The organism is Aquabacter sediminis (assembly GCF_028863665.1).
GTDB lineage: Bacteria > Pseudomonadota > Alphaproteobacteria > Rhizobiales > Xanthobacteraceae > L1I39.
In genome coordinates, this window is record NZ_JARBFX010000018.1 from 1 (window position 1) to 54,865 (window position 54,865).

Sequence of the window (54,865 nt, forward strand, 5' to 3'; positions counted from 1 at the left end):
GGCGGCCTGCTGGGCCTGCGCGGCGGTTGGCTGCGTGCCGGCGGGCTGGATGTTCATGGGCCCCACCCGCGTGGGCGGGGCGGCTCCCTGGGCCAGGGCGTCGGTCGCCAAGAAAGTGCCCGCAAGCGCTCCTGCCACCGCGCAGGCGAGCGCGAGGCGGCTGGCGGCGCGCCCTGCGGGCGCAGGTGGGCGCGGGCGCGGGGGGCGCAATGTGAGCAAGGCGAGAGACCCGAAGGCTGCGGCGGAATAGACCGGGGCGTCTTGCATCAGAGCGCCCGGGAAGGACGAGAGCATGTCCGGCAGGGACGAGGGCATGGGCCGACTTCCTATCGAAGGCGCGCAGGCGCCCTCATGGCGCCCCGCGTCGCCTGCCGTTCTAGGAGGGGGACCTTGCGTGACGCTGTCCGTCCGCTCGCGCCTCCCCGGCCCGCCCAAGCACGAAAGGGCGCGTCCCGAAGAACGCGCCCCGTCGAGGTCCTGAAAGGCCGCCACGCAGCGATGGGCGGCTATTGGAACACCAGCTCCGCCTGAAGCGCGCCGGACGTCTTCACCGCCTGGAGAATGGAGATGATATCGGAGGGCTTCAGGCCAAATCGGTTGAGCCCGTTCACCAGCGTCTGGAGATTGGTGCCGCGCACGATACCGATGGGGCCGCCGGTCTCCTGGGCGTCGATCTCGGTGCGAGGCACCACCACCGTCTCGCCATTGGAGAAGGGCGCCGGCTGCGAGACCACCGGCATTTCGGTGACCTGCACCGTGAGATTGCCCTGGGTGACCGCGAAGGTGGAGATCTGCACGTTGCGGCCGATGACCACCGTGCCCGTGCGCTGGTCCACCACCACCTTGGCCGGGGTGTCGGGATCGACCCTCAAGTCGCCGATCTCGGCGATGAAGCGGGCGAGGTTGGCATTGGGCGGGCGCTGCACCACCACCGTGGACAAATCCCGCTCGCGGGCGAATTCCCGGCCGTAGCGCGCCTTGGTGTAGGCGTTCACCACGTCGGCGATCATGGCGGCGGTCTTGAAGTCGGGATTGGTCAGTTCGACGGTCAGCTCGGCCAGATCCCGCAGCTGGCCGGGGATCTGGCGCTCCACCAGCGCGCCGTTGGCGATGCGCCCGGCGGTGGGCACGCCCTGGGAGAGGGTCTCGGCCTGACCGGTAATGGCAATGCCGGAGACGAGCTGGCCCTGCGCCACCGCATAGACCTGTCCGTCGGCGGCGGAAAGCGGGGTGATGAGCAGCGTGCCGCCGCGCAGCGAGGTGGCGTCCCCCAGAGAGGCGATGGTCACGTCGATGCGCGTGCCGACGGTGGCGAAGGGCGGCAGGTTGGCGGTCACCGCCACTGCCGCCACGTTGCGGGCGCGCAGCGCGATGCCCTTCACATTGATGCCCATGCGATCGAGCATGGCTTGCAGGGCCTGCTCGGTGAAGGGCGAGTTGCGCAGCGTGTCGCCGGTGCCCTGCAGGCCGATGACGAGCCCGTAGCCGATCAACTGGTTGTCGCGCACGCCCTGGATGCCGGAAATGTCCTTGATGCGGGTCAGCGCCGCCGCCGGGTGCGCGATTGCGATCACGGCCAGCGCCGAAAGGGCGAGGGCCGCGAGGCGCGCCATGACGTGGCGCAGAACGAGGGGCCGCGCGCTCATTGGATGTTCACGCGAACAGAGCCGTCCGTCTGGACGGTGCCCAGGATGGTCTGGCCGCTCTCCATGTTCTTGAGGCGCACGGTGGCGCCCACCGCCCCCGATTCCAGCGGCATGGCATAGCCGGAGATGATGAGACCGCCTTCCTGCAGCTTGACCCGCGTGGCGACGCCCTTGGTGACCACCTGAACATCGGCCACCGCATTGAGCGGCACCGGCACGCCGGCGAGCACGGTGCGGCGTACCGCCTTGCCGATCAGCGCCCCGCGCCCGCCCACGATGCCGCCGCGCTCCAACGTGGAGATAGGGACGGGGCGGTCGGTGAGCACCGCGTCGGAGATCACGTCGCCCGCATAGAGCGTGACGGCGGGCACTGGCACCAGGATGGTGTTGGGCGCCGCCGGAGCGGGCACTGCCGCCTGGGGCGGCAGCGGCGCCGCAGGGGCGGGCGCCGTCGGCCCGTTGGCATCGGCATTGCGCGCCGTCAGGCTGGAAATGGACTGCGCGCCCGCCGGGGCGGCCAGCCCCGCGAGGCCCAGGAGGAGCGCGGCGGCCAGGCCGCGCAGCGGAGCGGCGCGCGCGGCGCGGCCCATCACCGGATTCCCCCTCATCACCGGATTCCCTTGGAAACGGTGCTGGCCATTTCGTCGGCGGCGGTGATGACCTTGGAATTCATCTCATAGGCGCGCTGGGCGGAGATCAGCTCGGTGATTTCCTTCACCGGGTCCACGTTCGAGCCTTCCAGATAGCCCTGCACGACCGCGCCGAAGCCGATGTCGCCGGCCACCCCGACCACCGGCTGGCCGGAGGCCTCGGTCTCGCGATAGAGGTTGTTGCCCAGCGGCTGGAGGCCGGAATCGTTGGCGAAATTGGTGAGGGTGAGCTGGCCCACCAGCTGCGGCGCCTGCTGGCCGGCGATCTGGGCATAGATCTGCCCGGCCTCGTTGATGACGATGGAGGTGGCATTGGCCGGCAAGGTCATGGCCGGGTCCACCGCATAGCCGTCGACGGTCACGAGCTGGCCGTTGGGGCCCTTGTTGAAGGTGCCGGAGCGCGTATAGAGCGTCTCGCCCGAGGGGCTGGTGATCTGGAACCAGCCGCGCCCATTGATGGCGAGATCGAGCGGGTTGCCGGTCTGCGAGAGCGGCCCCTGGAGGTGCAGGTTGCGGATGCCCACCGTGCGCACGCCGAGGCCCACCAGCGCGCCTTCCGGCACCGGGCCGGCGCCGTCCTGGTTCGGCACGCCCTGGGCGCGCTCGGCCTGGTAGAGCAAATCGGTGAACTCGGCGCGGGCGCGCTTGAAGCCGGTGGTGTTGATGTTGGCGATGTTGTTGGCGATCACCTCAACATTGGTCTGCTGGGCGGCCATGCCGGTGGCGGCGATTGCTAGGGCGCGCATAATCTATCCTCAGATCGCCATCCGGCTGATTTCCTGGTAGGCGGCGACCACCTTGTCGCGCACCGCGATCGCGGTCTGCAGCGTCTGCTCCGCGTTCATGATGGCTTCCACCACCTGTTGGACGGAGGCCTTGCCGCCGATGCCGGAAATGGCCGTCGCCTCGCCGGCGCGGACCGAATCCACCGCATCCGACGACATGCGCGCCAGCACGGTGGAAAAATCCGCGGCCGAGGCCGCCGCTGCCGCGTCGACGGCGACAGCCTGGGTTTCGGTGCGCACCTGGGTGACATTGCCGGCGCGCGAGAGTGCGGAGTTGAAGGAGATGCCGTCAATCATCACGGGTTCCTCAGGAGATCGATGGTAGCCATCACCATCGAGCGGGTTTGCTTGATCATCTGGAGGTTGGCCTCGTAGGAGCGGCCCGCCTCCCGCATGTCGGCCATTTCCACCATGGCGTTGACGTTGGAAATCTTGACCCGGCCCTGGGCATCCGCCGCCGGATTGCCCGGATCAAGCTCGGTGGAGAAGGGCGTGCGGTCCACCCCAATGGACTTGACCTTCACCGAGGAGGCGCCCGAGGCGCGGTCCAGCTCGGTGGCGAACTGCACCGTCTTGCGGGCATAAGGATCTGCGCCGGGGGTCGAGCCCGTGGAATGCACGTTGGCCAGGTTCTCGGCTGTGATGCGCAGCCGGGTGGACTGGGCCTGGAGCCCCGAGGAGGCGACGCCGATGGCGGTCTTCAGCGGATCGATCATGACTTGACACTCGCCAGCACCATCCGGTGGAAGCTTCGGACGATGCTGTTGTTGAGGGTGAAGGTGCGGTTGACCTCGGCGGCCTTGAGCATCTCCTGCTCCAGGCTCACGGAATTCCCGCTATGGGTTACGTCCCAGGCCTCGTCCTTGCCGACCTTGGTCACCGGGTCCCGGCCGCCCGACGGCTCGATGTGCCCGGCGCGGGTGCGCGTCATGGACAGGTGGGTCTTTTCCAGGACCGCATTGAAGGGCACCACGTCCACGGCCTTGTAGCCGGGGGTGTCGGCATTGGCGATGTTGCCGGTGATGGCCGCCTGCCGCACCGAGGCCCAACGGGCCTGCTGCGATGCCAGCTTGAACAGATAGAGCGGTTCCACGGTCGCCTCCGGATCGGCGGGGCGGAAATGTCTCCGCCAGCCTCGGTTTGGCGAGCCTCCCCCACCAACCTTGCACGAGGCTTGAGCGGGTGGCGGCTCAAGGCAGTGGCCGCGCCGTGCGGTCGACCCCCCCGAGGGCTCAGGGGTGGCGGGCGGCGGCCAGGGCGTCGGCGAAGCGGGCGAGGTTGGTGGGGGCGTCCTTCAGCCCGTCGCGATAGATGATGCTGTCGATCTGCACGCCCACCGTCTTGGCGTCGAACACGATCTTGAAGAAGGAGCAGAGCGCCTCCTGGTGGAATTCCATGTCGATGGTCACCACTGGCGCGGTGCCCCAGTCCGTGTGGGTGGTGGCATTGCGCGCATAGCGCAGCGCCCCCGGCTTCAGCGAGAGTTCCGCCGAGGATTCCATGATGTCGTCGATGATGCTGGTCTTGCCGGCATGAATATAGGCCATCAGCACGCCGGCATTGGTATAGACGAGCTCGGACAGAAGCGGCCGCAGGGCGGTCGCCAGCAAGCGCTCGTAGGTCATGGCCTCCACCGGAGCCAGGGCGCGGACGTTCAGAATGTTATGGGCGCGACTTTGGTCCATTGGAGCCCTTCGAATAGATGAAGTATAGAATCTTGGCGACGGGCCGATAGAATTCGGCCGGGATCCATTGGTCCACTTTCACGGCATCGTACATGGCGCGCGCCAGTGCACGGTCCTCCACCACCGGCACGCCATTGGCCTCGGCGATCTCGCGGATCTTCAGGGCGACCAGGTCCAGCCCCTTGGCCACCACGAGCGGCGCGCCCCCCTTCAGGCGGTCATATTGAAGCGCGATCGCATAGTGGGTCGGGTTGGCAATCACCACGGATGCGCTGGGCACATTGGTGAGCATGCGCTGGCGCGCCCGCTGCTGGGCCAGCGAGCGCATGCGCGCCTTCACCATGGGATCGCCCTCGGCCTGCTTGAACTCGTCCTTCAGTTCCTGGTGCGACATGCGCAGGTCCGTGCGCCACTTGATGCGCGACCAGACCAGGTCCGCCCCCACCAGCGCGATGGTGCCGATGCACACCGCCGACACCAGCTTGGTGGACAGGGCCAGCACCACTGTGGGCACCAGCAGCGGGTCGGCGAACATGGCGTTCACCACCTGGTATTCCTGCGAATAGAGCAGGATGAGGCTGACCACCGAGATCACCAGCAGCTTGAACAGCTGCTTGCCGAACTCGATATGCCCCTGCGGCCCGAAGATGCGGGTGAAGCCCGCCACCGGGGACACGCGGTTCCATTGCGGCTTGATCCGGCTGAGAACCATGGAGGGCACGTTCTGGAACGCGGTGGCCGCGATCCCCGCCACCGCCAGCAGCACGACGATGGGCAGGAGGAAGCGCCCGGCGGCGCCCAGCGCGATCCACAGCACCTCAATGGCGTCTGCGCCGGTCTCCAGGCGGAAGCCGGCGGGATTGTCGATGAGGTGGGCCAATTGCTCGGTCAGCCGCGCGGTGGGGCCGGCGGTGAAGAAGACCAGGCTCATCAGGATGGCGATGAGCGAGGCAAAAAGGCTCGCCTCGCGGGAGAAGGGGACATTGCCCTTCTCGACCGCGTCAGCGATTTTCTTCTCGCTTGCCTCTTCTGTTTTGCTTTCCTTGTCTTCGTCCGACATGGTCTCGTTCTGTGCGGTTCAGAAAAGGCGCCGGCCCGGGAGGGCCGTTTCGATGGTCTGGTGTCACTGGGGCCTTAAGGCCGCGCGGGGCGCGGCCTATCGCACATAGGCATCGTCCTCCGAACCCGAGTTCAGCTCGATCTCGCCACGGCCGGCCATGTCCAGGGCGAGGTCGGTGACTGTGCGCCGCGCCTCGGCCACGTCGCGGGCCGCGGCCGGTTCGCCGCCGCCCAGCTCCTGCTCCACCATGCGTCGCACGCGGGCGCCCAGCGATTGCAGGATGATCTCGCGGAAGCCGCTCTCGGTGCCCTTGAGGGCGAGCACCAGCTTGTCGGTGGGCACCTGGTCGAACAGCGAGGTGCGGGCACGCGGGGTGAGCTTGATGATGTCCTCGAAGGTGAAGAGCAGGCCCTTCAGGATTTCGGCGGATTTCGGCCGCGTGGCGGCAAGCGAGTTCAGCACCGTCTCCATGTCGTCGCGCTCCATCTTGTTGATGATGTCGGCCATGCGAGCATGGGGATCGGCGCCGGCATTGCGCGAGAAGTTCATCATGAAGTCCTCGTGCACGGTCTTCTCGATGACCTGCATGGTGGAATCCACGATGGGCTTGAAGGTGAGCATGCGGCGCATGATGCCGTTGCGCCGGGCCTCGGGGATGTAGCTCAGCACCTTGGCGGCGCAGGCCGGCTTCACGCGCGAGAGCATGAGCGCGGCGATCTGCGGGTGCTCCTTCATGATGTAGGTGGCCAGCGTATTCTCGGCCACGGTGGAGATGCGGTCCCAGATGGAATGGTTGGCCGAGCCCAGGAGCTCGTTCATGATCTCCTGGATCTGCTCGGGCGGCAGCACGCCGGTGAGCAGGCGCTCCACGTCCGCCGCCGTGCCGACAAGGTTGGCGCCGGTGGCGAAATTGTTCGCGAAGTCCTCGATCAGGTCGTCGATCTGGGTCGTCGAGATGGGCTTCAGCTCGGCGATGGACCGCGTGACGCGGCGGATCTCGTCCTGGTCGAAATGCTTCATGACCCGGCCCGCCGCGGGCGAGCCCATGGTCATGAGCAAGGCGGCCACCTTGTCGGTGCCGCTCAACGGACGGCTCTTGGTGGGGACCTGGGTCATGGCGAGGCCTGTCACGTGGTCTCAGGGCCGCCGGGGCCGACAATCTCGGTCAGCGAGACGCCGAAGCGGGAATTGTCGTCTTCCACCACCATCACTTCGCCACGGGCGATCACGCGGCCATTGACCACGATGTCCACCGGCTCGCCGACCCGATGGTCGAGGGGCACGATGGCGCCACGGCCGAGCTTGAGCAGGCTGGACACCGGCATGGAGGCCGAGCCCAGCACCACCTGCATGAGGACGGGAATGCGCATCACGCTGTCGAGGCCGCGCGGGCTCGACAGGGTCTCGGTCTCCGCCACGGCGGTCCGCTGCGGCTCGGCGGCGGGGGCGCTGGTGTCGATTTCGTCAATGGGCATGCTGGCCATGGAAAACCCCTGCGTTTGAAAGGCCGAAGGCGGATCAGGACGGGCGGCGCTCGGCGCGGTCGACGTGCGCGACACGCTCGTCGATCTCGCCGATGAGGGCGTGGGCGTCGTCGATGCGGCCGGCAAGCAGGACGAGCACTTCGCGCCCGTCCATGTTGAGCGTGGTCAGCGCGTCGCGGGCGGCGGAGAGGGCCTGCGCGGTGTCGTTCAGCGCGCTCTCATATTCGCGGTTCAGCTCGTCCAGCCGGGCAAGGCGGCGATAGACCAGGACAATGAGGCCGGTGGTGGCGACAAGCACCGCCATCAGCAAGAGGTCAGCGGGGGAGAATGTCATTGATGAACTCCTGAGCGGGATCGATTTGTTCGTCGATGCGCAGCACGTAGGACCCGTCCGACTGGCCGAGATTGCACCAGAAGAGGGCCTGCTCGGCGCTCTCCAGCTTCACGCGGCTGCGCGGCGTGGCCTGGAGCTTGAGCACCTGTCCAACCTTGAAATTGGCCACCTCGCCGAGCGAAAGCGGGCGCTCCTCGAGAATGGCGCGCACCTTCACCGAGGTGCGGTTCACCTCGCCCCGGATCTGCTGCGCCCATTTGGGATCGCGGCCGGAGGATTCGGCCGGCGTCGTGCGCGAGAGCACCTGGCGCAGCGGGGTGAGGGCCGATTGCGGGATGATGACGAACATCTCCCCGCCGCGATTGAGCGCCTGGAGCAGGAATTTGGCGGTGATCGCCATGTTGTTGCTGCGGCCGATGACCGCGAAGTCCATGCGCGTTTCCTGGCGCTCGAACTGGAAGGTCGTGTCGCTGACGAGGCCGAAGGAGGCCCGCAGCGCCTTGGACATCTGCTCAAACAAGAGCTGCGCGACGCGAATCTCGATGTTCGAGAAATTGCGCTCGTCCTCCACCGGCGGCTCGGAGCCGTCGGAGCCGAACAGCACCTCCATCATGGTGAAGACGAAGTCGCGGTCGAAGCCGACGATGAGCTGGCTATCCCAGGAGGGGGCATGGAAAATGCCTGCCACCGCCGTGCCTTCGTACATTTCCAGCACGTCGCCGATGCGCCCGTTCTCGACGCTGGAGAGCGAATAATAGGCCTGGGAGGACGCGAAGTGCCGCAGCCCGTCCGCGCAGGCGGTGGCGAGCCGGTCGAACACCACGTGCAGCATGGGCAGCCGGTCCAGCGAAAGGCCGGCCGCATCCAGCAGCATGTCCCGGATGTCGGCGTGTTTCTGAGCAGCGTTCATGGTCAGGCCGCCTGCTGTGCGGGTGCGCCATTGGCGGAGGGCGCGGCGGAGATCGCCTCGCTTTCCACCTCGTCGATGGTGGGACGCTGGCTGGCGTCGATGGTCTTGCGGCCATGCTCCAGCGCGATCGGGGGCAGGGCGCCATTCATGAAGGCGATCAGCGTCTGCTTGACGATGATGAAGGGCTGGACCTGCTTCTCACGCACGATCTTCACCTTGTGCGCGATGGGCCCGAGAATGGCGTAGGAGGCGTAGATGCCGAAGAAGGTGCCGATGAGCGCCGAGCCGATATAGTGGCCGAGGATTTCCGGCGACTGGTCGATGGCGCCCATGGCTTTCACGATGCCAAGCACCGCCGCGCAGATGCCGAGCGCGGGCAGGCCCTCGGCCACCGTGCTGAGCGCGCCCGCGGGCTTGGTCTTATGCTTCTTGATGGTCGAGATCTCCTGCTCCATGAGCGATTCGATCTCGTGGGACTTGGCATTGCCGATGAGGATCAGGCGGGCATAGTCGCAGATATACTGCGTGAGTTCCTTGTCCTTCAGAATGGACGGGAAGTGCCCGAACAGGGGCGAGTTGGCGGGGTCGTCGATATGGCCTTCCACCTCGTTGCGCGGCTTTTGGCGCATGTCACGCATGAGCGCGTAGAGCAGCGAGAGCAGCGCCAGGAAATCCTTGCGCTTGGGCGCGGTTTCCTTGAACGCGTGCAGCAGCGCCGAGCCGGTGTCCTTCACTGTCGACATGGGATTGGCGATGATGAAGGTGCCGGCCGCGATGCCGCCGATGATGGCGAATTCGAACGGCTCCCAGACCACCGCCGGGTTGCCGCCCATCAGCGTGAAGCTGCCGAACGTGGCCACCAGCCCGAGCACGATGCCGATGAGAATGAACAAAGCCTGATCCCCCGATTCAACTGAAAACCGGTCTAGGGGGCGTGGATTGCGCGAGGCTGGTCCCGCCGGCCGGGAGGGCGCGCCGGCGCGCAAGGTCAGGTTCGGACAAGCCACAAGCGCCAGGAAGAGAACGCGCGCATCCGCCCCGGCCGGCGGGCTCTCGCGCGCTCAACAGAGGGAGCACGGCATGCCGACGGGCCTTTACGTGGCGCTCTCCGCGCAGATGGCCATGGAGCGCCGCCTGGCGACGGTGGCCAACAACGTGGCCAACATGAACACGGCGGGCTATCGGGCGGAGCGCATCCGCTTCGAAACCGTGATGGACAATGCGGGCGGGCGCGATGTCGCCTTCGCCTCGGTGGGCGAGACCTATACGGACCTGACCGCCGGCCAGTCCAAATTCACCGGCAACCCGCTCGACGTGGCGGTGCAGGGGGATGCCTGGTTCTCGGTGAAGACCCCCGCCGGCATTGCCTATACCCGCGACGGGCGTATGCATATGAGCGCCGAGGGGCAGCTCCTGTCGGTGAACAACCATCCGGTGCTGGATGCCGGCGGCACGCCGCTGGCCATCGACCCGGCGGGCGGCGAGGTGCGGATCGGCTCTGACGGCTCCATCTCCCAGGGCACGGTCGCGGTGGGCAAGGTGGGCCTCTTCACCATTCCCGCCGGTGCCGCGCTGACCCGCGCCGACAATTCCTCCGTCATTCCCGACCAGGCGGCGGAGGTGGTGCAGGACTTCACCAACGTGGCCATCCACCAGGGCTATTCGGAGAGCTCCAACGTCGACCCCATCCGCGAGATGACCCGGCTGATCATGATCCAGCGGGCCTTCGAGCAGGCCATGGCGGCGGTCAGCCAGGTGGAATCCTCAACCGACAACGCCATCCGCACGCTGGGCCCCGGCTCCTGACGGGCGCGGATGAAGGATCGCACCATGAAGGCATTGGCGGCGCTGCGCGCCTCGGTGGAAGCTGGCCTCGAGGAGGTTCCCCCCGTGCGCGTGGGCGGCACCGTGCGCGAGGTGGCGCCCACCCATTTCCGGGTGAGCGGGCTGTCGGGCTTCGTCAAGCTCGGCGAGCGCGTGCGCTTCGAGGCGGACGGGCGGGCGCGCATCGGCGAGGTGATCCGGCTCGATCATGCGGGCGTGGTGGTCAAGCCGTTCGACGAGCGGGCCAATGTGGGCGTGGGGGCGGTGGCCTATCGCATCGGCGCGCTCACCCTCTCGCCTGAGCGCGGCTGGAAGGGGCGCGTGGTCAATGCGCTCGGCCAGCCGCTGGATGGGGCCGGGCCTCTGCTGCGCGGAGACCGGCGCATGCCGCTCGACGCCGAGCCGCCCCCCGCCATGACGCGCGCGCGCATCCACAAGCCGCTGCGCACCGGCGTCAAGGTCATCGACATTTTCACGCCCATCTGCGAGGGCCAGCGCATCGGCATTTTCGCCGGCTCGGGCGTGGGCAAGTCCACGCTTCTGTCCATGCTGGCGGGCTGCCAGGGCTTCGACACGGTGGTGGTGGCGCTCGTTGGCGAGCGCGGGCGCGAGGTGCGTGAATTCCTGGAGGGACCGCTCGCCCCCAACCGCCACCGCGCGGTGGTGGTGGTTTCCACCTCCGACGAGAGCCCCATGATGCGGCGCCTCGCCCCGCAGGCGGCGCTCTCCATTGCCGAATACTTCCGCGATCTGGGCGAATCCGTGCTGCTGATCGTTGATTCGGTCACCCGCTACGCCCATGCCGCCCGAGACGTGGCGCTGGCCGCCGGTGAGCCGGCGGTGGCGCGCGGCTATGCGCCGTCCGTCTTCTCCACCTTGCCGCGCCTCCTGGAGCGGGCGGGACCGGGTGCGGAAGGGGCGGGCAACATCTCCGCCGTCTTCTCCGTGCTGGTGGATGGCGACGACCACAACGACCCGGTGGCGGATGCCATTCGCGGCACGCTGGACGGCCATATCGTCCTCGACCGCGCCATCGCCGACCAGGGCCGCTTTCCGGCGGTGAATGTGCTCGGCTCCATCTCGCGCTTGGCGGGCGAGGTGTGGAGCGAGCCGGAGCGCGAGCTGGTGCGCAGCCTGAAGGGCCTCATCGCCCGCTTCGAGGACACGCGCGACCTGCGCCTGATGGGCGGCTACCAGGCCGGCAGCGATGCCGAGCTCGACCAGGCGGTGGCGGTGGTGCCCCGCATCTATGAGGCGCTGCGCCAGCAGGCGGGCTCGCCCGCCTCCCTCGATCCTTTCGCGGACCTTGCCGCCGCGCTCCGCGCCTGACCCGTGCCGCCCAGACCCGCCGTACTGCCCAGGCCCGCCGTGTTGCCCAGGCCCGCCGGTCCGCGTGAGGCCGCTTCGCCACGCCTGCTGGTCAAGTCTGGTGGTCAAGTCTGGCGGTCAAGTTCGGCACCCAGGTAGGGCAAGATTTTATATCGTATTGGATTCCAAGTGCAAAACATAAATCGATGAACTCATCGATCGCATCAGCCCCACGCAAGCATTGAAAAGTAACGTGATCTCATGGGCTCCAAGAAATGTCTGCGAGCCTGAAGGAATTTTGGGGTTACATGATGTCCAATCCAATCAGTCTCGATACGTCAGGTATTCTGAGTGCATTGCTGGCGATCCGCAGCCAGATGACGGGTCCTTCGATCCAGGCCGAGGTCCTCGACCAGACCATCTACAACATCATCAACGGTGTTCCCGCGGCCGATGGCCCGAGCCGCCCGCTGGTGAGCAAGGTGTATGTGGATGCGGACGGCGTCTACCACACCGGCGATACGGTCACGGTGTCGGTGAACTTCGATTCCACCATGTTCGTGAACACCGCCAACGGCACCCCGCGCCTCCTGCTGGAGACCGGCGCCACCGACCGCTACGCCACCTATGTGTCCGGCTCCGGCACCGACACGCTGCACTTCACCTATACGGTGCAGGCCGGCGACGAGGCGGCGCGCCTGAACTATGCCAGCTCGACCGCGCTCGAGTTCAACGGCGCGGCGATCACCAATTCCATCGGCACCGCGGCCAACCTCACGCTCCCGGCCTTCGGCTCGGCGGGCACCCTGGCCTTCCAGTCGGCCGTGGCCGTGGGTGATGGCATGACCGCCCCGGAGACCCGGGCCGAAGCCCTGTTCCACACGCTGCCCGGCGCGGACCTCGTCACCAAGGTCCTGGCCGACGCGGCGGCGAGCGCCCCCCAGGCGGCCGGCTCCCTGTTCCTGGCCCAGGCCGACCTGCAGACCTTCGGCTCGGCTGCGAACGACGTGGTGTTCGGGACCGGCGAGAAGGTCCAGGCCTTCGGCGGCGCGGGCAGTGACCTGCTGGCCGGTGGCATCGGCCAGACCCTGCTCCATGGCGGCGTCGGCGAGGATACCGCCTATTTCAGCGGCAACCAGGCTGACTACACGATCTCGCAGGATCGCGGCCTGACCCTCGTCACCTCCAAGGCCGACCCTTCCCAGGTCACCGAGCTGGTGAACGTGGAGCACATGGCCTTCGCGGACGCCACCGTCGACGTGTCCACTCCCGACAGCGTGGCCTGGATCTCCGCCCTCTACACCCAGGTTCTGGGCCGCCAGGCGGATCTGGCCGGCATCCAGTTCTATGTGGGCCAGGTGGAGCGCGGCGCGTCTGCCGGCGACATCGCCATCGGCTTCCTCACCTCTCCGGAAGCGGTGGCCAACGGCACCGGCGTCGCCTCGGCCGCCGATGTGAGCGTCGAGATGCTCTATCGCGTGCTGCTCGGCCGTGACGCCGACGCGGCGGGCCTTGCCCATCACCAGCAGGCGCTGGCGAACGGCGTCAGCATCGGCCAGGTGGCGAACCACTTCCTCGCCTCTCCGGAGCTGATGGGCGTCCACGCGGCCCAGGACCTGGACTTCTACATGAACGGCTCCACCGCCGGCGTGCTCAGCGGCACCGGCGGGGCCGACAATCTGGTGGGCGGCGTCCTCAACGACACCATCACCGGCAATGGCGGCGCCGACCATGTGGACGGCCGCACCGGCACCGACACGGCGGTCTTCTCCGGCGCCAGCACCGACTACCAGGTGACCACCGACGGCGTGCACTTCTTCGTCCGCGCCGCCGCCAACCCGGCCGAGGTGACCACGCTCATCAATGTGGAGCATGTGCAGTTCTCCGACACCGGCGTTGACCTGGTGCCGAACAGCAACGTGGCTTGGCTCGGTTCGCTCTACCAGCAGGTGCTCGGCCGCCAGGCTGACGCCGCCGGTCTCCTCACCCAGATCGAGGCGGTTGAGAACGGGGCCTCCCTGGGCCAGGTGGCGCTGAGCTTCCTGACCTCGGCCGAGGCGGTGGACAACGGCACCGGCGTGGATGCGGGAAGCCTGTCCGTCAACGCGGTGTTCGAGGGCCTGTTGGGCCGCGCGGCCACCTCTGGCGAGGCCGCGCAGTTTGCCTCTGCCGACTTTGCTTCGGTGGCCGACGCCATCATGCACTCGGATGAGATGCAGCTGCACTTCATGACCCCGGCCCAGTACGACTTCGTGGGCTGACGCCTTGGGGCCGGCGGGCATTCCCCGCCGGCCTCATTTTGTTCAACGGCCGCTCCGCCGCCTCGCGCCGGCCGGGCGGCGGTCTTGTGGAGCGGGTCGCCACCTTTCGTGACGCTCCAGCCCCACGCAAGCCAAGCGCCCTCAAATGCGCACAGGGCCAAAGGGCCCGGCGGATGCCCCGCTCACCATCGGAGTTGGTTTCATGAGTCTCTATGGGATGCTGCGGACCAGCGTGTCCGGCATGACGGCGCAGTCCAACATGCTCAGCAACGTGTCCGAGAACATCGCCAATACCGGCACCACCGGCTACAAGAGCGTGTCCTCGGAATTCTCCTCGCTGCTCCTGAATTCGAGCTCAACGCAGTATGAGTCGGGCGCCGTGACCACAGAAACGCGCCAGTCCATCTCCAAGCAAGGTGGCCTCGCCTACACCACCTCCTCCACGGACCTTGCCATCCAGGGCAATGGCTTCTTCCTGGTGCAGGACCCCTCCGGCCAGAGCCTTCTGACCCGCGCCGGCGCCTTCCAGGTGGATGCCTCCACCGGAAACCTGGTGAACAGCGCCGGCTTGACCCTCATGGGCTACGACATTGCCGACGGCACGCCCGACGTGGTGCTGAATGGCTTTGGCGGGCTCCAGCCCATCAATTTCCAGAACACCAAGCTGGAGGCCAACGCCTCCACCAGCGGTGCCTTCGCCGCAAACCTGCCGGCCAATACGGCGGTGGTGACGGGCGATACACCCTCGGACAACCTGGCGACCTCGGCTTATACCGAGAAGTCCTCGCTGGTGGCCTTCGATAACCTTGGCAACAAGGTCACCCTGGATCTCTACATGACCAAGACGGCGACGTCGCCGGGCGTGTGGGAAATGGCCGTGTTCGATCGCGCCGACGCCTCCGCCACCGGCGGCTTTCCCTATGGGTCCGGGCCGCTGGCGACCCAGACCATGAATTTCGACGGCCTGGGAAATCTGACCTCCGGTGATTCCATCACCTTCACCGTTCCCAACGGCCAGGCCTTGACCATGGACCTTTCGGGCATGACCCAGCTTGGCGCGGGCTATACGCCCCTGACTGCCACCGTGGACGGCAATGCCCCGGCGGCCGTGCAGGGCGTGGTGATCAAGTCCGACGGCACGGTCTATGCGACCGACGCCAACGGCCGGCAGTCTGCCATCTTCAAGGTGCCGCTCGCCTTCGTGGAAAGCCCGGACCGGCTTGCCCCGGCAGCCGGAAACGCCTTCACCGCCACGGTGGAATCCGGTCTTGTCCAGGTGGGCTTTCCCGAGCAGGTGGGCCTCGGCTCCCTGGTCTCCGGCGCCACCGAGCAGTCCAACGTGGACATGGCATCCGAGCTGACCAAGATGATCGTCGCCCAGCGCGATTACACCGCCAATTCCAAGGTGTTCCAGACCGGCACGGAGCTGCTGGACGTGCTCATGAACCTGAAGCGGTGAGTGTGCCGTCTGTTTTCCGGCCTGAGAGGGTGCCATGAGCCTGTCGCTCGCGTTCAACACCGCACGCTCGTCGCTGCACACCACCGCCACCCAATTGTCGGTGTCGAGCCGCAATGTGGCGGGCGGCAACGATCCCAACGCCTCGCGCAAGATCGCCGTGACGGTGACGTCTGGCGACGGTTCGAGCCGGGTGGTGACCATTTCGCGCGCGACCGGCGGCCCCCTCTTCGACCGGATGTTGGGCGCCACTTCCACCACCGCCAACCAGAAGGCGGTTCTCGACGGCCTGGACACGCTACGCCAGACCATCGGCGACACCACCTCCGGCATCTCGCCGGCGGCCAAGCTGGGCGTGCTCCAGAGCGCGCTCCAGAGCGCGGCCAATGCCCCGGACAATGCGGTGTTCGCCCAGTCGGTGGCCACCGCTGCGGCCGATCTTGCCCGCGCTCTCAACAGCTCCACCGAGACGGTTCAGCAGGCCCGCACCGATGCGGACGCCGCCATCGGCACTTCGGTCACCAAGGTCAACGATCTGCTGGCGCAGTTCCAGGTGGAGAATGCCACCGTGGTGTCCGGCACCGCCCGTGGCCTTGATGTGACCGACGCCATGGACCGTCGGGATGCCATCCTTTCCAACCTGTCGCAGGAAATGGGCATCTCCACCATCTCCCGCGCCAATAACGACATGGTTCTCTACACCGACGGGGGCGTGACCCTGTTCGATTCCGTGCCGCGCGCGGTCACCTTCCGGCCAGCCACCGTGCTCGCCGCAGGGACTGCGGGGAATGCGGTGTTCGTGGACGGGGTGGCCGTCACGGGCGCCGACGCCGCCATGCCGCTTCAGGCGGGCCGCATCGCCGGCCTCGCCACTTTGCGGGACACCATCGCCCCCACCTACCAGAACCAGCTGGACGAGCTCGCCCGGGGATTGGTAACCGCGTTCTCCGAGCAGGATCAGACCGGCGGCGGCGCTCCCGCGGCCGCCGGTCTTTTCATCCCGGCGAGCGGGTCGTCCGCCGTGCCGGGTGCCCTGACGCCGGGCCTTGCGGCCACACTTGCGGTCCATCCGGACGCCGACGCCGTGCAGGGGGGCGATCCCTTCCGCGTGCGCGACGGCGGCCTCAACGGGGCTGCCTATGGCTACAATGCCAGCGCCGCAGCCAGCTTCCAGGATCGCCTCGCAAGCCTCGGCACGGAGCTGTCCGCCCAGCGCAGCTTCGACGGCGCCGCCGGGCTCGGCACCGCGCAAAAGCCCCTGGCGGGCTTCGCCACCGCCTCCGTGAGCTGGCTGGAAGGCATGCGCCAGATCACCTCTACCCGCGCCGACAGCGAACAGGCGGTTCTGGCCCAGGCCTCCGGCGCCTTGTCCAACGCCACCGGCATCAATCTCGACCAGGAATATGCCAACCAGCTGGAGCTGGAACGCTCCTACCAGGCCTCCTCCAAGCTGATTGGCGCCGTCAACCAACTCTTCGATGCCCTCTTCGGCATGATCCGGTGATCGCCATGATGAGCACCTACATCTCGACCCTCGCCTGGACCAGCGCCGCCCGCAATGTTCTGCCGCGGCTGCAAACCGAGATCACCAAAGCTCAGGTGGAAATTTCGTCCGGCCGAAGCGCAGATCTGGGGCTTTCTCTGGGCGTCGGAGTGGGCCAGAGCGTCGACCTCCACACCACCGAAGACCGCCTGAACGCGCTCACCCGGGACCACGCGCTGGCCAAGAGCCAGCTTGATCTGACACAAACGACGCTCGGTCAAATCTCAACCGACACGAATAATTTTCTGAAAAACTTGATCGCAGCCAAGTCCACTACGGTGGGGTCAGGCGTCATCACAGATCAGGCGAAGGCGGGACTGTCCGCATTTACTTCGATGATGAATACTGGAGATGGCCAGAGATATATTTTCGGCGGCATCAATAATGGCGTGCCGCCACTGGCCGATTACGACAGCGGCCCCAAGGCGGCTGTGAATGCGGCGTTCGCGCTGCGGTTCGGCCTCGATCCGGTCGATCCGCAGAGTGACCCGAAAGTGGCGGATATCACCACCTCCGACATGGAAGACTTCCTGAACAACGAGTTCGCCGCCTTGTTCGCCGATCCAGCCTGGGGGCAGATCTGGTCGAGTGCGTCGGACCAGAATCTCACCAGCCGCATCTCGTCGTCGGAGACGGTGACCGTTTCCACAAACGCCAACATAACAGCCATGCGCAACCTTGCCATGGCATACACGATGGCATCGCAACTGGGCCTGTCCAATCTGCCGGAGGGCGCCAGGAATGCAGTCGTGACGAAGGCGGTGAATGTAACGGGAAGCGCCGTGACTGGCCTTAACCAGGCGGCGACCGTGCTTGGCATCTCGCAGATCCGTGTCGCAGCGGCAGAGAGCGCCACACAACTCTCGCTCAACACTGTGTCTCTTCACATTTCCGCGGTGGAGGGGGTGGATCCTGCAGAAGCCAAGACGAGACTGGATAGCCTGACCACACAGCTTCAGATGTCCTACTCGACGACAGCCAAGATCATGCAGCTGAGCATCCTGAATTATGTTTGAAGGCAGTAACGAGGGCGTCATGTATAAGTTCTCCTATGCCGAGATTCTCGAGGAATCTGGTGCCATCAAGCGCGAGCGGGAGCGTCTCGCCCTCGACCACGCCATCGGCCTGCTCGACACCGCAGCCTTGTCTGACAAGGGAGCGTCAGCCCTGGAGGCGATCCAATATACCCAGAAGCTCTGGGGTTTCCTCATCTCCGACCTTTCCAATCCCCACAATGAGCTGCCCGACGACCTGAAGGCGAGCCTCATCTCCATTGGCCTTTGGGTCATGAAGGAAGGGGACGACATCCTCAACGAGCGTTCTTCGAATTTCGCCGGGCTGATCGAAGTCAATCGTGCCATTCGGGATGGACTGTCATGAAAAAATCCATGCAGCTTAATCTGAGGGCGGGAGAAAAACTCTACATCAACGGTGCGGTCGTGCGCTTCGATCGCAAGGTGTGCGTCGAGCTCATGAACGACGTGACGTTCCTCATGGAAAATCACGTCATGCAGCTGGAGGAGACTACCACTCCTCTGCGCCAACTCTATTTCGTCGCCCAGGCCATCCTGATGGACCCGGCCAATGCAGGTGCCGCCCGCACCCTGTTTTTCCAGCAGCTGGCGGCACTCTTCACCTCGTTTCGCAACGTCGATGTCCTGCAGGGCCTCGACGAGGTGGGGCAACTCGTTGAATCCGAACGCGTTTATGATGCTTTGCGCGCTTTGCGGGGGCTGTTTTCCATAGAGGAGACCATCCTCGCGGACCCTCATTGTCGGCCCCCACGGGCCGCCTGAGCCAGGAAGGCGGCTTCGCGCAACCTTCAGGGGGCAAGACGGAGCAGGAGGAGATCTCATGACGACGATCAACAATGTGACCGGCTCTGCCGCCCCGCCCGCTGCCACCGTGTCAGCGGCGGCCAAGTCCGCCTCGACCATCGACTACACGGCCTTCCTGCGTCTCCTGGTGGCGCAATTGCAGAACCAGGATCCCACACAGCCCATGGACTCGACCGCCTATATGTCTCAGCTTGCCTCCTTTTCGCAGGTGGAGCAGTCGGTTGCGTCCAACGCCAAGCTGGATTCCCTGCTGGCGGCCACCTCGCTCCAGACCGCCGAACGCGCTGTGGGGCGCACCGTCACCAGCGCCGATGGCACGGTGAGCGGCGAGGTCTCGTCCGTGCGCGTGACCAGTGGCGATCCCGTGGCCACGCTTACCGATGGACGGACCGTCACGCTCACGTCCGGCATCGAGCTGCGCTGATGAACGAGGCGGATGCGCTCGACCTGGTCCACTCGGCCATCTGGACGATCCTCATCGCAGCCGGACCTGCGGTCGCGGCGGCCATGCTCGTCGGTCTTCTTGTGGCCTTCTTCCAGGCGCTCACGCAGGTGCAAGAGGTTACGCTCACCTTCATCCCGAAGATCGTAGCTGTCCTTGCCGCCGCGGCAGTGACCGGCTCTTTCATGGGTGCGCAGATCATGGCGTTTACTCAGGAAATCTACGGTCACATCGCCACAGGCTATTGAGGCGCAGATCTGGCGGAATGACTTGCGCCGGATCCGGTAATGCGTATCTGGCCGGCGAAAACCTTCGCCGGACCTGTCAGCAACAGTGCCATGGCCCGGGCGGGCCGGCGCCATATGACGTGGCGCGGGGGTGAAAGATGAGTGACATCGCAGCCGACGGTATCGCCGTTGGAAAATCGCGCCGCGACATCGGTTTTGCCATCGGCGTGGTGGCAATCCTGGCCGTTTTGTTTCTGCCGATCCCCACTTTTCTTATCGATATTGGCCTGGCGCTATCCATTGCCTTGTCGGTGCTGATCCTGATGGTGGCGCTCTGGATCCACAAACCGCTTGAATTCTCGTCGTTTCCAACGATCCTCCTGATCGCCACCCTGCTGCGCTTGGCGCTGGGCGTGGCCACCACCCGCCTCATCCTCGCCCATGGCGGCGATGGCGTCCATGCCGCGGGACACATCATCCAGGGCTTCTCGCAACTGGTCATGGGCGGCGATTTTGTTATCGGCATCGTGGTCTTTGTAATCCTTGTGACCGTGAACTTCCTGGTCATCACCAAGGGCGCGACCCGTATCGCGGAAGTGGGCGCGCGGTTCACGCTGGATGCCATTCCAGGCAAGCAGATGGCGATCGATGCGGACCTGAATGCCGGTCTCATCGATGACAAGGAAGCGCAGCGGCGACGCAGCGAGCTGGAGGAGGAGAGCGCCTTCTTCGGCTCCATGGACGGCGCCTCGAAGTTCGTGCGCGGCGAGGCCATCGCGAGCTTGATTACCATTGCCGTCAACATTTTCGGCGGCATTATCATCGGTGTGACCCGCCATGGCCTGCCTCTGGGCGAGGCGGCTGACATCTTTGCCCGCCTCTCGGTGGGCGACGGCCTCGTCTCGCAGATTCCGGCCCTCATCGTCTCCTTGTCCGCCGGCCTCCTGGTGTCGAAGGGCGGCACGCGCGGGCGGGCCGAAAAGGCGGTGCTGGGCCAGCTTGGCGCCTATCCGCGCGCGCTGTTCGTGGCCGCCGGCCTGCTGTTTGCTCTGGCTTTGGTGCCTGGCCTTCCCTTTCTGCCCTTCGCCGTGCTGGCGGGCGTGATGGGCTATGTGGGCTATGTCATCCCCAAGCAGATCGCGCGCCAGAAGGCCGCGGCCGACGCGAAGGCCGCGGAAGAGGCCGCTACGGCGCAAAAGGAGGTGCGGGAAAGCGTCAAGGAATCCCTGCGCACGCCCGAGATCGAAGTGTGCGTCGGCAAGCAGCTGGCGGGCATTGCTCTGCGCTCTCCGACCGAGATGGCCAATCGCATCTCAAAGATGCGCCGCAAGTTTGCCATGCGTTATGGTTTCGTGGTGCCGGACATCCGCTTGTCCGAAAGCCTGTCGGTGCCGGCAAAGACCTATCAGATCAAGATCCATGGGACGGTCGTGGCTGCCCATGACATGCGGCTCGGCGAGCTTCTCGTGGTCACCGGAGAAGGGCGGCCGCCGGACGTGCCCGGCGAGGACGTGCGTGAGCCGGCATTTGGCATGAAGGCCATGTGGGTTGCCGAAGCCTATGCAGCCGAAGTCCGGCGCGAGGGCTTCACACCCGTGGACAATACAACGGTGATGCTCACCCATGTGAGCGAAGTGATTTCGAACAATTTGCCGCAGCTCCTGTCTTACAAGGACATGCGGGCCCTCCTGGATCGCCTCGACCCCGAATACAAGCGTCTGATCGAGGACATCTGCCCCTCGCAGATTTCGTTCTCCGGACTCCAGGCGGTCTTGAAGCTGCTGCTGTCCGAGCGCGTCTCCGTGCGCAACCTGCATCTGATCCTGGAGGCGGTCGCCGAGATCGTGCCTCATGCGCGGCGCTCCGAACAGGTGGCCGAGCATGTGCGCATGCGCATGGCGCAGCAGATTTGCGGCGACCTGGCCGAAGGCGGCGTGCTGCGGGTGCTGCGGCTCGGCAGCCGCTGGGACCTGACCTTCCATCAGAGCCTGAAGCGCGATGCGAAGGGCGATGTCATCGAGTTCGACATCGATCCGCGCCTGGTGGAGCAGTTCGGCACCGAGGCCTCTGCAGCGGTGCGCGATCGCATGAAGCAGGGGGCTCCGTTCGTCCTCGTCACTGCGCCCGATGCCAGGCCCTATGTGCGGATGATCATCGAGCGCATGTTCCCCTCCCTTCCTGTGCTCTCCCATGTGGAGATAGCGCGCGGCGTGGAAATCCAATCGCTCGGCGTCATCGCATGACAGCCGAGGCGAGCCATGCTGTGTTCACGGCCTTCCTTGTCTTCTGTCGCGTCGGGGCCTGCCTGATGTTGTTGCCCGGTATTGGCGGGCGACATCTTCCGGTCCAGGTGCGCCTGTTCCTGGCGGTGGCCATCTCCCTGGCTTTCACGCCTCTGCTACGCGGCGAGATGTCCGGCGTCGCGGCGCCAACGAACGCCGTGGGTTTTGTTCTGTCGGTGACGTCTGAAGTCGCTGTCGGAGCTGGTATCGGCCTTCTCGCCCGGGTGTTCTTCTTGGCCTTGCAGACCATGGCCAATGCCATGGCACAGGCCATCGGCCTTGCGTCCATGCCCGGCCTTCCCCTCGAAGACGACGAGCCGCTTCCCGCCATCGCCACCCTGATTGCCTTCAGCGCCACCACCTTGCTGTTCGCGACCGATCTGCACCTGGAACTGATCAAGGGCCTGTTTGAGAGCTATCGGCGCATCCCGCCATCGGCCACCTTCACCTTGCGATTCGCTCTGCCAGACCTGGTCGATCAGATCACGGCCGCCTATCTGCTGGCGCTGCGCCTTGCCAGTCCTTTCATCATCTATTCCATCATCGCGAATCTGGCCGTAGGCATCGCCAACAAATTCACGCCGCAGATCCCTGTGTATTTCGTGGCAACGCCCTTCGTTCTCGCGGGGGGAATGCTTCTGTTCTACATGCTCGCCGATGGTCTGCTGGCAAATTTCATCCAGGTGGTCGGAACCTGGCTGAAGGGAGGGTAGAAGCCATGTCAGACCGCCTTGCGAAGGCGCGCCGCATCGTGGCCGTGCGCGAACAGATGCACAAGATGGCCGAATGGGAACAGGCGCGACTCGCCCGCGAGCATGCGGACCTTGAGCGCACACGCGGCGAGCTCCTGTCCTCCTACGATCACGATGCCTTCGGGCGCCTCTTTGCCGAGAGCGTCGCCCGCCGCCTCGCTCAGGTCAGCCGCGCCGCGCAGGTGGTGGTGGAGGCGAAGTCGCGCCAGGAGGAGAAGGTCCGCGAAGAGGCGCTCGCGCTGAAGCGCGCAGAAAAGCAGGAAAGCCGTGCGCAGGATGCCGCGCGTTCCGAGGCCGACAAGAAGGCATTTCAGACGCTCGTGGAGGCGAGCGCAGCGGCGTCCTCCCGCGACAGCGACAATGCAAGCCTCGCATAAGCCAAAGACGTCAAGGTTCCCCGGTCGAAACTCCCTGTTGCGAATGGGACCATGGGAATCCAGCCTCCTTCAGACATCGTCATGGGCGTCATGCAGGCCGCAGATCCGGCTCGCCAGCAGGCGGTGATCAGCAAGCTGCGGGCCCTGGCGCTTGGCGGACCGGCGGAAAGCCTCGCCTTCGATCAGGTCATGCAGGCGAAGGCAACGCCCGACGGGCCAGGCGCCCCGGTGGCGCCGCTGACCCCGGGCCTTGCTCCTTTCGCTGTGTCCTCAACCGTTTCCTTGCGCAATGCCACGGCCCTGTCGCGTCCGCAAAGCGGAGCGGGAGCGGATGCGACGCCAGCCGCCGCTTCCTTTCGCCGGTTTGAGGCCATGGTGCTCTCGCAGTTCGTGCAATCCATGATGCCGGAGAAGGCCGAAGCGATGTTCGGCAGCGGCAATGCCGGCCAGATCTGGAAGTCCATGCTGTCCGAGAAGATGGCGGACCAGGCCGCCCGCGCCGGTGGCATCGGTATCGCCCAGCGCCTCGCCACCGCCTTCGCGGCGCGCGGTCAAGATGGGGCGCAGGGCTCAGGCTCCGCTGCGGTTGCCATGTCCGGTGGCCCTGACTCCTCCACCGCGGCCGCACTGGCCGCCGCCACTGGCCTGCGGGCGAAGGGGTAGAGCCTATCATGGAACAGCATGAGCTCCTGCCTCCGGCCTCGACGGGCGACCATTCCATTCTTGCCACCCTCGTGAGCGCGCTCGACCGCCTGGAGGAATTGGTGGAGCATGAGACCGAAGCCCTGCGGTGCCGGGCGGCTTTCGATCTTGCCGACATCAATCGCCGCAAGAGCCGAAGCCTGCTTGAAATCAGCCGCGCCGCGCGCGGCCTGGATGTTCGGCAAGGGGATGTCCTGAAGGAGCGCCTCAACCGCCTGCGCGCAAAGCTGGCGGACAATCAGGAGGTTCTGTCTCAGCATCTATCTGCGGCGCAGGAGGTGGGCGCGATCCTCGACCAGGCGCTGCGCGATGCGGAATCCGACGGCACCTATTCCACTTATGCCGGCACGGAGGGGAGGGGCGTATGGTGAAGCTGCTCCTCATCGGCCTCTGGGTCTGCGCGGTGGCCCTCGGCGCAAGCTATGGCGCGGCCTATTGGGCCGCCGGCGCAGCGCATGCCAAGGCCCAGGATCCCTATCCGCCGGGGCTCGACTATCGCCGCCTGCCGCCGGTGACCATCCCCATGATCATTGATGGCCAGGTCAAGGGCTATGTCCTCGCAAAGATGGTCTTCACGGCTGACTCGGCCACATTGCGCAAGCTGCCGGTCGATCCCTCGATCTTCGTCACGCATTCGGTCTTCAACGAGATCTACGTGAACGGCCGGATCGAGTCCGGGAAGATCGCAAAGTATGACCTTGCCGCGATGATGACGCGCATCAAGTCGGCCGCGAACACTTACATCGGCGGTGATGTTATTCAGGAAGTCCTGGTCGATTCCATCAATTACATCGACAAAACCGACATGAGGTCTGGGGCGGGTAACAACGCGCCTCTGAAGAACGAAACCAAACCTGCGCCAAAGGCGAAGGCCGCGCACTGAGATCGGAGAGCAACATGAAGATCATTGGAAAGATCTACAGCATCGTGGGCGTGCTCGGACTCACAACCGTGGCGGTGTGCGGAGTCGCGCTCTATGGCATGCATACGCAGGGACAGAGCCAGGCGGTGCTCGACAATACTGCGCAGCGTGCCTTCCTGCTGGAGCGGATCAACGGCAACATCACCGCCGTGGTGATGGAATCGCGCGGCATCTACATGGCGCCGTCCGTTGATGCTGCAAAACCCTTTGCCGCAGGTCTGGTCCGGGCGCTGGACACCATCGACAAGACAGTCGGAGAGCTGAAGGCGATCACCCCTCCTTCGGAAATGGCCGACCTGACACAGGTCCTGTCCGACCTGAAGGACTTCCGCACGTTCCGCATGGAGACGGTGCGCTTGGGAACCGAGCAGGATCCCAAGCTTGCCAACGTCCAGGGCAACAACGAAGCGAACCGCAACAATCGCAAGGCGTTGCAAGCGTCCTTGTCGAAGGTGACGGCCGGCGTGATGGATGACCTTGAACCCCTGCGTCTTTCGCAGGAGGCGCTTCAGCGGAGCGTGTGGACCATTCTGGTCGTCGCCACCGTGGGCGGGCTTGCCATTGGCGTTGCCATCGCCCTGTTCATCGGCAGCCGCCTGTTGAGCCGTCCGCTGGTGCGGGTCTCGCAGACGCTGCAGAAGCTCGCCGACGGCGATCTTGATGTTCAGCTCGAGGTCCGGCGCACAGCCGACGAGGTGGGCGATCTTTGGAACAGCACCGAGCAATTGCTGGGCGAACTGCAAAGCGCCGAGCGCATGCGCGCTGAACAGGCACAGACCACGCAGCGGCTCGAAGAGGAAAAGCGCGGCGCCATGCGCTCCCTGGCCGAGCAGTTCGATCGCGACGTGTCCGGTGTGGTGCGTACGGTCGCGGAAGCGGTGACGCTGCTGGAGCGCAATGCCGCCTCCATGAGCGCGTCCGCCGACGAGACCAGCCGCCAGTCCACCATCGTGGCCGCGGCCGCGGAGCAGGCAACGTCCAACGTGCAGACGGCCGCGTCTGCCGCCGAAGAGATGGCCGCCTCGGTGCGTGAGATCGGATCGCAGGTTGCCACCGCCGCCCGAATCGCCGGCGAGGCCACTACCCAGGCGACCGGCACTGCGGAAGTGGTCCGTGGCCTTGCCGCCTCGGCCGCGCGGATCGGGCAGGTGGTCAATCTGATCACCGACATCGCATCCCAGACCAACCTTCTCGCCCTCAACGCCACCATCGAGGCGGCGCGGGCGGGCGATGCGGGGCGCGGCTTCGCGGTGGTCGCCCAGGAGGTCAAGACGCTCGCAGAGCAGACCTCCAAGGCCACCGACGAGATCTCCTCTCAGATCGCGGCGGTGCAAGGGGCAACGAACGAAGTGGTGCGGGCGATCGAAGGCATCTCTGGGACGATCCGCCGGATCGATGAGATCTCTACCGCCATCTCCACATCCATCGACGAGCAGGGTGCCGCCACTGGCGAGATTGCCCAGAACGTCGCCCAGGCGGCCCAGGGCACACAGGAGGTCTCCTCCTCCATCAGCAATGTCAGCGCTGCCGCAGCCAATACGGGACGGGTGTCCTCCGACATCGTCCATGCCGCGAGCGACCTGTCCAACCAGGCCCAGCGTCTGCGCAGCCAGGTGGACATCTTCGTGGACCGCGTCCGGGCCGCCTGAACCCGTCTTCCCCATCGGCTCGGACGCCCGCCCGGCGCCCGCGCCCGCTTCCCGGTCCTTCCGGGTCGCACCCAAATCCCTTTAGCCCCCGCCTGTACCTCGGAGTTGAGGCCATGGATGATCTGTTGCGCGAGTTCCTGACGGAGACCAATGAGAGCCTTGACGTGGCGGACGTGGAGCTCGTCAAGTTTGAGCAGGACCCCAATAATGCTCAAATCCTGAACAATATTTTCCGCCTGGTTCACACCATCAAGGGAACCTGCGGTTTCATCGGCCTCTCCCGCCTTGCTGCGCTCGCGCACGCGGCAGAGACCTTGATGGACAAGTTCCGCGAGGGTCGGCCGGTCACCAGCGAGGCGGTGGGGCTGGTGCTCAGCACCATCGACCGCATCAAGGGCCTGATGGCTGAGCTTGAGGCGGCCGAAGGGCGCGAGCCGGAAGGCTCCGACGAGGATCTGATCCATCAGCTCGAAGCGATGGCCGAAATGGCAGCGGTTGCTGTCGCTCCGCCTCCGCCCCCGCCTCGCCCTGCTCCTGTCGCCGCGCCGGTATCCGCCGCCGGGGCTCTGGAGCGCGAGCTTCTGCCCGGAGAAATCCCCCTCGACGAGCTGGATCGCATCTTCCGTGAAACGGCGGTGGAGCGACCCGCGAAAGCTGCCGCGACCCCGAAAGCTCCAGCCGTCCCGGTCGCCCAGCCGGCCGCCGCGAAGGCTGCACCGGCCGCGCCCGCGGCCGCTCGGCCATTGCCCAAGCCCGCCAACGATACAGCGCCCCCCGCCCGTGAGGAGGCCGCGCCCGCCGCTGCCCGTGGCGAGGATGCCGCCCATTCGAGCGTTTCGGCGCAGTCCATCCGCGTCAGCGTCGGCGTGCTCGAGCATCTGATGACCATGGTCTCGGAGCTGGTTCTCACCCGCAACCAGCTGATGGAGATTGCGCGCCGGCACGAGGATTCCGAATACAAGGTCTCGCTGCAGCGCCTGTCCAACGTCACGGCCGAGCTGCAGGACGGCGTCATGCGCACCCGCATGCAGCCCATTGGCAATGCCTGGCAGAAGCTGCCGCGTATCGTGCGCGACCTGGCGCAGGAACTGGGCAAGCAGATCGAACTCGACCAGATCGGCGCCGAGACCGAGCTTGACCGTCAGGTTCTCGACCAGATCAAGGATCCGCTCACCCATATGGTGCGCAATTCTGCCGATCATGGCCTGGAAGGACCCGAAGAGCGTCGCGCCGCCGGCAAGCCGGAGAAGGGCACGATCCGCCTGTCCGCCTATCATGAGGGCGGGCACGTCATCGTTGAGATTGCCGATGACGGGCGTGGCCTCAACGTGGCGCGCATCAAGCAGAAGGCCCTGGAGAATGGGCTGGCCACGGAGGCCGAGCTGGCCAAGATGCCGGACGGACAGGTGTTCCGCTACATCTTCCATGCCGGCTTCTCCACCGCGGAGAAGGTCACCAACGTCTCCGGACGTGGGGTGGGCATGGATGTGGTGCGCTCCAACCTGGAGCTGATCGGCGGCACCGTGGAGGTGCGGTCCAAGGCGGGGCAGGGCTCCACCTTCATCATCAAGATCCCGCTGACGCTCGCCATCGTGCCGGCCCTGATCGTGCGCGCCGGCGAGGAACGCTTTGCCCTGCCGCAGAGCGCGGTCGTTGAGCTGGTGCGGGTGCAGCCCAATTCCGAGCATGCCGTGAAGCGGCTGAAGGAAGCCCCAGTGCTGTGCCTGCGCGACAAGCTTCTGCCCATCGTCCAGCTTGGCACCCTGCTGGGCATGGAGCGCGACCTCGCCAAGGAAGAAGCGCTGCTCGACGATGCCCTCATCGTGGTGATGCAGGTCGGCCACCAGACGTTCGGCGTGGTGGTGGACGCGGTTTCCCACACCGAGGAGATCGTGGTGAAGCCCATGTCCTCCCTGCTGCGCCAGCTGACTTTGGTGTCCGGCAGCACGATCCTCGGCGATGGCCGCGTGATCATGATCGTCGACCCGAGCGGCCTGTCGCAGGCGGCCTCGGCGCCAGTGGAAGGAGCGGGCGAAGCGCTGGGGGCTCACGCCGCCAATCGTGCGGCGGACCGTGGCGCGACCACCTCGCTGCTGCTGTTCCGCGCCGGTGGCGGAGACATCAAGGCGGTTCCGCTCTCGCTTGTGACCCGCCTGGAAGAGCTGGACGTGACCAAGGTGGAGCGCGTCAACGGGCATCCGGTGATCCAGTATCGCGGCGCCCTGATCCCGCTCATCTACGTGAACGACAAAGTTCGGCGCGCCGAGACCGGCACCCAGCCGATGCTCGTCTTCTCCGACGAGGGCCGAGTCATGGGCCTGGTGGTGGACGAGATCGTCGATATCGTGGAGGCGCACCTCGACATGCAGCTCTCCGCCGACACGCCGGAGGTTCTCGGCGCCGCGGTCATCGAGGGCCAGGCCACCGAGATCCTCGATGTCGGCCACTACATCAACCTGGCCTTCGGCGAGCGCTTCGAGCAGATGTCGCGCGGACCGAAGGGGGCGGTGCCCAAGCTCCTGCTGGTCGATGACAGCCCCTTCTACCGGAACCTGCTGGAGCCGGTGCTCAAGGGCAATGGCTATGAGGTCACCGCCTGCGGCTCGGCTCGCGAGGCGCTGGAGCGGTTGTGCAATGGCACGCGCTTCGATGCCATCGTCTCGGACGTGGAGATGCCCGGCATGGACGGCTACGCCCTTGCCGAGGCGGTGCGCCGCGATCCGCAGATCCAGGGCCTGCCGATTATCGCGCTGGCCGGCCAAAACGACCCGGACGCGGTCGAGCGGGGCCGCGCCGCCGGCTTCACCGACTACATCGCAAAATTCGACCGGCCCGGCCTGATCGCGGCCCTGAAAGAATTCGCCAACACCAATAAGGGAGTGGCCGCATGACCACCGCGATTGCCAAATCGGATGCGCCCCAGCGCTCGGAGATTCAGTTCGTCACGGTGCGGATTGGGCCGCAGCTCTTCGGCCTGCCCATCAACATGGTGCACGAGGTCTTCGTGCCCGACGCGATCACTCGCGTGCCCCTGGCCTGGCGGGAAATCGAAGGCGTGCTGAACCTGCGCGGCCGCATCGTCACCATGGTGAACATGCGCCGCCTGCTCTCCCTGCCGCCGGCCGAAAAGGCCGGCATGGCGGTGGGCATCGAGCACAATGGCGAAGCCTTTGGCCTCATCATCGATGAGGTGGGCGATGTCCTCATGCTCGACACCTCACGCAGGGAATCCAACCCCGCCAATCTCGATCCCCACTGGGCGGGAATCGTGGCGGGGGTGCACCGGCTGTCCGGCGAACTGCTCCTGATCCTCGACGTCGACCTGGCTCTGCGCCGTGCGGGCATGACCCGCATGGCCGCCTGATCCGTCTTTCCGTTCATAGGAAGCGACACATGAAAACCTGTCTTGTGGTCGACGATTCCGGAGTGGCCCGGAAGGTGGCCCGCCGCATTCTCGAGGACTTCAATTTCAGCGTCTCCGAGGCGGTGGATGGACAGAAGGCCCTGGAGGCATGCCTGCGGTCCATGCCAGACGCCATCGTGCTCGACTGGGCGATGCCCATCACCGACGGCCTGGAGTTCCTGGCAAAACTTCGGGCCACCCCCGGCGGCGAGGTGCCGAAGGTCATCTTCTGCACGGCCAAGAACGACCTGGATCACATCGCCAAGGCGCTGTCGCTCGGCGCTGATGAATACATCATGAAGCCGTTCGATTCCGAGATCCTGCGGGAGAAGCTGGTCGAGGTGGGCCTGCTGGAAGAGAGCGTGCCGTGATGCCAGCCACGTCAAGCCCAGCACCGTCCCCTCCGGGGGACCTCATCCGCGTGATGATCGTGGACGATTCCGTCTTCGTCCGCGGCATCCTGAAAACCTGGCTGTCCGAGGATCCCGAGTTCGCCGTCGTCGCTACCCACGCCAATGGCCGCCTGGCGGTCAATGACGTGGTGGCCGCGCAGCCGGACGTGGTCATCCTTGACCTTGAAATGCCCGACATGGACGGGCTCCAGGCCCTGCCGATCATTCTCGAGCGCAAGCCGAACACAATGGTGGTGGTGGCCTCGACACTGACCCGTCGCGGCGCGGAGGTGAGCCTTCGGGCTCTCACGCTCGGGGCGGCTGATTATTTGCCCAAGCCCGATGCCGGGCGCGGCATTGCCGCGGCCGATGATTTCAAGCGGGAGCTTTTGGCGAAGGTGAGAAGCCTCGGCCAGCGGGCGCGTCGGCGCCCGGGCGCGGGACGAGTCACGGCGCCTGCTCCCGTCGCAGCGGCCCCATCCGCGCCCGCTGCCAGCGAGGGAGGGCGTGCGGTCCCGGTGCGTCCGGCCGCCTCCGCGCCTCCTCCCCCGCCTCCTGTCGCGGCGCCCCTGAAACGGGGGGAGACGAGGATGCGCTCCTATTCCATGTCGCCGGTGGGTATTCTCACCATCGGCAGTTCGACAGGTGGGCCGCAGGCGCTCACCCGTCTGTTCGGCCAGATCGGACAGGCGGTGGGCGGCGTGCCGGTCGTTATCGCCCAGCATATGCCGGCGACCTTCACCTCCATTCTCGCCGAGCACGTGAGCCGGGCTGCCGGCCGCCCCGCCGCCGAGGGCGTGGACGGGGAGGAACTCGTCCCCGGCCGCATCTACATTGCCCCAGGTGGTCGCCACATGGTGGTGGAGCGGGCGAAGGGCAAACCCGGCATCATCCGGCTGAATGACGATCCTCCCGTCAATTTCTGCCGTCCGGCTGTGGACCCGCTGTTCAACGCGGTGGCCCAGGGCTTCGGATCCCACGTCCTGGCATTGGTCCTGACCGGCATGGGAAGCGACGGCGCGCGGGGCGCGGGTGTGATCGCGGATGCCGGTGGCAGCGTGATCGTCCAAGACGAGGAAACAAGCGTCGTATGGGGCATGCCGGGCGCTACGGCTTCCGCAGGCAATGCCTGCGAAATCCTGCCGCTCGACGGCATCGCCCGCAAGGTCAACCGCATGCTGACGGGAGCCAGGTCATGATCACGCCAAACGACTACGACTTCTTTCGTCGCTTCCTGAAGCAGCGGTCGGGCCTCGTCCTTTCCGACGACAAGCACTATTTGCTTGAGAGCAGGCTCGCGCCGCTCCTGCGCAGGTTCGACCTGCTGGACTTCGCGCACCTGGCGACCGTCCTGCGAGACGGTACCTCGCTGGTGATCTCCGAGGCGGTGGTGGAGGCCATGACCACCAACGAATCCCTGTTTTTTCGGGATCGCACCCCGTTCGAGAATTTCACCAAGCTGATGTTGCCGAAGATCCACCAGCGGCGTCCCTTCGGCGCGCCGATCCGGATCTGGTGCGCGGCTGCCTCCACCGGGCAGGAACCGTACTCGCTGGCCATGACCTTGCTGGAGCATCCCGGCATCGTCGGTAACCGGCGGGTGGAGATCATCGGCACGGACCTGTCCACCGAGGTCCTCGACCGGGCGCGGGCCGGGCGCTACAATCAATTCGAGGTCCAGCGCGGCCTTTCCGCCCCCATGCTGTTGAAGTATTTCGTGAAAGCGGGCGACATGTGGGAGGTTTCCCCGCAGGTTAAGGCGATGGTGGAATATCGCCGCCTGAACCTGCTGGACCCCTTCATCGGCCTCGGCATCTTCGACATTGTCTTCTGCCGCAATGTGCTGATCTATTTCGACGCGCCCACCAAGACCGACATCTTGAACCGCGTCGCCCGGGTTCTCACCTCGGACGGGTTCCTGGTGCTGGGCGGTGCCGAGACCGTCATGGGGCTGGGCGACGCGTTCCGGGCCATGCCGGACTGCCGTGGGTTCTACATTCCCAATCAACCGGCGGCCGCAGCAATCGGCGCTTGAGCTCTCCTTCGCTCAGGCGCTGTAGATCCAGTCATAGCGGTCGATCAGGTGGCTGCCTGTGAGGCGCAGGACCGCGTCTCGTGCAAAGGCAGCTGGCCCGGCCAAATGATAGACCATGCCGTTGGCCCTCGCCTCCCGCTGAATGCGGGCAGTGCGGGGGCGACGGGCGGTTTCATAGGCGCGCAAGGCCTGTTCGGCCTCGGAATGCTCTTGCAGGGCAAGGCTGAGTGCCCAGGCATCCTCGATCGCTTGCGCGGCGCCTTGGGCGAGGAATGGCAGCATGCCGTGCGCGGCGTCGCCCAGCAGCGTGCTGCGTCCGCTCCCCCAGCGGGGCAGGGGATCGATGTCGTAGAGGCCCCAGCAGCGATAGTCCGGTGCCCGGGCGAGGAGCGCACGCACCTCGTCCGCCCAGCCGGCGAAGGCGGCGTGGACTGTGGAGGTGTCCCCCGGCTCGCTCCAGCGCGCCACCGGACGATCCTCCTTCACCACGGCCACCACGTTGGTGGCATTCCCTCCGCGCACCGGATAGGTCACGAGGTGCGCGTCCGGAGCCAGATAGAGCCTCACAACCGGCTCACCCTCATGGGGCAAGGGAATGGTCGCCCGATAGGCGAGGCGCGCGGCAAAGACCGGCGTGGCGGAATGGCCGAGCTGGGCGCGAACCGTTGAGCGGATGCCGTCGGCGCCGACGAGAATATCCGCCTCCAGCGGCAGCGGTTCTCCGCTCCGGCTGGCAATGGCAGCCACCTTGCCGTTGTCTGCCTCCACGCCCTCCAGCCGGGCGCCCAGGATGACCTGGCTTCCGGCCTCCTGTGCGGCCTGGGCGAGGGCAGCATGCAGGTCGGCCCGATGGATGACGAGAAATGGCGCGCCATAGCGCGCCGTCGCGGGTCCATAGTCGCAGCGGGCGATCGGACGGCCCGTGCGCCCCTCCAGCACCTCAAGCGCGACGGGGAGAACGCCCGCGTCGACTATGGGGTCGAGAACGCCCAGGTCCCGCAGCACACGGGTGGCGTTGGGCGTCAATTGCAAGCCGGCCCCGACCTCTTCAAGCGCGGGGGCTTGTTCGAGAATTGAGACATCAAGGCCAGCCCGCCGCAACGCGAGGCCACAGGTCAGCCCGCCGATGCCCGCGCCGACGACCAATGCGTCGCGCGCCGCGGCCTGCGCGCTCATCGGCGCCACGGCGTTACGCCGCCTCGGGCTGGCCCTGCCAGACGCATCCCTCGGGCTTCGCCTCATTGGCCTTCAGCGTGGGATTGTAGCGGTAAAGCGTCGAGCAATAGGAGCAGATGATCTCGTTGTCGCCGCCCATGTCGAGGAAGATGTGCGGGTGATCGAAGGGCGGACGGGCGCCGATGCACATGAATTCCCGCGCGCCCACTTCGATGACCGTGACACCGAGGTCGTTGCAGAAGTGGGGGATGCCGATGGCTGCCATGATCCGTTCCGTCTCTTGCGCCGCCTGTTGCAGCGCGAGACGACTTTAGCGCTTCCAATCTGCCGGTCCAAGAGGGGAGGAGCGCCAGCGGCTGGCCTGGGGATGGGAGTGTCTCTGGGCGCCCTTGGCGGAGAAGGGCGGGGGCGGCGGCACTGACGCTCGCGCTTGGCCTGCCGCCCTCGCAAAAAAGTGCGAGCCCGCACCCTGGCGCTCTCACCCATTCACCCCATATGTCTATGCATGACCTAAGGGAAGGAAAACGCAGCTGGCCTTCCTGCGCGCGTCGAAAAAGCGCGGCGGACGGTTTACGAGGTTCGTGAGGGTTTGAGGGAAAAATGAAAATTTTCAAGCGTTTGGCAATGTTCGCGGGAATTATCGCCTTGGGGTCGGCGATGAGCCTTGCCACGATCGATACTGCTGACGCCCGGAAGGGTGGTGGATTCGGCAGCCGGGGCACACGCACCTATCAGGCTCCGCCCAGCACTCAGACGGCCCCGACCACGGCGCAGCCCATCCAGCGCTCCGCCACGCAGCCCTCTGCGGCTACGCAGGGCACGGCTGCGGCGGCGTCGCGCGGTGGCCTGTTCGGTGGCGGCATGGCCGGATCGCTGCTGCGGGGCCTTGCCATCGGCGGGCTCGTAGGGCTCTTGCTGGGCCATGGGCTCGGCGGCATGGCGGGCTTCCTCGGCCTCCTGCTCCAGGCGGCGCTCATTGGCATTGTGGTGATGGTGGTCTTCCGGCTCCTGGCCGCGCGCCGTCAGCCGGCGCCGGCTGGCGCGCCCGCTTCCATGGCACGGGAAGGGCTCGATTCGCCGCGCTCGGCGCTTGGTGGCCTTGGCAATCTGGGTGGAATGGGTCGCATGGGCGGTGGGCAAGCGCGGCCCCAGCAGGCTCCCGCTCAGAAGGGCGTGAAGGACGCGATCGGCCTGACCGGTGCCGACTTCGACACCTTCGAGCGCATCCTCGGCGACGTGCAGGGCGCCTTTTCCCGCGAGGATCTGGGGTCCTTGCGCACCCTGACGACGCCGGAGGTGTACGGCTATCTGACCGAGGAATTGCGCGATAACGAGGCCCGTGGCGTGCGCAACCAGGTCAGCGAGGTCAAGCTGCTCCAGGGCGACCTTGCGGAAGCCTGGCGGGAGGGCCAGACGGATTATGCCACCGTCGCCATGCGCTATTCCATGCGCGACAGGATGCTGGACCGTACCACCGGTCAGCCCGCACCGGGAAGTTCCGAGACGCCCACGGAGACCACCGAGGTTTGGACCTTCACCCGAAGCCGCGGCGGCGCCTGGACCCTTTCGGCGATCCAGGACACCTGATCGCGACTAGACCCCCCGAGCGGAAACGGCGCTGCCCCCAGGCGGCGCCGTTTCTGTTTCAATGACCTTTCTGTTCATTGACCCGGGCGCGTCGTCAGCGCCAGCAGGCCCGCCCCCACCAGCAGCGATCCGCCGGTGCGGTTCACAACCTTCATCACGGCGGGATTCGCCACATGGCGCCGTGCCCGCGAGGCCGCGAGCGCATAGCCGAAGGCATTGGTAAAGGCGAGCGCCAGGAAGGTGGCACAGAAAATGGCCATCTGGGGCAGAAGCGGCGCCGAATGGTCCAGGAACTGCGGCAGGAAGGCGATGAAGAAGGTCAGGCCCTTTGGATTGAGGGCGGTCACCAGGAAGGCATGGCCCATCATGCGCGCGGCCGAGGTGGGGGAGGTCCGGGGCTGGGCATCAAGCTGCCCGCCGGCGCGGAACAGTTTTACTCCCAGGTAGATGAGATAAGCCGCGCCGATCCACTTCAGCGCTGTGAACAGCTCCGCCGAGGCCAGCAGGAGCGCCCCCACCCCCGCCAGGGATGCCGCCATGGCCGCGAAATCTCCCAGTGCCACCCCAATCGCCATGGGCATGGCCGAACGCCAGCCCTGGCCGAGCGCATAGGACACCACCAGCAGGACGGTTGGGCCGGGGATGACCAGCAGAATGGCGGATGCCGCGGCGAAGGCGGCCCAGGTCTCAAATTCCATGCCCGAAGGCTCCTGTTGATGGCGGAACGATCAAGCCATCATGCAGCATGTCCGTCCAGATGCGCCTCCAGGGTTCGATGGCGCGTTCGGGCTCTCTCCCCGCCCGCGACATTGCGCCACAGGTGCGAAGTCTGGCGCCAGCCGTTGGAGCGCTTAGCTAGGGAGTTGCGATCCGGGCCCCTCTGACGCGAGCATGTTGCGCGCGTGATGTCGGATCAGCTCCGACACTTCTGCCGGTGAGTGGCCCCTTGGATCTGAAACGCACGACTTTGTTGCATCGCCCGCGCCGTGCGCTCTTCGTGGTGAACCCGAAGGCGCGCCAAGGGGGCGTCGCGCTGCCCGAAGTGCGCGAGGTGCTGGCGGAAGGCGGGATCAGCCTCGTGGAGGCGTCGCTGGAAAAAGGCCAGGGCCTTTCCGACCTGATCCGCCAACGGGCTTCCGAAGTGGACCTCGCCATTATCGGTGGCGGCGACGGCACACTGAATGGCGCAGCCTCCGGCCTCTATGACACGGCCTTGCCCCTTGGCGTGTTGCCACTCGGAACAGCCAATGACTTCGCCCGCACCCTCAGCATTCCCGCAGATCCCGTGGAGGCGGCGCGCCTGATCGCCTTTGGCGAGCCGCGTCTCGTGGATCTCGGCGAGGTGAACGGACATCCGTTCCTGAACGTGGCGAGCATCGGCTTTTCTGCTGAACTAGCGCGCGAACTCACGGCTGACGCCAAGAAGACCTGGGGCGTGCTCGGCTACGCGGTCACCGCCGCCCGCCTCGTGGCCCAGTCTCGCCTGTTCACCGCCTACATCGAGCATGACGGCACCATCGAGACGGTGCGGACATTGCAGGTCTCGGTGGGCAATGGCCGCTATTACGGGGGCGGCATGGCGGTGGCTGAAAGCGCCACCGCCGACGACGGAACCCTGGATTTCTATTCGCTGGAAGTGGACCATTGGTGGCGCCTCCTGCGGCTGCTGCCCAGCCTGCGGCGGGGCACGCAGGGGCGATGGGACGATGTGCGCGCCTTCCGCACCACCGAGGTCATCATCCGCACCCGCAAGCCGCGCGCGGTGAATACGGATGGCGAGCTCACCACCTGGACGCCCGCTCATTTCAAGATCCGCCCGGCAGTGCTGCGGGTCTATGCTCCGCCAAGCCGCCCCGCTGCCTTCCAGAGTTCCCGCCGCATCCTCGCCCCTTCATCCTCAAAAGAGTGAGACATGGATTATCTGCTTCAATTGGCTGCCGATCCGGCGGCGTGGGTCGCCTTGGTGACGCTGGTCGCCATGGAAATCGTGCTCGGCATCGACAACCTGATCTTCATCTCCATTCTCACCAATAAGCTGCCGGCCGAGCATCGCACCAAGGCGCGGCGCATCGGAATCGGGCTGGCGCTTATCATGCGCCTGGGCCTTTTGGGCACCATCGCCATCATCGTGCAGCTCACCCAGCCGATCTTCTCGGTGTTCGGCCATCCCTTCTCGTGGCGGGACCTCATCCTGATCTCGGGTGGCCTCTTCCTGGTTTGGAAGGCCACAAAGGAGATCCACCACAACGTGGACCCCGATCCCGGCTCGGACATGTTCGAGACCAGCAAGGCAACGCTGGGCTTCGGCGCGGCCATCGTGCAGATCCTGATGTTGGACCTGGTCTTCTCCATCGACAGCATCATCACCGCCGTGGGCATGACGGAGCATATCCCGATCATGATCATTGCTGTCATTGCAGCTGTGACGGTGATGCTGCTGGCCGCCGACCCTCTGGCGAAGTTCATCGAAGCCAATCCCACCGTGGTGATGCTGGCGTTGGGCTTCCTCATCATGATCGGCATGACGCTGATCGCGGAAGGCTTCGGTGCGCACGTGCCCAAGGGCTATGTCTACGCCGCCATGGCCTTCTCTTCCGGCATCGAGGTGCTGAACATGCTGGTGCGCCGCGCCAGCCGGAAGAAGGGCGCCCACTAAAAAAGAGCGACCGCCTGCACCGGCAGGCGGTCGCTGTCTTGTCCATTCTGGCGAGTTGCCCACCCGGCGGATGGCCGGGTGGCGCGGGTTTGATCAGGGACGCCGGCTCCAGATCTCCGTCTCGATCTCGTTTGCCAATTCCGGCATGTCTTCGGCCAGGAACACCGGCACCTTGCCGGCCTTGCGCTGTTCCAGATAGGAGCGCGTCAGGCGCGCCACGAGCCCGGACAGGAGCACGATCGCCACGAGGTTGATGGTGGCCATCAGCCCCATGGAGGCGTCAGCGGCGTTGAACACCGTGGCCACGCTCTCATAGGCGCCCCAGACCACCATCGCCAGCACACCGATGCGCAGCGCCGCCTTCGAACCCTTGTGATCAAGCCCGAGGAAGGTCAGCGCGTTCTCCGCATAGGCATAGTTTCCGATGATGGAGGTGAAAGCGAAGAAGAAGATGGCCACCGCAATGAAATACGTGCCTGAGGCGCCGATATGCGCGGTCATTGCTGCCTGGGTTAACTGGGTTCCTGTGATGCCGTTGCCTTGCTGGAACACGCCCGAAAGCAGGATCAGGCAGGCGGTGGCCGTGCAGATCACGATGGTGTCGATGAAGACACCGAGCGCCTGAACGAAACCCTGGCTGGACGGGTGATGCGGCTCGGGCGTTGCCACCGCCGCAATGTTCGGCGCGCTTCCCATGCCGGCCTCGTTGGAGAACAGGCCGCGCTTGACGCCGTTCATCATGGCGGCCGCCACGGCCCCGGTCACGCCACCCACGGCCGGCTCCAGCCCGAAAGCGCTGCGCACAATCAGCGCGAGCACCGACGGGACCTCCCCGATATGGGCGATGAGAGCATAGAGCGCCACGGCCACATAGCCTGCGGCCATGAACGGCACCACGATCTCGGCCACCCGGGCGATGGTTTTGATGCCGCCGAAGATGATGACGCCGGTGAGGGCTGCCAGCGCGATGCCGGTCGCGATCTTCGGAAAGCCGAAGGCGCCTTCCACTGCATCCGCGATGGAATTGGCCTGCACCGCATTGAAGATCAATCCAAATGACAGGATAAGGCACACGGAAAACAGAGCCCCCGCCCACGGCGCCTTCAGGCCGCGCGAAATATAGAAGGCTGGTCCGCCGCGATACTGCCCCTCTTCGTTCCGCACCTTGTAGAGCTGGGCCAGGGTGCTTTCCGAATAGGCGGTGGCCATGCCCACCAGAGCCACCATCCACATCCAGAAGATGGATCCCGGCCCGCCCAGGTAGAGCGCCACCGCCACGCCGGCAATGTTGCCGGTGCCGACGCGCGAGGCGAGCGACGTGCAGAGCGCCTGGAAAGGTGAAATGCCTGCCTTGTCAGTGGCCGAGGAGCCGGTGACGCAGCGGATCATCTCCGGAAAATGGATGATCTGAATGAAGCGCAGGCGCAGCGTGAAATAAATGCCCACGGCCAGCAGGCCGTAAATGAGCACATAGCCCCAAAAGATCGTGTTGAGGAAATCGATGATTGCGTCCATCCGCCCCTCCACCCTTGTGCCGCCGGTCGGGGCGGCCTGTTCCCCAAGAAAAGCCTAAGCGGCGGCCGGCATTGTGGAAAGCGCGAAGTCTTACAGTCGGGTGACGTTTCCGCGACAAGGGCGGATGCGCGTGAACGGCGTGGCGTGCATGGCATTTCGTCGGCCCCGATTGGCCGGAGCAGGCCCATCGGCGCTCCTCCCCGCGCGGCAGTGGCGGCGTGTCCGCCGGCTCACGGGCGGTCCAGAATCATGGGCGCCCGCTTCCCCTGAGCTGCGGCGCGCACTAGGTTCCGCCCCCTGCGTCCTGGCGGCACACGAGGATTTCCATGCCCACCTTTTCATCCGACGGCGTCGAACTGGCCTATCTGGACGACGGCGCGGGCGATGCTGTCCTGCTCATTCACGGGTTCGGATCCACCAAGGAGATCAACTGGGTCAATACCGGTTGGGTCAAGCTTCTCCTGGGGGCCGGGCGGCGGGTGATTGCGTTCGACCATCGCGGCCATGGCGCATCGGAAAAGCTTTATGATCCAGCGCTTTACCACACTGAACTGATGGCGGACGACGCGGCGCGGCTATTGGCGCACCTTGGTGTGCCGCAGGCCGACATCATCGGCTATTCCATGGGCGCCCGGGTCGGGGCTCACCTGGCCTTGCTGCATCCCGAGCAGGTGCGTTCGCTAGTGATGGGCGGGCTCGGCATCCATCTGGTGGAGGGCGCGGGGCTGCCCCAGTCCATCGCCGACGCGCTGGAAGCCCCCAGCCTTGACGATGTCACCGACCCCATGGGCCGCATGTTCCGCGCCTTTGGCGACGCCAACAAGGCGGACCTGAAGGCGCTTGCCGCCTGCATCCGCGGCTCGCGCCAGGTGCTCAGCGAGGCCGAGGTGCGCCGCATCTTCCAGCCCGTCCTGGTGGCGGTGGGCACGCGGGACGCGGTCGCGGGAGATGCCCACAGGCTGGCCGCCCTCCTGCCGGACGGGGAGGCGCTGGACATTCCCGGCCGGGATCACAATCCGGCGGTGGGGGACAAGGTGTTCAAGCAGGGGGTGCTGGACTTCTTTGCCCGGCGCCCGTGAATGCGGGCGGCGTCCACAGGTGCGCGGAACGCTCTTCCTCGGCCGCAGCTTGTGCTAGAACTGGCGCGAATGGACCCATCCAGGAGGCAGAAATGCCCCAGACCCTGTTTCAGACCCGCCCCGCGTCCGGCACGCGGGGAGCGATCGTGGAGCGTTGGCAGGACACGGTCGACCCCGTCTGGGCGCGGCTGCGGAACGAGGCGGATGCGGCGATGGAGGCGGAGCCTGTGCTCGCCAGCTTCTTCGTCAGCGCGGTGCTCGGCCATGTCAGCCTTGAGGCGGTGATTGCCGAGCGTATCGCGGCACGGCTCGACCATGCGGAATTGCCATCGGCGGTCATCCGGGCGGCTTTTCATGAGGCGTGCGCGGCGGATAGCGCGATCCCGCAGGCGGTGCGGGCGGACATCATGGCGGTGGTGGACCGTGATCCGGCGGCCACGCGAACGCTGGAACCCGTCTTGTATTTCAAGGGCTTCCACGCCATCCAGACGCATCGCCTCTCGCACTGGCTGTGGAGCCAGGGGCGGCGGGACTTCGCACTCTATCTGCAGAGCCGCGCCTCCTCCGTCTTCGCGGTGGACATTCATCCGGCCGTGCCAATGGGACGCGGCATTTTCCTGGACCATGCCACCGGCCTGGTGGTGGGCGCCACCGCTGTGATCGAGGATGATGTTTCGATCCTTCAAGGGGTTACGCTCGGCGGTACCGGCAAGGAGCGTGGCGATCGTCACCCCAAGATCCGTCGCGGCGTGCTGATCGGCGCGGGCGCCAAGGTCCTGGGCAATATCGAGGTGGGCCATTGCGCCCGCATTGCTGCGGGATCGGTGGTGTTGAAGCCAGTGCCGCCGGCGACAACGGTGGCGGGCATTCCTGCCAAGGTGGTCGGGGAAGCCGGCTGTGCCGAGCCGGCCCGGGCCATGGACCAAATGTTCGACGACAACATCTTTGCTGGCGCCGATATCTGATGACCGGGTGGCCTCGGCCGCCCGTCGACCCCCGGCCGCAGTCGAGGCGGCCGTGACACTCCTGGAGGATGAAAGTTTGGATAAGACCGAGCTCGAGCGGGTACAGAGATACCTCAGAACACTGTTCGGCAACCCGCAGATCAAGGTTACCGCGCGTCCGAAGAAGAAGGATTCCGCCGAGGTCTATCTGGGCGATGAATTCATCGGCGTCCTGTTCAAGGACGAAGAGGATGGCGACCTGTCCTACAACTTCCAGATGGCCATTCTCGACACCGACCTGGATTGAGACCCCGGCGGCGGCGCGGGTGCGCCGCCGCCTTCTGCCCCCCTGCCTGCTTTTCAGGTGGACGAATACGGGATACAGAATCGTGGCATACAAGATGCCGTTCTGGGGGCGCCCGTGCCTTTTCTTCACATTGCCGGCGAGCGGTTCCGCTATGAGACCGGCGGGCTCCGCAAGGGGCCGGCCTTGGTGCTCGCCCATTCGCTTGGCACCCGGCTGGAGATGTGGGATGCCCTCGTGCCCCATCTCGCCCATCGTTTCCATGTGATCCGCTACGATGCCCGCGGCCACGGCCAGAGCGTGGCGCCGGATGCCGTCTATTCCATGGGGGATCTGGGCCGCGACCTCATCAACATCCTCGATGCCCTCGATTTGCCGCAGGTGCATCTGTGCGGGCTGTCGCTGGGCGGAATGGTGGGCCAGTGGATGGCGGTGAACGCGCCGCAGCGGCTCAATCGCCTCGTGCTGGCCAACACCACCGCCCATGCGGGGCCGCATCGTATGTGGGAAGGGCGCATCAAGGCGGTGCGCAAGGCCGGCACGGCGCCCATTGCCGAGGCGGTGGTGGAGAGCTGGTTTACCCCCGCCTTCCGGCAGGCGGCCCCCGCCGAGGTGGCGCGGGTGCGCAGCATGGTGGTGGAGACCCCGGCGGTGGGCTATGCCGCGACCAGCTGCGCCATGCGCGACATGGATTTCCGCCATGACCTTGCCCAGGTCCACACGCCCACTTTAGTGGTGATCGGCGCGCAGGATCGTTCGACGCCGCCCGAATGGGGTGAGCTGATCGCGTCCCATATCCCCGGCGCGCAGAAGGCGGTGCTGGACACCGGGCACATGTCCGCCATCGAGGCGCCGGGGGACTTTGCCGCGTCCCTCATCCGCTTCCTGGCCTGATGCTGGGCCGATCTGCGGCGGTACGAATTGTCATTGAGCCTCGATAAGCTTCAGATGGCATCAGCCGGTTTGGGGGCCGGCTGTGGGACCGGGATGGGGCAGGGGTGACACATGGCGCAGATGTCCAACGAGCCGGCGCACGGCGCAGGCGACGGCGCGGCTGCGGGGCGGGCGCCCCACAGGCAGGGGGGGATTGGCCAGGGCGCGAGCGAGCTCGATTCCGCTGCGACGGGTCACCACCACCCAGATCACGGCCAAGACCCGCATGGCCAAAAAGATCATGGCCACGACGGCCATGATCACGACGGGCATGATCACGACGGGCATGATCACGACGGGCATGATCACGACGGGCATGATCACGATGGGCATGATCACGATGGGCATGACCACGAGGGCCACGGGCACAAACGGCAAGGTCATTCCACCCATTCCCATTCCAGCCATTCCCACGGCCACGCTCATTCCGGCCATTCCCATGCGGTGCCGTCTTCGCTGCGGGCCTTCGCCATCGGCGCGTCGGTCAATTTCGGCTTCGTGGTGGTGGAGGCGGTGTTCGGGGTGCTTTCCGGCTCCCTCAGTCTGCTGGCGGATGCGGGCCATAACCTTTCGGACGTGCTGGGCCTGCTGCTGGCCTGGGCGGCAGCCTGGCTGTCGCGGCGGCCGCCCAGCGAGCGGCGCACGTTTGGCTACGGTCGCACCTCAATCCTGGCGGCGCTGGCCAATGCGCTGATCCTCATTGCCGGCACCGGCGGCATCATCTGGGAGGCGGTGACGCGCTTCGGCGATCCCGAACCCATCCAGACGGGAATCGTCATGCTGGTGGCCCTGATCGGCATCGGGGTGAATTTCGGCACTGCCTTGCTGTTCATGGCGGACCGCAAGAGCGACCTGAACGTGCGCGGCGCCTTTGTCCACCTGGTGGCGGATGCGGCCATTTCGCTGGGCGTGGTGGTGGCGGCGGGGGTGATCGGGCTTACCGGCTGGCTGTGGCTGGACCCGGTGGTCTCCATCGCCATCTCGGTGGCGATCATCGCCGGCACCTGGGGGCTGTTCCGCGACAGCTTTGACCTGGCCATCGACACCGTGCCGGCGGGCATCGACCGGGCGGCAGTCGCGGCCTATCTGGCGGCACGGCCGGGGGTGCGCGAGGTCCATGACCTGCACATCTGGGCGCTCTCGACGACGGATGTGGCGATGACCGCCCATCTGGTGCGCCCCGGCGCCGCCCTCGACGACGCCTTTTTGATGGAAACCTGCGCCGAGCTGAAGGCCAAGTTCGGCATCGGCCATGCGGCCTTGCAGGTGGAGGCGGGCGACATGCCTTGCCCGCTCGCCTCGCCGCAGGTGGTGTGAGGCGGCGGGCTATGCCGCCGCGTCGCGATAATCAGGCGCTGACGATCTCCACCGGGCCATGGTCGTCGCAATGGTCGCCATGGGGATGGTGCAGGCGGCCATCCACCAGATAGTCCACATGGTCGCCATGGGGCACCGCCTCATGGCCGCAGCCGGGGCCGTGCACATGGCCGGGCTCGTGTCCCGTGCAGGGCTGGCCGGCGGTGCAGGCGTCGGGATTGGTAGCGCTCACCTCGATCACATGCTCGTCCACATGGTCCCCGTGGGGATGATGCAGGTGGCCGTCATGCAGATAGTCCACATGGTCGCCATGCTTGATGGCGGTGTGGCCGCAGGCGGGGCCGTGGGCATGGTCGTGATTGGGGTGGATCTTGCAGGTCTCGCTCATGGCAGTGTCCTCCTCGTCAGTGATGCTCGCAGGCGTGGTCGACGGCGCTCGTCACCAGAGCGAGCACATGCTCGTCGGCCAATTGGTAGATGATGGACTTGCCGCGCCGCTGGCGTCGCACCAGCCGCGCCGCGTGAAGCACCTTGAGCCGCGCGGACAAGGTGGTGAGCTTTTCTCCCATGGCCTCGGCAAGGTCCGATACCGAGGCCTCGCCACCGGAAAGAAGGATCAGCAGCCTCAACCGCGCCGGCTCCGCCAGCGCGGCGAACATGCCGGCGGCGTCCTCGATCTGCGCGTCGGTCAGCGCTGCATGGGGCGTTTCATTCATGCATCATTCTATTGATCGTTAGAGTGTTGGAGTCAAGTGGTCGGAGGCGCAGTTTTTCGCGCGGTGGCAGGCAATGCGCGTCCTGGAGATCGCCCGCCTGTTCCTTGTCGAATGGAAGGTTTCAGCCGAACCAGAAGCGCCGGGTGCCGGCGGCCAGCAGCAGCGCCCCGCCCACCGCCAGCCAGATGGCGTTGAGGCCCATGTGAGGATAGAGCATGGCGCCGGCGAAGGCGCCGCCCACAAGGCCGGACCACAGGCTGAAATAGGACAGCCATGCCGTGCGGCTGCCGCCCATGAGGGCGGCGGCAATGTGCTGGCCGAGCTTCACCAGCGTGCCGGTCATGTAGGTCAGCCCGATGCTCACCTCGCCATTGCGCTCGAACACGGTGTTCTCCACCCCCATGGCGAAGGCCATGGCCGCCACCGTGGCAAAGCCGAAGTCGAGGGCGTGGAGCGTACCCGCCAGGGCCAGCATGGTGGCCACCAGAAGCAGCAGCACCGTGTGCCGGCGCCGGTGCAGCAGACGCCCGGCAACGGTGCCGGTGACGACGCCGCAGACGAAGCTGGAAATGAGCCCGGCGGCGACGGCCCAGTGCAGGGACTCGGCCGCGTTTTCCAGCCCGACCCCCACGCGCGTGGAATTGCCGCTCATGAACGAGACGAAGAAGCCGCCCAGTTCGATGAAGCCAAGGGCGTCCACGAAGCCGGCCAGGGCCGACAGGCAGACGGCGATGAATCGCAGGTGAAGGTCGTAGCGGAGCACAGGGGGCGGGTATCACGCCGGGCGGGTGCAATGGAAGCGTCGCCATGAGATGGCGGCAATGCGGAAAAGAGGAGAGGAGGGAATTGCGGTTGAGGATGTCAGGCTCCGCAACCGGATCCTGGCGCAATGGCGGGCCGGCGGCGGTGTCGAGGAGGCCTGCCAACTGAGCCTGCCAATTGGGCCTGCCAAGGTGATCTGCCAAGGGCATCTCGCCCGAGAGAGGCCGAAGGGGGTCTTACTCGGCGCCCGCCTCGGCCCGGTCGAGAATGACTTTCAGAAGGATGCGGGTCCGCGTCTGATCGCGCACATCAAGGTTCGTCACGCGGCGCAATGCGTCCGTGCCTTCTTCCAGCCGGTCGAGGCGCAAAAGCACATAGCCATAGGCCTGGAGCACGAACAGGAAGAAGCGCACCTGCGGCGCGTCGGAGGAAAAGTCGGCGTCCCCCGCGCGCACCTCTCGCCAGTCGGCGGGGATGTTGAGCCGGCGGGCAGCGGCGGCCAGGACGCGCTCGGCCTGCACGAGGGCGGTGGCGAAATCGTGCGTGTAGAGGGCGTAGCGATAGCGGGCGATCATCACCGCCAGATGGTCGCCGGCGAGGCGCTCGGCCTCGGCCAGATGGCGCTCCGCCTCCTGCGGCCGCGCCCAGGCGAGCCCCGCCGCGCGGATGGCCCGTTCCGCTTCCGGCGCCAGGTCCTCGTGATAGCGGCCCTCCAGCCAGGCTTCCGCATTGGGCCGGCTGTCGGCGAACGCCGCGGGCGCGCTCACGCCACGCCCTCCGCCAGCGCAGCCACCACGCGGGCGCCCACCTGGTCGTGGGGATCGAGGCGGGCGAGGGTGTCGAGGGCCGCGCGTGCGGCCTCCGGCTCGCCCCGCTTCAGGCGGATGAAGGCGAGGGCTTTCAGGGAATAGAGGGCGAAACGCTCCGGGCCCTCCTGGCCCGGAAAGGGCGGCCACTTCAGCCAGTCCGGCGGCAGGTTCGCCTGGCGGGCGGCTTCGGCGATGGCGGCTTGCACGGCCTCCAGCGCCGCATCCCCGTCCCCGGCATAAGCGTGGATCTTGTAGAGGCACAGATGCACGGGCAAAGCGTCGGGGGCCTCGGCGAGCGCGGCGCGGAACAGGGCCTCGGCCGCCGCCTTGTTGGTACGATGGGCGCGCACGCCGGCCTGAAGCAGGGCGTCCACCGCTTCCGGCAGCGGGCCGAAATCGATGAGGCGCTCCCCGTTCACGGGCGCTCTCAGGACGCGGACGCGCCGGAGCACGCGCTGCCGGCCGGATGGACGCACGCCTCCGTCACCGGCTGGGCGCGGGGGGCAAGGCCGATGAGGGCGTCCAGCATTTCCCCATCCCAGCCCGCGAGCCTCAGGCCGGAAATGTCCAGGAGCGGGCGGCGGATGAGGGGCGGGTCCGCCAGAAGCGCGGCCAGCGCGCCGGCTTCGTCATAGGCCTCCGGCACCACGTCTCCGCTTTTCACCTTCACCGCCGAGCGGTTGAACCACTCCGCCGGTGGCAGGTCGCCGAAGAAAGGGCGGAGCGTCTGCGCGCTCCAGGGATGGGTGAAGAGGTCGCGCACCTCCAGTTCGTGGCCGGAGGCCATGAGCAGTGCCCGCTGGCGGGCATTCCCACCGCAAGTGGGCTTGCCATAGAAGACGATGTGCGCCACCTCGGTCCTCCTATGCGTCCATCAGGATGTCCAGCGCCGCGCCGAGCGGCAGGTCGAGCACCGCGATCCCCTGCTCGGAGAAGAAGCGGGCCTCGTTGCGGGTGAGCGTGGCCGCATCCACCACCGCGAAATGGGGGCCGCGTGAGCGCTTCATGATCTGCCGGGCATAGGTGCGCAGCATCTGGTCGTGGAAGCGGCAGCCCAGGAACAGGAAGCCCCGGAAGGACCGGCGGTCGCGCACCACGGGCGGGATGGGCGACTGGATGTCGATCTCGGTCATCACCTCCACATAGTCGCTGTCCGCCACCAGGAAGTTCTGGGCTGGCGTCACGGCGCCATGGGGCTTGTAGAGGATGGTGGTCCAGCTCTCCGCCGTGGCATCGGGCACCAGGGTGCCGGCCGCGTCATAGGCCCGCGTCCAGATGTCCTCGGTGATGCCCGCCCGCGTGATGCCCTGGATCTCGCCGACATCGGCCCGGCCCGTGCCCGCGAAGGCGGCGCGCATGGCGCCGTCATACCAGGTGTCCACAATGAGCGAGATGGGCAGCCCCGCCAGGTAGGACTGGAACGGGGAGGGGGAGAGCTTCGGGGCGAAGATCTCGCCCATCCAGGCGGTCAGGGTCTTGCGGTGGCGGCGCTGGTCGATGAACTGGGCCACCGCCCACATATTGGTGCGCATGCGCCCGGGCGCGGGATGGCGCTTGGAGAGCTCAGCGGCCAGCGCCTCGGGGGCCAGCGGCACGGTGCCGCCCGCTCCGCTTGCCGCCACCACGCCGGGGCCGAGATAGGGCACGAGGCGGTCCGCTTTCAGCCAGGCGGCCACGTCTTTCAGATGCGCCTCGGCCTCTGCGCCGGAGAGCACCGGGGCGGCGGCGGGGCGGATGGCGTCGGGGGCCGGAATGGGGGATGCGGTGATTTGGGATGCCGACATGGTCAGTCCTCCTCGCCGCCGATCTTGCGGGCGTTCACGGTGATGGGCAGGCGGGTGTCGGCGGGCATGTCGGGGAGCGTGAAGGTCCAGCCATTCTTCAGCTTCACCCAGCCGCCCCACAGCGCCGCATGCTCCTGGTCCACGATGGGCTCCTCCAGGTCCTTCTTCGGCGCATAGGCGGAGAGCGCCCCGGCGGGGGTCTTGCGGATCATGAGCTTCACGGGAGGGCCTCCTCGGCCTTGGGGGCGGTGGCGTCGACGGCGGGGGGCGGGTTGTCGAGGCTGACAAGTTCCTTGCCGCGCATGCCCACGATGGTGCCGCGCTCCACCCACTCCACCGCATAGATGTAGAATTGCTGGAGGAAGATGCCGATGTCGCGGACATAGCCGACATCGCCCTTGCGGACGAGATTCTCGCCGATCTCCTTCAAGGGATAGGTGCCGTCATTCTTCACATGCTTGGTGGAGCGCACCTTCTCGCCGGGGCGGAAGCGCGGTTCCCTGAAGATCTCCACGTCCTGCTCACGTCCGAGGCCCATGGCGTCCTCCCTCGTTTGCGAGGCGGCGCTGCGCCAGCTCGCGAATGGCTTCCACCTCGTCCTGCGCAAAGCCGTGCAGGTGCGGGGGATCGATGCGCTCGGCCACCGCGAAGCGCACCCGCATGTCGGTGTCGCGCGCCAGCACGGTGAGGCGGGCGGGCGGCAGACGCTCGGCCACGGCGAGGCGCACCAGCGGGTCGGGATCACCCGCCATGGTGGGCAGGTGCGCCGGGCCGATGCGGCGCGCCACCTCGCGGCGCACTTCGGCTTCCGGGTCGTGCAGCGCCATCACCAGGGCCGCCGGCGGGGCGCGGCGGGCGGCGGTGAGGCGCACATAATAGTCTTCGTCCGCCAGCATGGAGACGAGGTCGCCCCCTTCCAGGCGGTGGGTGATGGCGATGCGCACCCGGCGATCCGGGTCCTTGCGCATCTCCCGCGCCCGCGACAAAGGCAGGCGATAGGCCACCATGGTGCGCACTTCCGGCTCCGGGTCGTCCTTCAAAGAGCCGATGAGGAAGACGCTGGCATGCTTGGCGGCGAGCGTGCGCACCTCGAAATAGGGATGGGCCAGATAGCGGGCGGCAAGATCGGGATTGCGGGCGAAGAAGCGGTCGATGCGCTTGCCCCGCCGGTCGGCGACGCAGATCTTGCCCAGGTCGCAGCGCCCTTCCGCGTGGATGTCCTCGTGGGGACAATCCTGGCAGCGCAAGGGACGGCCTTGCCAGTCGAGCGCCTCCGGCCCGCTTTCCAGATCTTCCGCCGCGTCTCCGGCCATGCTCCGCCTTCCCCCTTGGCTGATGGTCACCGTCCGCGCCACGCGCCGGGTCAAGGCCGGCCATGGCACGGGCGCCGGTGCTCCGGCCGCCTGTGGTTCAGTTGGCCGGGACGCAGGTGTTGGGCACCGGGCAGACGGCGGCGCACTGGGGCTCGTCGAACTGGCCTTCGCACTCGGTGCACTTCTTGGGATCGATGATGTAGGTGTCGCCCTTCATGCGGATGGCCGCGTTGGGGCATTCGAACTCGCAGGCGCCGCAGACGGTGCACTGGGACACGATGATCTTGAGAGACATGGTCTTTTCCCTTCGCTGGTCATGAGGCCGCGCGCGCGGCCGGCAATGGGCGCTCTCCTCAGGCGGAGAGCGCGAGCTTCTGGTCGGTGACGGTGCGGCCGAATTCGCGGGCATAGAGGGCGCCGATGGCCGCCTCGATATATTCGAGCGCATACTCATCGGTGGCGCGGATGCCGGCGGCGGTGAGCGCGTCCTTGGGGCAGTCGCCGATCTTGGCGCACAGCACCACTTCCACCCCTTCCAGCGCCGCGATCACGCCGTCCAGCGTTGCATCCTCGCCGAAGCCGCCCATGCAGTAATTGTCCACCTTGCGGTGGCCGACGAACTGGATGCCCTTGGGGGTGGCCTCATAGACCTGGAATTCCTTGGCGTGGCCGAAATGCTCGTTCACGCGCCCGCCGCCCTTGGTGGCCACCGCCACCAGCAGCGTGCCGTTGGTTTCCATGGCCTGGATCTCGGAATTGATCTCCTGCTTCTTGGCCACGTGATCGCCGCGCTCGCTCGCCACCACCTCGCGATAGGCGGCGCGCTTGGCCGGGTCGTAGGTGACGAATTCGGGGATCTGGTCGAGGGTGAATTCCTGGCCCCGGTCCTCGCCGAGCAGGCCCACCGCATCGGCGCGGCACTGGCGGCAATGGCGCATGAGCTTGGCGCCGCCTTCCAATTTGTCCTGGAGCGCCTTCAATTCCATGGCGCTGGGGCCGCGCTGGCCGGTGAGGCCGTAATGGGTGCCGTGCTCGGCGGCCGAGATCAGGGGCATGACGTTGTGGAGGAAGGCGCCGCGCTCCTTCACCCACTTGTTCACCTCCAGGAGGTGCTCGTCATTGATGCCGGGGATCATGACCGAGTTCACCTTCACCAGAATGCCGCGGTCGCGCAGCATTTCCAGGCTCAGCATCTGCCGCTCGTGCAGGATCTTGGAGGCCTCATAGCCGGTGTAGCGTTTGTGATTGTGGAAGATCCACGGATAGATCTTCGTGCCCACTTCCGGGTCCACCATGTTGATGGTGACCGTGACGTGGTCGATATTCATCTCCGCGATCTCGTCCACATGGTCGGGCAAGGCAAGACCATTGGTGGAGAGGCAGAGCTTGACGTCGGGAATTTCCTTATAGACCGCCTCGAAGGTGGCCTTGGTCTTCTTCCAGTCGTAGCAGCTGTCGCCGGGGCCGGCGATGCCGAGGACGGAGAACTGCGGCACCTCGTTCGCCACCGCCACCACCTTGCGCATGGCCTGGTCGGGGGTCAGCTTTTCCGAGACCACGCCGGGGCGGCTCTCATTGGCGCAATCATATTTGCGATTGCAGTAATTGCACTGGATGTTGCAGGCCGGCGCCACCGCCACATGCATGCGGGCGAAGTAATGGTGGGCCTCTTCCGAGTAACAGGGATGGTCTTTGATCTTGTCCCAGACATCCTGGGGCAGATCGTCGGGCTTGGCCGAGGACCCGCAGGAGGAGGACGAGCAACCGCCCCCTTCCAGCTTGGCGCGCATCTCCTCAACGGAGACCGGGGAGGCGATCAAATTGTCCAGGGAAAACATGGGTGCGGACATGAGAAGCACTCCAGAATGAAATCTGGAATAGCTCTCGCAAGCGCCATGCCATGGAATAAGTCATTGAAAATAAACGGTGTGTTTCAGGCGTGTCGAACCTGTGTCGCGCCTTTGTCCGGCTTTGTCCGTCGCCCCCTGTCGCATGTGCGACAGGCCCGTCGCGTGGCTGTCGGAGTGTGCGGCGGGCGCTGCGGGCGCCCTGAAACGCCACCGCCCCCGCGCCGGGGCGGGGCGCGGGGGCGGTTGTCCAATTGCAGGATGACAGCGCTGGGGAGGACAGCGCGCGGGGCATAAAACCCCTCTCCGGCCTCGTTCCGGTCCTCCACTGGCGTCGGCCGGACGCAGGCTTAAACAGCTCCATCCAGCATTTGGCCGTGGATGCGCGGGACACGCCCGCGCATGACGGGTGCACCGGGGACGGGCGGCACGCCCCAACCCCCAACCTCGACCGTCAGAACTTCTTGATGTCGATGTCGTGCTTGCGCAGGGCGTAGCCCACCTGGCGGGGGGTGAGGTTGAGGATGCGGGCGGCCTTTGCCTGCACCCAGCCGGCCCGCTCCATGGCCTGGAGCAATTGCTCGCGCTCGGAGAGGCGGGGCGGCACCACCGGGCAGGCCTCGGCGCCGGGACAGGCGGCGGGCGGGGCGGTGTGAACGGGCGCCTCGGCGGAGAGCGGCACCACCGGGGAGGCCGGCGCGGACGGGTTCTGGGACAAAGGCGGGGGCTGCAGGGACTGCGGCACGCCCACATTCTGCGTCGCCTTGGGGGCGCTGCCCTTCCACAGGATGGCGGACAAACACTGGCCGCTGTCGCAGGCGAAGTCGTGGGGCACGATCACATCGTCCTCCGCCAGGGTGGCGGTGCGGCGGACGCAGTTTTCCAGCTCGCGCACATTGCCCGGGAAATAGCATTTCTTCAGCACTTCCAGCGACTGCGCCGAAAGCTGCATGTGGCGCTGGTTTTCGCGGTTGAAGCGCTCCAGGAAGGCGCGGGCGAGCTTCGGGATGTCGCCGGTGCGCTCGCGCAAGGGGGGCAGGATGAGCGGCACCACATTGATGCGGTAATAGAGGTCGGCGCGGAATTCGCCTTTGGCCACCGCATCTTCCAGATTCTTGTTAGTGGCGCACACCAGCCGCACATCCACTTTCAGCGTGCGGTTTCCGCCCACCCGCTCGAACTCCCCTTCCTGCAAAACGCGCAGCAGCTTGGCCTGGAAGGCGGCGGAGATTTCGCCGATCTCGTCCAGGAACAGCGTGCCGCCATGAGCCAGCTCGAACCGGCCCTGGCGGGCATTCAGCGCGCCGGTGAAGGCGCCCTTCTCATGGCCGAAAAGCTCGGATTCCAGCACCGTCTCGGGGAGCGCGGCGCAATTGACCTTGATGAAGGGCTTGTCCTTGCGGGGCGACAATTCGTGGATGGCGCGGGCGAACAATTCCTTTCCGGTGCCGCTTTCCCCGCGCAGCAGCACGGTGGAATTGGAGCGGGCCACGATCTTGGCGGTGGCGATCAGGCGCTTCACCGACATGCTGTCGCCGAGGATGCCGGTGGCCGGCAGATCGGGGAAATGGTCTTCCTTCTCCCCGCCCAGCGCCTTTTCCAGGCGGTGGGTCTGCGCGATCAGGCGGTCGCGGTCGCCCGCCACCATTTCGTGCAGGCGCACGGTCTGCCCCACAAGGTTCGCCACCATGGTCAGGAAGCGCACGTCTTCGTCGAAGCGGAAGCGGGCGGTGCCGTCCCATACCCGGTCGATGGAGAGCGTGCCGATGACCCGCGTGTCCGCCTTGATGGGCACGCCGATGAAGGAGACGGTGGTCTCCTCGGCGGGGGCGAAGAGGTCCTCGTGGCCCTCGAACAAGGCATGGGCGCTCACGTCCTGCACCACCAAGGGGGTGGCGGTGGCGACGATCTGGTCGATGGCCTTCTGCGGCACGCGCGAGCGGATGTGCTGGGCGATCTGGGGCGTCCAGCCGGTGGTGGCCACCATGTCCGGCTCGCCCTGCCGGTCCAGGATGACGATCATCCCGTGCCGCATCTGGAGCATGGAGGACAGGACGTTCACCACATTGGCGAGCGTCAGCTCCAGCCGCCGGGCGGCGGTCAGGATCTTGGAAATCTCATAGATGCCGATCAGCGCCACCTCGGGCGAGGTGCCCCTGGATGCGGCGGACGGGCGCGGCGCGGCCACAGGGGCCGGCTGCGGCGCTGCGGCCTTCCCTTCGCCGGCCCGGATCGGCATCGGCGGGACAAGCGGACTGGTCATGACTGTCCTGGCACTGCCGGAATTGGCGTTGGTCGGCCCGTTGGCCGAACCCCGAGGGACGCGTACCTGGTAGAAGTCCGTCATGGCGTGCTCCTCACCGCGCACGGGTGTCGGAAACCGCCCTCCAATATTTGAGCTTCCTCACGCTCTGTCTCGCTTGGGAGACATCTTGTCCGATGAGTTCGGAGGATTTCTAAGGAGAAGCTCAGAGGGGCCTTCGGTCTTTGATCTAGATCAAGTCAGGCAGTCGTGCCTGATTTTTCCGCACCTGTCTGGCGGGAGAGGACCCGGGCGCGAATGCGCACGGGCCCTCGGTTTCCGGCCTATTCCGCCGCGACGGGCAGGCCCGCCGCTTCCAGTGCCACCGCCGCCGAGGCGATGATGGCGCCGAAGCGCACCGCCGCCTGGATCTGCGTCTCGCCGACGCCAGCTTCGCGCAGCACCTTCTCGTGGGAATCGATGCAGCGGCCGCAGCCATTCATGGCGGAGACCGCCAGCGACCACAGCTCGAAGTCCGCCTTGTCGACCCCGGGATTGCCGATCACGCTCATGCGCAGCTTGGCCGGCAGGGTCTCATAGGCCTTGTTCGAGGCAAGGTGGGTGAAGCGGTAATAGACGTTGTTCATGGCCATGATGGCCGCCGCCGCCTTGGCCGCGTCGAGCGCGGCCGGCGTCAGATGCGGGGCGGCCTCGGCCTCCAGCGCCTGGGCCACCACCGGATTGCGGGTGGTGTAGCCGCAGGCCACCAGCAGCCCATAGAGCTGCTGGGGGGTGAGGCTGTCCTCGCGGGGGAGGGCGGAGAGGTTCAGCTTCACGTCCTTGGCGAAGGACGGGATCTGCTCCTTGAGGGCGTCGATGGACATGCCTCAGGCCACCTTCAGCACGTCGCCGCCGACTTCGCGGTTGCAGGGGCACAATTCGTCGGTCTGCAGCGCGTCGAGCACCCGCAGCGTGTCCTTCGGGTTGCGGCCCACATTCAGGTTGGTGGCGTAGACGTGCTGGATCACATTGTCCGGGTCGACGATGAAGGTGTAGCGATAGGCCACCCCGTCGGGCGAGCGCACGCCCAGGCCATCCACCAGCGAGCCGTTGGTGTCGGCGAACGACCAGATGGGCAGGCGGTTCAGGTCCTTGTGGTCGCGCCGCCAGGCGAGCTTGACGAACTCATTGTCGGTCGAGCCGCCAAGCACCACCGCGTCCCGGTCCTCGAAGTCGCCGGCCAGGCGCGCGAACTCGGCGATCTCGGTGGGGCACACGAAGGTGAAGTCCTTCGGATAGAAGAAAATGATCTTCCACTTGCCGGGAAAGCTCTGCTCCGTGAGGGTCTCGAAGGCCGACTGGCCGTTCTCCTCATGAAGGTTGAAGCGGGGCTTCACGCCGGTGATGGAGAAGGAAGGAAGGACGCTGCCGATGCCGAGCATGACTGTCTCCGGATAGGGGAACCGGGGCGTGACGCCCCGCGTGTCGAGGCAGCACAGCAAGCGGTGTGCCATCTTGTGCGCTGCGGAATGTCTCATAATTCCAATGGGCGAAAATGCGAGCCCAAAATGCTGCGGGGCAGCATTGTCGGGTTTCCGACACCGCTGGCCGGGCGAGGGGCGTCGGTCGTGTCGCGAAGCCGCCGACAGGCGCCCGGCGGCGAGACGGCAAGCGACGGCCTGCGGGCCGGCCCCGCCCAATTCCGGCCTTTTCGCGCTGCGGCAGCTGGTGCCTCGCCCGTCGGTGCCCCTTGGCACGAATGTCGCTTGAGCGGGGGCACGCCTTTCCGGACGTCCGGGAAGCCACAATTCCTCGCGGCCGGGAGGCAGCACCATGCGCAGCGAATCAGGCTTCGTCCCCTCGGGACGCGTGCCCCTGGCCGTGGTGCTCGGCACCAATGATGTGGCCTCCGCC

64 protein-coding genes and 1 pseudogene (1 of these 65 cut by a window edge) are annotated in these 54,865 nt (G+C 66.3%); 31 read left to right on the plus strand and 34 right to left on the minus strand.

From position 1 onward, the window contains the following. The 14 genes from PV781_RS22865 to motA form a co-directional block, all read right to left on the minus strand. A partial coding sequence (locus tag PV781_RS22865) for a hypothetical protein (protein ID WP_274777935.1) occupies nt 1-315 on the minus strand: 315 nt, incomplete at its 3' end. Nucleotides 316-506: 191 nt separating this feature from the next. Then, nucleotides 507-1,613 carry a flagellar basal body P-ring protein FlgI gene (gene flgI, locus PV781_RS22870; protein WP_274777991.1) on the minus strand — a complete coding sequence of 369 codons (1,107 nt, stop codon included), beginning with the start codon at nt 1,611-1,613 and terminating at the stop codon, nt 507-509. 29 nt (nt 1,614-1,642) lie between these two features. After that, nucleotides 1,643-2,254 carry a flagellar basal body P-ring formation chaperone FlgA gene (gene flgA, locus PV781_RS22875; RefSeq protein WP_274777936.1) on the minus strand — a complete coding sequence of 204 codons (612 nt, stop codon included), beginning with the start codon at nt 2,252-2,254 and terminating at the stop codon, nt 1,643-1,645. Further along, nucleotides 2,254-3,042, minus strand: coding sequence for a flagellar basal-body rod protein FlgG (gene flgG, locus PV781_RS22880; protein ID WP_274777937.1), 789 nt, complete (start codon nt 3,040-3,042; stop codon nt 2,254-2,256). The genes flgA and flgG overlap by 1 nt, the downstream gene beginning before the upstream one ends. 9 nt (nt 3,043-3,051) lie before the next feature. Then, nucleotides 3,052-3,378, minus strand: a complete 327-nt coding sequence (gene fliE, locus PV781_RS22885) for a flagellar hook-basal body complex protein FliE (RefSeq protein ID WP_274777938.1) — start codon at nt 3,376-3,378, stop codon at nt 3,052-3,054. Then, nucleotides 3,378-3,794: a flagellar basal body rod protein FlgC gene (gene flgC, locus PV781_RS22890; protein WP_274777992.1), complete on the minus strand. Its 417-nt coding sequence runs from the start codon at nt 3,792-3,794 to the stop codon at nt 3,378-3,380. Before flgC ends, fliE begins: the two co-directional genes overlap by 1 nt. Further along, the gene (flgB, locus tag PV781_RS22895; RefSeq protein ID WP_274777939.1) at nt 3,794-4,174 is read right to left on the minus strand and encodes a flagellar basal body rod protein FlgB; all 381 of its coding nucleotides are present in this window, start codon (nt 4,172-4,174) and stop codon (nt 3,794-3,796) included. Before flgB ends, flgC begins: the two co-directional genes overlap by 1 nt. Nucleotides 4,175-4,313: 139 nt before the next feature. Continuing rightward, the gene (locus PV781_RS22900; RefSeq protein WP_274777940.1) at nt 4,314-4,766 is read right to left on the minus strand and encodes a hypothetical protein; all 453 of its coding nucleotides are present in this window, start codon (nt 4,764-4,766) and stop codon (nt 4,314-4,316) included. After that, on the minus strand, nt 4,744-5,826 hold the full coding sequence (gene flhB, locus PV781_RS22905) for a flagellar biosynthesis protein FlhB (protein WP_274777941.1): 1,083 nt from the start codon (nt 5,824-5,826) through the stop codon (nt 4,744-4,746). The genes PV781_RS22900 and flhB overlap by 23 nt, the downstream gene beginning before the upstream one ends. A 96-nt stretch (nt 5,827-5,922) precedes the next feature. Beyond that, nucleotides 5,923-6,942, minus strand: coding sequence for a flagellar motor switch protein FliG (locus PV781_RS22910; protein WP_274777942.1), 1,020 nt, complete (start codon nt 6,940-6,942; stop codon nt 5,923-5,925). A gap of 11 nt (nt 6,943-6,953) precedes the next feature. Continuing rightward, nucleotides 6,954-7,310, minus strand: coding sequence for a flagellar motor switch protein FliN (gene fliN, locus PV781_RS22915; protein WP_274777943.1), 357 nt, complete (start codon nt 7,308-7,310; stop codon nt 6,954-6,956). Nucleotides 7,311-7,344: 34 nt separating this feature from the next. Continuing rightward, on the minus strand, nt 7,345-7,644 hold the full coding sequence (locus PV781_RS22920) for a hypothetical protein (protein WP_274777944.1): 300 nt from the start codon (nt 7,642-7,644) through the stop codon (nt 7,345-7,347). Further along, nucleotides 7,625-8,554 carry a flagellar motor switch protein FliM gene (locus tag PV781_RS22925; RefSeq protein WP_274777945.1) on the minus strand — a complete coding sequence of 310 codons (930 nt, stop codon included), beginning with the start codon at nt 8,552-8,554 and terminating at the stop codon, nt 7,625-7,627. Before PV781_RS22925 ends, PV781_RS22920 begins: the two co-directional genes overlap by 20 nt. 2 nt (nt 8,555-8,556) lie before the next feature. Continuing rightward, nucleotides 8,557-9,447, minus strand: coding sequence for a flagellar motor stator protein MotA (motA, locus tag PV781_RS22930; protein ID WP_274777946.1), 891 nt, complete (start codon nt 9,445-9,447; stop codon nt 8,557-8,559). A gap of 187 nt (nt 9,448-9,634) precedes the next feature. Here motA and flgF point away from each other — a divergent pair, with 187 nt between their 5' ends. The 22 genes from flgF (at nt 9,635) to PV781_RS23040 (ending at nt 31,967) form a co-directional block, all read left to right on the plus strand. Further along, nucleotides 9,635-10,360, plus strand: a complete 726-nt coding sequence (gene flgF / locus PV781_RS22935; protein ID WP_274777947.1) for a flagellar basal-body rod protein FlgF — start codon at nt 9,635-9,637, stop codon at nt 10,358-10,360. A gap of 24 nt (nt 10,361-10,384) precedes the next feature. Beyond that, the gene (gene fliI, locus PV781_RS22940; RefSeq protein WP_274777948.1) at nt 10,385-11,707 is read left to right on the plus strand and encodes a flagellar protein export ATPase FliI; all 1,323 of its coding nucleotides are present in this window, start codon (nt 10,385-10,387) and stop codon (nt 11,705-11,707) included. 287 nt (nt 11,708-11,994) lie between these two features. After that, nucleotides 11,995-13,947, plus strand: a complete 1,953-nt coding sequence (locus PV781_RS22945; protein WP_274777949.1) for a DUF4214 domain-containing protein — start codon at nt 11,995-11,997, stop codon at nt 13,945-13,947. A gap of 202 nt (nt 13,948-14,149) precedes the next feature. After that, the gene (locus PV781_RS22950) at nt 14,150-15,406 is read left to right on the plus strand and encodes a flagellar hook protein FlgE (protein WP_274777950.1); all 1,257 of its coding nucleotides are present in this window, start codon (nt 14,150-14,152) and stop codon (nt 15,404-15,406) included. A 34-nt stretch (nt 15,407-15,440) separates the two neighbouring features. Next, nucleotides 15,441-16,907, plus strand: coding sequence for a flagellar hook-associated protein FlgK (gene flgK, locus PV781_RS22955; protein ID WP_274777951.1), 1,467 nt, complete (start codon nt 15,441-15,443; stop codon nt 16,905-16,907). Between the two features lie 5 nt (nt 16,908-16,912). Further along, a complete protein-coding gene (locus tag PV781_RS22960; RefSeq protein WP_274777952.1) occupies nt 16,913-17,962 on the plus strand; it encodes a flagellar hook-associated family protein in 1,050 nt (349 codons plus the stop codon). A gap of 19 nt (nt 17,963-17,981) precedes the next feature. Beyond that, entirely contained in the window at nt 17,982-18,326 is a 345-nt protein-coding gene (flaF, locus tag PV781_RS22965; RefSeq protein WP_274777953.1) for a flagellar biosynthesis regulator FlaF, read from the plus strand. Then, nucleotides 18,323-18,742 (plus strand): flagellar biosynthesis repressor FlbT, encoded by a 420-nt coding sequence (flbT, locus tag PV781_RS22970; RefSeq protein WP_274777954.1) that lies wholly within the window; start codon nt 18,323-18,325, stop codon nt 18,740-18,742. The genes flaF and flbT overlap by 4 nt, the downstream gene beginning before the upstream one ends. Before the next feature lie 58 nt (nt 18,743-18,800). Further along, entirely contained in the window at nt 18,801-19,208 is a 408-nt protein-coding gene (gene flgD, locus PV781_RS22975; RefSeq protein ID WP_274777955.1) for a flagellar hook assembly protein FlgD, read from the plus strand. Next, nucleotides 19,208-19,474, plus strand: coding sequence for a flagellar biosynthesis protein FliQ (fliQ, locus tag PV781_RS22980; protein WP_274777956.1), 267 nt, complete (start codon nt 19,208-19,210; stop codon nt 19,472-19,474). The genes flgD and fliQ overlap by 1 nt, the downstream gene beginning before the upstream one ends. A gap of 137 nt (nt 19,475-19,611) precedes the next feature. Beyond that, nucleotides 19,612-21,696, plus strand: a complete 2,085-nt coding sequence (flhA, locus tag PV781_RS22985; protein ID WP_274777957.1) for a flagellar biosynthesis protein FlhA — start codon at nt 19,612-19,614, stop codon at nt 21,694-21,696. Continuing rightward, nucleotides 21,693-22,448, plus strand: coding sequence for a flagellar biosynthesis protein FliR (gene fliR, locus PV781_RS22990; RefSeq protein WP_274777958.1), 756 nt, complete (start codon nt 21,693-21,695; stop codon nt 22,446-22,448). The genes flhA and fliR overlap by 4 nt, the downstream gene beginning before the upstream one ends. Before the next feature lie 5 nt (nt 22,449-22,453). Next, complete coding sequence (locus PV781_RS22995; protein ID WP_274777959.1) at nt 22,454-22,864, plus strand: hypothetical protein; 411 nt, start codon at nt 22,454-22,456, stop codon at nt 22,862-22,864. A gap of 51 nt (nt 22,865-22,915) precedes the next feature. Next, nucleotides 22,916-23,527, plus strand: coding sequence for a rod-binding protein (locus PV781_RS23000; RefSeq protein WP_274777960.1), 612 nt, complete (start codon nt 22,916-22,918; stop codon nt 23,525-23,527). 8 nt (nt 23,528-23,535) lie between these two features. Beyond that, complete coding sequence (locus PV781_RS23005) at nt 23,536-23,937, plus strand: hypothetical protein (RefSeq protein ID WP_274777961.1); 402 nt, start codon at nt 23,536-23,538, stop codon at nt 23,935-23,937. Further along, nucleotides 23,931-24,449 (plus strand): hypothetical protein, encoded by a 519-nt coding sequence (locus PV781_RS23010; protein WP_274777962.1) that lies wholly within the window; start codon nt 23,931-23,933, stop codon nt 24,447-24,449. Before PV781_RS23005 ends, PV781_RS23010 begins: the two co-directional genes overlap by 7 nt. A gap of 14 nt (nt 24,450-24,463) precedes the next feature. Further along, the gene (locus PV781_RS23015; protein WP_274777963.1) at nt 24,464-26,137 is read left to right on the plus strand and encodes a methyl-accepting chemotaxis protein; all 1,674 of its coding nucleotides are present in this window, start codon (nt 24,464-24,466) and stop codon (nt 26,135-26,137) included. Nucleotides 26,138-26,250: 113 nt separating this feature from the next. Beyond that, entirely contained in the window at nt 26,251-29,028 is a 2,778-nt protein-coding gene (locus PV781_RS23020; RefSeq protein WP_274777964.1) for a hybrid sensor histidine kinase/response regulator, read from the plus strand. Further along, a complete protein-coding gene (locus PV781_RS23025; RefSeq protein WP_274777965.1) occupies nt 29,025-29,501 on the plus strand; it encodes a chemotaxis protein CheW in 477 nt (158 codons plus the stop codon). Before PV781_RS23020 ends, PV781_RS23025 begins: the two co-directional genes overlap by 4 nt. Nucleotides 29,502-29,530: 29 nt before the next feature. After that, nucleotides 29,531-29,911 (plus strand): response regulator, encoded by a 381-nt coding sequence (locus tag PV781_RS23030; RefSeq protein WP_274777966.1) that lies wholly within the window; start codon nt 29,531-29,533, stop codon nt 29,909-29,911. Nucleotides 29,912-29,964: 53 nt separating this feature from the next. Then, on the plus strand, nt 29,965-31,131 hold the full coding sequence (locus tag PV781_RS23035) for a protein-glutamate methylesterase/protein-glutamine glutaminase (RefSeq protein ID WP_274777993.1): 1,167 nt from the start codon (nt 29,965-29,967) through the stop codon (nt 31,129-31,131). Continuing rightward, nucleotides 31,131-31,967, plus strand: coding sequence for a CheR family methyltransferase (locus PV781_RS23040; protein ID WP_274777994.1), 837 nt, complete (start codon nt 31,131-31,133; stop codon nt 31,965-31,967). The genes PV781_RS23035 and PV781_RS23040 overlap by 1 nt, the downstream gene beginning before the upstream one ends. A 12-nt stretch (nt 31,968-31,979) precedes the next feature. On the opposite strand, the gene PV781_RS23045 is transcribed toward PV781_RS23040, so the two are convergent. Continuing rightward, complete coding sequence (locus tag PV781_RS23045; RefSeq protein ID WP_274777967.1) at nt 31,980-33,143, minus strand: FAD-dependent monooxygenase; 1,164 nt, start codon at nt 33,141-33,143, stop codon at nt 31,980-31,982. Between the two features lie 13 nt (nt 33,144-33,156). After that, nucleotides 33,157-33,408: a zinc-finger domain-containing protein gene (locus PV781_RS23050; protein ID WP_274777968.1), complete on the minus strand. Its 252-nt coding sequence runs from the start codon at nt 33,406-33,408 to the stop codon at nt 33,157-33,159. A 392-nt stretch (nt 33,409-33,800) separates the two neighbouring features. On the opposite strand from PV781_RS23050, the gene PV781_RS23055 reads away from it, so the two are divergent. Then, nucleotides 33,801-34,730, plus strand: a complete 930-nt coding sequence (locus tag PV781_RS23055) for a Tim44 domain-containing protein (protein ID WP_274777969.1) — start codon at nt 33,801-33,803, stop codon at nt 34,728-34,730. Nucleotides 34,731-34,804: 74 nt separating this feature from the next. On the opposite strand, the gene PV781_RS23060 is transcribed toward PV781_RS23055, so the two are convergent. Then, a complete protein-coding gene (locus tag PV781_RS23060) occupies nt 34,805-35,428 on the minus strand; it encodes a LysE family translocator (RefSeq protein WP_274777970.1) in 624 nt (207 codons plus the stop codon). A gap of 254 nt (nt 35,429-35,682) precedes the next feature. On the opposite strand from PV781_RS23060, the gene PV781_RS23065 reads away from it, so the two are divergent. Both PV781_RS23065 and PV781_RS23070 read left to right on the plus strand, forming a co-directional pair. After that, a complete protein-coding gene (locus PV781_RS23065) occupies nt 35,683-36,639 on the plus strand; it encodes a lipid kinase (protein ID WP_274777995.1) in 957 nt (318 codons plus the stop codon). Nucleotides 36,640-36,642: 3 nt separating this feature from the next. After that, a complete protein-coding gene (locus PV781_RS23070) occupies nt 36,643-37,386 on the plus strand; it encodes a TerC family protein (RefSeq protein WP_274777971.1) in 744 nt (247 codons plus the stop codon). Nucleotides 37,387-37,479: 93 nt separating this feature from the next. Here the strand turns inward: PV781_RS23070 and PV781_RS23075 are convergent, their stop codons facing one another. Next, nucleotides 37,480-38,901 carry an alanine/glycine:cation symporter family protein gene (locus tag PV781_RS23075; RefSeq protein ID WP_274777972.1) on the minus strand — a complete coding sequence of 474 codons (1,422 nt, stop codon included), beginning with the start codon at nt 38,899-38,901 and terminating at the stop codon, nt 37,480-37,482. Between the two features lie 326 nt (nt 38,902-39,227). Between PV781_RS23075 and PV781_RS23080 the strand changes: the two genes are divergently transcribed. The 4 genes from PV781_RS23080 to pcaD all read left to right on the plus strand — a co-directional run bounded on the left by PV781_RS23080 (nt 39,228) and on the right by pcaD (nt 42,122). Further along, the gene (locus tag PV781_RS23080) at nt 39,228-39,980 is read left to right on the plus strand and encodes an alpha/beta fold hydrolase (protein WP_274777973.1); all 753 of its coding nucleotides are present in this window, start codon (nt 39,228-39,230) and stop codon (nt 39,978-39,980) included. Nucleotides 39,981-40,072: 92 nt separating this feature from the next. Beyond that, nucleotides 40,073-40,945: a serine O-acetyltransferase gene (cysE, locus tag PV781_RS23085; protein ID WP_274777974.1), complete on the plus strand. Its 873-nt coding sequence runs from the start codon at nt 40,073-40,075 to the stop codon at nt 40,943-40,945. 76 nt (nt 40,946-41,021) lie between these two features. Further along, on the plus strand, nt 41,022-41,231 hold the full coding sequence (locus tag PV781_RS23090) for a DUF3126 family protein (protein ID WP_209103382.1): 210 nt from the start codon (nt 41,022-41,024) through the stop codon (nt 41,229-41,231). A 114-nt stretch (nt 41,232-41,345) separates the two neighbouring features. Next, complete coding sequence (pcaD, locus tag PV781_RS23095) at nt 41,346-42,122, plus strand: 3-oxoadipate enol-lactonase (protein WP_274777975.1); 777 nt, start codon at nt 41,346-41,348, stop codon at nt 42,120-42,122. A 60-nt stretch (nt 42,123-42,182) separates the two neighbouring features. Here the strand turns inward: pcaD and PV781_RS23100 are convergent, their stop codons facing one another. Then, entirely contained in the window at nt 42,183-42,545 is a 363-nt protein-coding gene (locus PV781_RS23100; protein ID WP_274777976.1) for a hypothetical protein, read from the minus strand. Between the two features lie 60 nt (nt 42,546-42,605). Here PV781_RS23100 and PV781_RS23105 point away from each other — a divergent pair, with 60 nt between their 5' ends. Beyond that, nucleotides 42,606-43,478 (plus strand): cation diffusion facilitator family transporter, encoded by an 873-nt coding sequence (locus PV781_RS23105; protein ID WP_274777977.1) that lies wholly within the window; start codon nt 42,606-42,608, stop codon nt 43,476-43,478. Nucleotides 43,479-43,509: 31 nt separating this feature from the next. Here the strand turns inward: PV781_RS23105 and PV781_RS23110 are convergent, their stop codons facing one another. From PV781_RS23110 to PV781_RS23180, 15 genes are all read right to left on the minus strand, one after another. Continuing rightward, a complete protein-coding gene (locus PV781_RS23110; protein ID WP_274777978.1) occupies nt 43,510-43,866 on the minus strand; it encodes a hypothetical protein in 357 nt (118 codons plus the stop codon). Nucleotides 43,867-43,882: 16 nt separating this feature from the next. Next, nucleotides 43,883-44,194, minus strand: a complete 312-nt coding sequence (locus tag PV781_RS23115; RefSeq protein WP_274777979.1) for an ArsR/SmtB family transcription factor — start codon at nt 44,192-44,194, stop codon at nt 43,883-43,885. 121 nt (nt 44,195-44,315) lie between these two features. Then, nucleotides 44,316-44,957, minus strand: a complete 642-nt coding sequence (locus tag PV781_RS23120; protein ID WP_274777980.1) for a YoaK family protein — start codon at nt 44,955-44,957, stop codon at nt 44,316-44,318. Between the two features lie 235 nt (nt 44,958-45,192). Beyond that, nucleotides 45,193-45,723 (minus strand): hypothetical protein, encoded by a 531-nt coding sequence (locus tag PV781_RS23125; RefSeq protein WP_274777981.1) that lies wholly within the window; start codon nt 45,721-45,723, stop codon nt 45,193-45,195. Next, nucleotides 45,720-46,184 carry a hypothetical protein gene (locus PV781_RS23130; protein ID WP_274777982.1) on the minus strand — a complete coding sequence of 155 codons (465 nt, stop codon included), beginning with the start codon at nt 46,182-46,184 and terminating at the stop codon, nt 45,720-45,722. The genes PV781_RS23125 and PV781_RS23130 overlap by 4 nt, the downstream gene beginning before the upstream one ends. A gap of 8 nt (nt 46,185-46,192) precedes the next feature. Next, on the minus strand, nt 46,193-46,618 hold the full coding sequence (locus PV781_RS23135) for a thioredoxin domain-containing protein (RefSeq protein ID WP_274777983.1): 426 nt from the start codon (nt 46,616-46,618) through the stop codon (nt 46,193-46,195). Between the two features lie 10 nt (nt 46,619-46,628). After that, the gene (locus PV781_RS23140; protein WP_274777984.1) at nt 46,629-47,549 is read right to left on the minus strand and encodes an SIR2 family NAD-dependent protein deacylase; all 921 of its coding nucleotides are present in this window, start codon (nt 47,547-47,549) and stop codon (nt 46,629-46,631) included. Between the two features lie 2 nt (nt 47,550-47,551). Then, nucleotides 47,552-47,770 carry a putative nitrogen fixation protein NifT gene (gene nifT, locus PV781_RS23145; RefSeq protein WP_209103376.1) on the minus strand — a complete coding sequence of 73 codons (219 nt, stop codon included), beginning with the start codon at nt 47,768-47,770 and terminating at the stop codon, nt 47,552-47,554. Then, nucleotides 47,767-48,087 (minus strand): nitrogen fixation protein NifZ, encoded by a 321-nt coding sequence (locus tag PV781_RS23150; protein ID WP_274777985.1) that lies wholly within the window; start codon nt 48,085-48,087, stop codon nt 47,767-47,769. The genes nifT and PV781_RS23150 overlap by 4 nt, the downstream gene beginning before the upstream one ends. After that, the gene (locus PV781_RS23155; protein ID WP_274777986.1) at nt 48,071-48,862 is read right to left on the minus strand and encodes a 4Fe4S-binding leucine-rich repeat protein; all 792 of its coding nucleotides are present in this window, start codon (nt 48,860-48,862) and stop codon (nt 48,071-48,073) included. Before PV781_RS23155 ends, PV781_RS23150 begins: the two co-directional genes overlap by 17 nt. 97 nt (nt 48,863-48,959) lie before the next feature. After that, complete coding sequence (locus PV781_RS23160) at nt 48,960-49,157, minus strand: 4Fe-4S dicluster domain-containing protein (protein WP_274777987.1); 198 nt, start codon at nt 49,155-49,157, stop codon at nt 48,960-48,962. 58 nt (nt 49,158-49,215) lie between these two features. Then, a complete protein-coding gene (gene nifB / locus PV781_RS23165) occupies nt 49,216-50,712 on the minus strand; it encodes a nitrogenase cofactor biosynthesis protein NifB (protein ID WP_274777988.1) in 1,497 nt (498 codons plus the stop codon). Between the two features lie 451 nt (nt 50,713-51,163). Then, complete coding sequence (gene nifA, locus PV781_RS23170; RefSeq protein WP_425532457.1) at nt 51,164-52,948, minus strand: nif-specific transcriptional activator NifA; 1,785 nt, start codon at nt 52,946-52,948, stop codon at nt 51,164-51,166. Nucleotides 52,949-53,295: 347 nt separating this feature from the next. Then, a complete protein-coding gene (gene ahpD / locus PV781_RS23175) occupies nt 53,296-53,835 on the minus strand; it encodes an alkylhydroperoxidase, AhpD family (RefSeq protein WP_274777990.1) in 540 nt (179 codons plus the stop codon). A gap of 3 nt (nt 53,836-53,838) precedes the next feature. After that, nucleotides 53,839-54,393, minus strand: coding sequence for a peroxiredoxin (locus PV781_RS23180; RefSeq protein WP_209105201.1), 555 nt, complete (start codon nt 54,391-54,393; stop codon nt 53,839-53,841). A 391-nt stretch (nt 54,394-54,784) separates the two neighbouring features. Between PV781_RS23180 and PV781_RS23185 the strand changes: the two are divergent. Further along, a pseudogene (locus PV781_RS23185) lies at nt 54,785-54,865 on the plus strand (hypothetical protein); its annotated part runs 467 nt beyond the window's last position; the annotation flags it as partial.

Bases quoted from the DNA above. Each gene is read 5' to 3' on its own strand.
- flgI (WP_274777991.1), bottom strand. From the start codon at position 1,613: ATGGCGCGCCTCGCGGCCCTCGCCCTTTCGGCGCTGGCCGTGATCGCA.
- flgA (WP_274777936.1), bottom strand. From the start codon at position 2,254: ATGAGGGGGAATCCGGTGATGGGCCGCGCCGCGCGCGCCGCTCCGCTG.
- flgG (WP_274777937.1), bottom strand. From the start codon at position 3,042: ATGCGCGCCCTAGCAATCGCCGCCACCGGCATGGCCGCCCAGCAGACC.
- fliE (WP_274777938.1), bottom strand. From the start codon at position 3,378: ATGATTGACGGCATCTCCTTCAACTCCGCACTCTCGCGCGCCGGCAAT.
- PV781_RS22900 (WP_274777940.1), bottom strand. From the start codon at position 4,766: ATGGACCAAAGTCGCGCCCATAACATTCTGAACGTCCGCGCCCTGGCT.
- flhB (WP_274777941.1), bottom strand. From the start codon at position 5,826: ATGTCGGACGAAGACAAGGAAAGCAAAACAGAAGAGGCAAGCGAGAAG.
- PV781_RS22910 (WP_274777942.1), bottom strand. From the start codon at position 6,942: ATGACCCAGGTCCCCACCAAGAGCCGTCCGTTGAGCGGCACCGACAAG.
- fliN (WP_274777943.1), bottom strand. From the start codon at position 7,310: ATGGCCAGCATGCCCATTGACGAAATCGACACCAGCGCCCCCGCCGCC.
- PV781_RS22920 (WP_274777944.1), bottom strand. From the start codon at position 7,644: ATGACATTCTCCCCCGCTGACCTCTTGCTGATGGCGGTGCTTGTCGCC.
- PV781_RS22925 (WP_274777945.1), bottom strand. From the start codon at position 8,554: ATGAACGCTGCTCAGAAACACGCCGACATCCGGGACATGCTGCTGGAT.
- flgF (WP_274777947.1), top strand. From the start codon at position 9,635: ATGCCGACGGGCCTTTACGTGGCGCTCTCCGCGCAGATGGCCATGGAG.
- fliI (WP_274777948.1), top strand. From the start codon at position 10,385: ATGAAGGCATTGGCGGCGCTGCGCGCCTCGGTGGAAGCTGGCCTCGAG.
- PV781_RS22945 (WP_274777949.1), top strand. From the start codon at position 11,995: ATGATGTCCAATCCAATCAGTCTCGATACGTCAGGTATTCTGAGTGCA.
- PV781_RS22950 (WP_274777950.1), top strand. From the start codon at position 14,150: ATGAGTCTCTATGGGATGCTGCGGACCAGCGTGTCCGGCATGACGGCG.
- flgK (WP_274777951.1), top strand. From the start codon at position 15,441: ATGAGCCTGTCGCTCGCGTTCAACACCGCACGCTCGTCGCTGCACACC.
- PV781_RS22960 (WP_274777952.1), top strand. From the start codon at position 16,913: ATGATGAGCACCTACATCTCGACCCTCGCCTGGACCAGCGCCGCCCGC.
- flaF (WP_274777953.1), top strand. From the start codon at position 17,982: ATGTATAAGTTCTCCTATGCCGAGATTCTCGAGGAATCTGGTGCCATC.
- flbT (WP_274777954.1), top strand. From the start codon at position 18,323: ATGAAAAAATCCATGCAGCTTAATCTGAGGGCGGGAGAAAAACTCTAC.
- flgD (WP_274777955.1), top strand. From the start codon at position 18,801: ATGACGACGATCAACAATGTGACCGGCTCTGCCGCCCCGCCCGCTGCC.
- fliQ (WP_274777956.1), top strand. From the start codon at position 19,208: ATGAACGAGGCGGATGCGCTCGACCTGGTCCACTCGGCCATCTGGACG.
- flhA (WP_274777957.1), top strand. From the start codon at position 19,612: ATGAGTGACATCGCAGCCGACGGTATCGCCGTTGGAAAATCGCGCCGC.
- fliR (WP_274777958.1), top strand. From the start codon at position 21,693: ATGACAGCCGAGGCGAGCCATGCTGTGTTCACGGCCTTCCTTGTCTTC.
- PV781_RS22995 (WP_274777959.1), top strand. From the start codon at position 22,454: ATGTCAGACCGCCTTGCGAAGGCGCGCCGCATCGTGGCCGTGCGCGAA.
- PV781_RS23000 (WP_274777960.1), top strand. From the start codon at position 22,916: ATGGGAATCCAGCCTCCTTCAGACATCGTCATGGGCGTCATGCAGGCC.
- PV781_RS23005 (WP_274777961.1), top strand. From the start codon at position 23,536: ATGGAACAGCATGAGCTCCTGCCTCCGGCCTCGACGGGCGACCATTCC.
- PV781_RS23010 (WP_274777962.1), top strand. From the start codon at position 23,931: ATGGTGAAGCTGCTCCTCATCGGCCTCTGGGTCTGCGCGGTGGCCCTC.
- PV781_RS23015 (WP_274777963.1), top strand. From the start codon at position 24,464: ATGAAGATCATTGGAAAGATCTACAGCATCGTGGGCGTGCTCGGACTC.
- PV781_RS23020 (WP_274777964.1), top strand. From the start codon at position 26,251: ATGGATGATCTGTTGCGCGAGTTCCTGACGGAGACCAATGAGAGCCTT.
- PV781_RS23025 (WP_274777965.1), top strand. From the start codon at position 29,025: ATGACCACCGCGATTGCCAAATCGGATGCGCCCCAGCGCTCGGAGATT.
- PV781_RS23030 (WP_274777966.1), top strand. From the start codon at position 29,531: ATGAAAACCTGTCTTGTGGTCGACGATTCCGGAGTGGCCCGGAAGGTG.
- PV781_RS23035 (WP_274777993.1), top strand. From the start codon at position 29,965: ATGATCGTGGACGATTCCGTCTTCGTCCGCGGCATCCTGAAAACCTGG.
- PV781_RS23045 (WP_274777967.1), bottom strand. From the start codon at position 33,143: ATGAGCGCGCAGGCCGCGGCGCGCGACGCATTGGTCGTCGGCGCGGGC.
- PV781_RS23050 (WP_274777968.1), bottom strand. From the start codon at position 33,408: ATGGCAGCCATCGGCATCCCCCACTTCTGCAACGACCTCGGTGTCACG.
- PV781_RS23055 (WP_274777969.1), top strand. From the start codon at position 33,801: ATGAGCCTTGCCACGATCGATACTGCTGACGCCCGGAAGGGTGGTGGA.
- PV781_RS23060 (WP_274777970.1), bottom strand. From the start codon at position 35,428: ATGGAATTTGAGACCTGGGCCGCCTTCGCCGCGGCATCCGCCATTCTG.
- PV781_RS23070 (WP_274777971.1), top strand. From the start codon at position 36,643: ATGGATTATCTGCTTCAATTGGCTGCCGATCCGGCGGCGTGGGTCGCC.
- PV781_RS23075 (WP_274777972.1), bottom strand. From the start codon at position 38,901: ATGGACGCAATCATCGATTTCCTCAACACGATCTTTTGGGGCTATGTG.
- PV781_RS23080 (WP_274777973.1), top strand. From the start codon at position 39,228: ATGCCCACCTTTTCATCCGACGGCGTCGAACTGGCCTATCTGGACGAC.
- cysE (WP_274777974.1), top strand. From the start codon at position 40,073: ATGCCCCAGACCCTGTTTCAGACCCGCCCCGCGTCCGGCACGCGGGGA.
- PV781_RS23100 (WP_274777976.1), bottom strand. From the start codon at position 42,545: ATGACCTTGCCGTTTGTGCCCGTGGCCCTCGTGGTCATGCCCATCGTG.
- PV781_RS23110 (WP_274777978.1), bottom strand. From the start codon at position 43,866: ATGAGCGAGACCTGCAAGATCCACCCCAATCACGACCATGCCCACGGC.
- PV781_RS23115 (WP_274777979.1), bottom strand. From the start codon at position 44,194: ATGAATGAAACGCCCCATGCAGCGCTGACCGACGCGCAGATCGAGGAC.
- PV781_RS23140 (WP_274777984.1), bottom strand. From the start codon at position 47,549: ATGTCGGCATCCCAAATCACCGCATCCCCCATTCCGGCCCCCGACGCC.
- PV781_RS23150 (WP_274777985.1), bottom strand. From the start codon at position 48,087: ATGGGCCTCGGACGTGAGCAGGACGTGGAGATCTTCAGGGAACCGCGC.
- PV781_RS23155 (WP_274777986.1), bottom strand. From the start codon at position 48,862: ATGGCCGGAGACGCGGCGGAAGATCTGGAAAGCGGGCCGGAGGCGCTC.
- PV781_RS23160 (WP_274777987.1), bottom strand. From the start codon at position 49,157: ATGTCTCTCAAGATCATCGTGTCCCAGTGCACCGTCTGCGGCGCCTGC.
- nifB (WP_274777988.1), bottom strand. From the start codon at position 50,712: ATGTCCGCACCCATGTTTTCCCTGGACAATTTGATCGCCTCCCCGGTC.
- nifA (WP_425532457.1), bottom strand. From the start codon at position 52,948: ATGCCGATCCGGGCCGGCGAAGGGAAGGCCGCAGCGCCGCAGCCGGCC.
- ahpD (WP_274777990.1), bottom strand. From the start codon at position 53,835: ATGTCCATCGACGCCCTCAAGGAGCAGATCCCGTCCTTCGCCAAGGAC.
- PV781_RS23180 (WP_209105201.1), bottom strand. From the start codon at position 54,393: ATGCTCGGCATCGGCAGCGTCCTTCCTTCCTTCTCCATCACCGGCGTG.